This window comes from Devosia honganensis, from assembly GCF_042648785.1.
Lineage (GTDB): Bacteria > Pseudomonadota > Alphaproteobacteria > Rhizobiales > Devosiaceae > Devosia > Devosia honganensis.
Genome location: NZ_JBHRYD010000014.1, coordinates 1 through 54,667 on the forward strand (window position 1 = coordinate 1; position 54,667 = coordinate 54,667).

The 54,667-nt window shown below is 63.5% G+C and carries 57 protein-coding genes; 13 read left to right on the forward strand and 44 right to left on the reverse strand.

What is annotated here, in order from left to right; all coding sequences use genetic code 11:
- Positions 1–187: 187 nt before the first annotated feature.
- The 3 genes from glpX to ACFOOL_RS14750 form a co-directional block, all read right to left on the reverse strand.
- The gene (gene glpX, locus ACFOOL_RS14740) at positions 188–1,174 is read right to left on the reverse strand and encodes a class II fructose-bisphosphatase (RefSeq protein WP_380098030.1); all 987 of its coding nucleotides are present in this window, start codon (positions 1,172–1,174) and stop codon (positions 188–190) included.
- A gap of 26 nt (positions 1,175–1,200) precedes the next feature.
- Entirely contained in the window at positions 1,201–2,541 is a 1,341-nt protein-coding gene (locus ACFOOL_RS14745; protein WP_380098105.1) for a homoserine dehydrogenase, read from the reverse strand.
- Between the two features lie 283 nt (positions 2,542–2,824).
- Complete coding sequence (locus tag ACFOOL_RS14750; protein ID WP_380098031.1) at positions 2,825–4,036, reverse strand: LL-diaminopimelate aminotransferase; 1,212 nt, start codon at positions 4,034–4,036, stop codon at positions 2,825–2,827.
- Positions 4,037–4,460: 424 nt separating this feature from the next.
- Here ACFOOL_RS14750 and ACFOOL_RS14755 point away from each other — a divergent pair, with 424 nt between their 5' ends.
- Together ACFOOL_RS14755 and ACFOOL_RS14760 are read left to right on the forward strand one after the other, a co-directional pair.
- Entirely contained in the window at positions 4,461–5,750 is a 1,290-nt protein-coding gene (locus ACFOOL_RS14755; RefSeq protein WP_380098033.1) for a glycosyltransferase, read from the forward strand.
- Positions 5,751–5,814: 64 nt separating this feature from the next.
- Positions 5,815–7,848 carry an NAD-dependent epimerase/dehydratase family protein gene (locus ACFOOL_RS14760; RefSeq protein ID WP_380098034.1) on the forward strand — a complete coding sequence of 678 codons (2,034 nt, stop codon included), beginning with the start codon at positions 5,815–5,817 and terminating at the stop codon, positions 7,846–7,848.
- Positions 7,849–8,123: 275 nt separating this feature from the next.
- Here ACFOOL_RS14760 and lon read toward each other — a convergent pair whose 3' ends face one another.
- Complete coding sequence (gene lon, locus ACFOOL_RS14765; RefSeq protein WP_380098037.1) at positions 8,124–10,544, reverse strand: endopeptidase La; 2,421 nt, start codon at positions 10,542–10,544, stop codon at positions 8,124–8,126.
- Between the two features lie 234 nt (positions 10,545–10,778).
- Between lon and ACFOOL_RS14770 the strand changes: the two genes are divergently transcribed.
- A complete protein-coding gene (locus ACFOOL_RS14770; protein WP_380098039.1) occupies positions 10,779–11,210 on the forward strand; it encodes a nuclear transport factor 2 family protein in 432 nt (143 codons plus the stop codon).
- 71 nt (positions 11,211–11,281) lie between these two features.
- Here the strand turns inward: ACFOOL_RS14770 and clpX are convergent, their stop codons facing one another.
- The 9 genes from clpX to ACFOOL_RS14815 form a co-directional block, all read right to left on the reverse strand.
- Positions 11,282–12,559, reverse strand: coding sequence for an ATP-dependent Clp protease ATP-binding subunit ClpX (clpX, locus tag ACFOOL_RS14775; protein WP_380098041.1), 1,278 nt, complete (start codon positions 12,557–12,559; stop codon positions 11,282–11,284).
- A gap of 173 nt (positions 12,560–12,732) precedes the next feature.
- The gene (locus ACFOOL_RS14780; protein WP_380098043.1) at positions 12,733–13,362 is read right to left on the reverse strand and encodes an ATP-dependent Clp protease proteolytic subunit; all 630 of its coding nucleotides are present in this window, start codon (positions 13,360–13,362) and stop codon (positions 12,733–12,735) included.
- Positions 13,363–13,609: 247 nt separating this feature from the next.
- Positions 13,610–13,849 (reverse strand): hypothetical protein, encoded by a 240-nt coding sequence (locus ACFOOL_RS14785; RefSeq protein WP_380098044.1) that lies wholly within the window; start codon positions 13,847–13,849, stop codon positions 13,610–13,612.
- Positions 13,850–13,862: 13 nt separating this feature from the next.
- Positions 13,863–14,147, reverse strand: a complete 285-nt coding sequence (locus ACFOOL_RS14790; protein ID WP_380098045.1) for a BrnA antitoxin family protein — start codon at positions 14,145–14,147, stop codon at positions 13,863–13,865.
- Entirely contained in the window at positions 14,144–14,392 is a 249-nt protein-coding gene (locus tag ACFOOL_RS14795; protein WP_380098047.1) for a BrnT family toxin, read from the reverse strand. The genes ACFOOL_RS14790 and ACFOOL_RS14795 overlap by 4 nt, the downstream gene beginning before the upstream one ends.
- Positions 14,393–14,462: 70 nt before the next feature.
- A complete protein-coding gene (locus tag ACFOOL_RS14800) occupies positions 14,463–15,101 on the reverse strand; it encodes a hypothetical protein (protein ID WP_380098049.1) in 639 nt (212 codons plus the stop codon).
- Between the two features lie 101 nt (positions 15,102–15,202).
- Positions 15,203–15,685, reverse strand: a complete 483-nt coding sequence (gene rpsI / locus ACFOOL_RS14805) for a 30S ribosomal protein S9 (RefSeq protein ID WP_380098050.1) — start codon at positions 15,683–15,685, stop codon at positions 15,203–15,205.
- A gap of 1 nt (position 15,686) precedes the next feature.
- Complete coding sequence (gene rplM, locus ACFOOL_RS14810; protein WP_380098052.1) at positions 15,687–16,151, reverse strand: 50S ribosomal protein L13; 465 nt, start codon at positions 16,149–16,151, stop codon at positions 15,687–15,689.
- Between the two features lie 140 nt (positions 16,152–16,291).
- Positions 16,292–17,344, reverse strand: coding sequence for a COX15/CtaA family protein (locus tag ACFOOL_RS14815; protein WP_380098106.1), 1,053 nt, complete (start codon positions 17,342–17,344; stop codon positions 16,292–16,294).
- A gap of 87 nt (positions 17,345–17,431) precedes the next feature.
- On the opposite strand from ACFOOL_RS14815, the gene ACFOOL_RS14820 reads away from it, so the two are divergent.
- Entirely contained in the window at positions 17,432–17,641 is a 210-nt protein-coding gene (locus ACFOOL_RS14820) for a DUF2842 domain-containing protein (RefSeq protein WP_380098053.1), read from the forward strand.
- A gap of 7 nt (positions 17,642–17,648) precedes the next feature.
- Here ACFOOL_RS14820 and ACFOOL_RS14825 read toward each other — a convergent pair whose 3' ends face one another.
- Together ACFOOL_RS14825 and ACFOOL_RS14830 are read right to left on the reverse strand one after the other, a co-directional pair.
- Positions 17,649–18,692 carry a polysaccharide deacetylase family protein gene (locus ACFOOL_RS14825; RefSeq protein ID WP_380098055.1) on the reverse strand — a complete coding sequence of 348 codons (1,044 nt, stop codon included), beginning with the start codon at positions 18,690–18,692 and terminating at the stop codon, positions 17,649–17,651.
- A gap of 10 nt (positions 18,693–18,702) precedes the next feature.
- A complete protein-coding gene (locus ACFOOL_RS14830; RefSeq protein WP_380098056.1) occupies positions 18,703–20,916 on the reverse strand; it encodes a GumC family protein in 2,214 nt (737 codons plus the stop codon).
- A gap of 161 nt (positions 20,917–21,077) precedes the next feature.
- On the opposite strand from ACFOOL_RS14830, the gene ACFOOL_RS14835 reads away from it, so the two are divergent.
- The 5 genes from ACFOOL_RS14835 (at position 21,078) to ACFOOL_RS14855 (ending at position 27,118) form a co-directional block, all read left to right on the forward strand.
- Positions 21,078–21,629: a polysaccharide biosynthesis/export family protein gene (locus ACFOOL_RS14835; RefSeq protein ID WP_380098057.1), complete on the forward strand. Its 552-nt coding sequence runs from the start codon at positions 21,078–21,080 to the stop codon at positions 21,627–21,629.
- 3 nt (positions 21,630–21,632) lie between these two features.
- The gene (locus ACFOOL_RS14840; RefSeq protein ID WP_380098058.1) at positions 21,633–22,769 is read left to right on the forward strand and encodes a glycosyltransferase family 4 protein; all 1,137 of its coding nucleotides are present in this window, start codon (positions 21,633–21,635) and stop codon (positions 22,767–22,769) included.
- Between the two features lie 65 nt (positions 22,770–22,834).
- Complete coding sequence (locus ACFOOL_RS14845; protein ID WP_380098060.1) at positions 22,835–24,343, forward strand: undecaprenyl-phosphate glucose phosphotransferase; 1,509 nt, start codon at positions 22,835–22,837, stop codon at positions 24,341–24,343.
- Between the two features lie 19 nt (positions 24,344–24,362).
- Positions 24,363–25,802 carry a hypothetical protein gene (locus tag ACFOOL_RS14850; protein WP_380098061.1) on the forward strand — a complete coding sequence of 480 codons (1,440 nt, stop codon included), beginning with the start codon at positions 24,363–24,365 and terminating at the stop codon, positions 25,800–25,802.
- A complete protein-coding gene (locus ACFOOL_RS14855) occupies positions 25,799–27,118 on the forward strand; it encodes an O-antigen ligase family protein (protein WP_380098062.1) in 1,320 nt (439 codons plus the stop codon). The genes ACFOOL_RS14850 and ACFOOL_RS14855 overlap by 4 nt, the downstream gene beginning before the upstream one ends.
- Here the strand turns inward: ACFOOL_RS14855 and ACFOOL_RS14860 are convergent.
- The 8 genes from ACFOOL_RS14860 to ACFOOL_RS14895 all read right to left on the reverse strand — a co-directional run bounded on the left by ACFOOL_RS14860 (position 27,094) and on the right by ACFOOL_RS14895 (position 34,568).
- Complete coding sequence (locus tag ACFOOL_RS14860) at positions 27,094–28,065, reverse strand: phosphotransferase enzyme family protein (RefSeq protein WP_380098063.1); 972 nt, start codon at positions 28,063–28,065, stop codon at positions 27,094–27,096. The genes ACFOOL_RS14855 and ACFOOL_RS14860 overlap by 25 nt on opposite strands.
- Positions 28,066–28,297: 232 nt before the next feature.
- Positions 28,298–29,296 (reverse strand): glycine betaine/L-proline ABC transporter substrate-binding protein ProX, encoded by a 999-nt coding sequence (gene proX / locus ACFOOL_RS14865; RefSeq protein WP_380098107.1) that lies wholly within the window; start codon positions 29,294–29,296, stop codon positions 28,298–28,300.
- 745 nt (positions 29,297–30,041) lie between these two features.
- Positions 30,042–30,275 (reverse strand): hypothetical protein, encoded by a 234-nt coding sequence (locus tag ACFOOL_RS14870; RefSeq protein WP_380098064.1) that lies wholly within the window; start codon positions 30,273–30,275, stop codon positions 30,042–30,044.
- A gap of 50 nt (positions 30,276–30,325) precedes the next feature.
- Positions 30,326–30,682: a hypothetical protein gene (locus ACFOOL_RS14875; protein ID WP_380098066.1), complete on the reverse strand. Its 357-nt coding sequence runs from the start codon at positions 30,680–30,682 to the stop codon at positions 30,326–30,328.
- Position 30,683: 1 nt separating this feature from the next.
- Entirely contained in the window at positions 30,684–31,346 is a 663-nt protein-coding gene (locus ACFOOL_RS14880) for a glycoside hydrolase family 108 protein (protein WP_380098067.1), read from the reverse strand.
- A 34-nt stretch (positions 31,347–31,380) separates the two neighbouring features.
- A complete protein-coding gene (locus tag ACFOOL_RS14885) occupies positions 31,381–31,887 on the reverse strand; it encodes a DUF4376 domain-containing protein (protein WP_380098068.1) in 507 nt (168 codons plus the stop codon).
- Complete coding sequence (locus ACFOOL_RS14890) at positions 31,884–33,017, reverse strand: hypothetical protein (RefSeq protein ID WP_380098070.1); 1,134 nt, start codon at positions 33,015–33,017, stop codon at positions 31,884–31,886. Before ACFOOL_RS14890 ends, ACFOOL_RS14885 begins: the two co-directional genes overlap by 4 nt.
- Before the next feature lie 15 nt (positions 33,018–33,032).
- On the reverse strand, positions 33,033–34,568 hold the full coding sequence (locus tag ACFOOL_RS14895) for a cell wall hydrolase (RefSeq protein WP_380098071.1): 1,536 nt from the start codon (positions 34,566–34,568) through the stop codon (positions 33,033–33,035).
- A gap of 47 nt (positions 34,569–34,615) precedes the next feature.
- Here ACFOOL_RS14895 and ACFOOL_RS14900 point away from each other — a divergent pair, with 47 nt between their 5' ends.
- The 3 genes from ACFOOL_RS14900 to ACFOOL_RS14910 are packed head-to-tail and all read left to right on the forward strand — an operon-like array spanning position 34,616 to position 35,630.
- Positions 34,616–34,951, forward strand: coding sequence for a hypothetical protein (locus ACFOOL_RS14900; RefSeq protein ID WP_380098072.1), 336 nt, complete (start codon positions 34,616–34,618; stop codon positions 34,949–34,951).
- Positions 34,952–35,009: 58 nt separating this feature from the next.
- Positions 35,010–35,375: a hypothetical protein gene (locus tag ACFOOL_RS14905; RefSeq protein ID WP_380098073.1), complete on the forward strand. Its 366-nt coding sequence runs from the start codon at positions 35,010–35,012 to the stop codon at positions 35,373–35,375.
- 12 nt (positions 35,376–35,387) lie between these two features.
- Complete coding sequence (locus tag ACFOOL_RS14910; protein ID WP_380098074.1) at positions 35,388–35,630, forward strand: hypothetical protein; 243 nt, start codon at positions 35,388–35,390, stop codon at positions 35,628–35,630.
- On the opposite strand, the gene ACFOOL_RS14915 is transcribed toward ACFOOL_RS14910, so the two are convergent.
- The 13 genes from ACFOOL_RS14915 to ACFOOL_RS14975 are packed head-to-tail and all read right to left on the reverse strand — an operon-like array spanning position 35,613 to position 48,104.
- Complete coding sequence (locus ACFOOL_RS14915; RefSeq protein WP_380098075.1) at positions 35,613–37,253, reverse strand: hypothetical protein; 1,641 nt, start codon at positions 37,251–37,253, stop codon at positions 35,613–35,615. The genes ACFOOL_RS14910 and ACFOOL_RS14915 overlap by 18 nt on opposite strands.
- Positions 37,250–38,308, reverse strand: a complete 1,059-nt coding sequence (locus tag ACFOOL_RS14920) for a hypothetical protein (RefSeq protein ID WP_380098077.1) — start codon at positions 38,306–38,308, stop codon at positions 37,250–37,252. The genes ACFOOL_RS14915 and ACFOOL_RS14920 overlap by 4 nt, the downstream gene beginning before the upstream one ends.
- Before the next feature lie 7 nt (positions 38,309–38,315).
- Entirely contained in the window at positions 38,316–39,032 is a 717-nt protein-coding gene (locus ACFOOL_RS14925) for a hypothetical protein (RefSeq protein ID WP_380098078.1), read from the reverse strand.
- Entirely contained in the window at positions 39,032–39,451 is a 420-nt protein-coding gene (locus tag ACFOOL_RS14930; RefSeq protein WP_380098080.1) for a hypothetical protein, read from the reverse strand. Before ACFOOL_RS14930 ends, ACFOOL_RS14925 begins: the two co-directional genes overlap by 1 nt.
- A complete protein-coding gene (locus ACFOOL_RS14935; protein ID WP_380098081.1) occupies positions 39,451–39,804 on the reverse strand; it encodes a hypothetical protein in 354 nt (117 codons plus the stop codon). Before ACFOOL_RS14935 ends, ACFOOL_RS14930 begins: the two co-directional genes overlap by 1 nt.
- Positions 39,801–41,252 carry a hypothetical protein gene (locus ACFOOL_RS14940; RefSeq protein WP_380098082.1) on the reverse strand — a complete coding sequence of 484 codons (1,452 nt, stop codon included), beginning with the start codon at positions 41,250–41,252 and terminating at the stop codon, positions 39,801–39,803. Before ACFOOL_RS14940 ends, ACFOOL_RS14935 begins: the two co-directional genes overlap by 4 nt.
- Positions 41,252–41,890 (reverse strand): phage adaptor protein, encoded by a 639-nt coding sequence (locus tag ACFOOL_RS14945; protein WP_380098085.1) that lies wholly within the window; start codon positions 41,888–41,890, stop codon positions 41,252–41,254. The genes ACFOOL_RS14940 and ACFOOL_RS14945 overlap by 1 nt, the downstream gene beginning before the upstream one ends.
- 50 nt (positions 41,891–41,940) lie before the next feature.
- Entirely contained in the window at positions 41,941–42,183 is a 243-nt protein-coding gene (locus ACFOOL_RS14950) for a hypothetical protein (RefSeq protein ID WP_380098088.1), read from the reverse strand.
- 59 nt (positions 42,184–42,242) lie between these two features.
- Entirely contained in the window at positions 42,243–43,490 is a 1,248-nt protein-coding gene (locus tag ACFOOL_RS14955) for a P22 phage major capsid protein family protein (RefSeq protein WP_380098089.1), read from the reverse strand.
- A 39-nt stretch (positions 43,491–43,529) separates the two neighbouring features.
- The gene (locus tag ACFOOL_RS14960; protein WP_380098090.1) at positions 43,530–44,450 is read right to left on the reverse strand and encodes a hypothetical protein; all 921 of its coding nucleotides are present in this window, start codon (positions 44,448–44,450) and stop codon (positions 43,530–43,532) included.
- Between the two features lie 36 nt (positions 44,451–44,486).
- The gene (locus tag ACFOOL_RS14965; RefSeq protein WP_380098091.1) at positions 44,487–46,526 is read right to left on the reverse strand and encodes a portal protein; all 2,040 of its coding nucleotides are present in this window, start codon (positions 46,524–46,526) and stop codon (positions 44,487–44,489) included.
- A 2-nt stretch (positions 46,527–46,528) separates the two neighbouring features.
- On the reverse strand, positions 46,529–47,848 hold the full coding sequence (locus ACFOOL_RS14970) for a PBSX family phage terminase large subunit (RefSeq protein WP_380098108.1): 1,320 nt from the start codon (positions 47,846–47,848) through the stop codon (positions 46,529–46,531).
- Positions 47,820–48,104 carry a hypothetical protein gene (locus ACFOOL_RS14975; RefSeq protein WP_380098093.1) on the reverse strand — a complete coding sequence of 95 codons (285 nt, stop codon included), beginning with the start codon at positions 48,102–48,104 and terminating at the stop codon, positions 47,820–47,822. Before ACFOOL_RS14975 ends, ACFOOL_RS14970 begins: the two co-directional genes overlap by 29 nt.
- Before the next feature lie 449 nt (positions 48,105–48,553).
- Here ACFOOL_RS14975 and ACFOOL_RS14980 point away from each other — a divergent pair, with 449 nt between their 5' ends.
- Complete coding sequence (locus ACFOOL_RS14980; protein WP_286021628.1) at positions 48,554–48,736, forward strand: hypothetical protein; 183 nt, start codon at positions 48,554–48,556, stop codon at positions 48,734–48,736.
- 142 nt (positions 48,737–48,878) lie between these two features.
- Here the strand turns inward: ACFOOL_RS14980 and ACFOOL_RS14985 are convergent, their stop codons facing one another.
- From ACFOOL_RS14985 to ACFOOL_RS15020, 8 genes are all read right to left on the reverse strand, one after another.
- Positions 48,879–49,382 carry a hypothetical protein gene (locus ACFOOL_RS14985; protein ID WP_380098095.1) on the reverse strand — a complete coding sequence of 168 codons (504 nt, stop codon included), beginning with the start codon at positions 49,380–49,382 and terminating at the stop codon, positions 48,879–48,881.
- A 461-nt stretch (positions 49,383–49,843) separates the two neighbouring features.
- On the reverse strand, positions 49,844–50,671 hold the full coding sequence (locus ACFOOL_RS14990) for a hypothetical protein (RefSeq protein ID WP_380098096.1): 828 nt from the start codon (positions 50,669–50,671) through the stop codon (positions 49,844–49,846).
- Complete coding sequence (locus ACFOOL_RS14995) at positions 50,671–52,068, reverse strand: replicative DNA helicase (protein ID WP_380098097.1); 1,398 nt, start codon at positions 52,066–52,068, stop codon at positions 50,671–50,673. Before ACFOOL_RS14995 ends, ACFOOL_RS14990 begins: the two co-directional genes overlap by 1 nt.
- Positions 52,026–52,208, reverse strand: coding sequence for a hypothetical protein (locus tag ACFOOL_RS15000; RefSeq protein ID WP_380098098.1), 183 nt, complete (start codon positions 52,206–52,208; stop codon positions 52,026–52,028). The genes ACFOOL_RS14995 and ACFOOL_RS15000 overlap by 43 nt, the downstream gene beginning before the upstream one ends.
- Positions 52,201–52,734 carry a helix-turn-helix domain-containing protein gene (locus ACFOOL_RS15005; RefSeq protein WP_380098100.1) on the reverse strand — a complete coding sequence of 178 codons (534 nt, stop codon included), beginning with the start codon at positions 52,732–52,734 and terminating at the stop codon, positions 52,201–52,203. The genes ACFOOL_RS15000 and ACFOOL_RS15005 overlap by 8 nt, the downstream gene beginning before the upstream one ends.
- A 148-nt stretch (positions 52,735–52,882) precedes the next feature.
- Positions 52,883–54,049, reverse strand: coding sequence for a phosphoadenosine phosphosulfate reductase domain-containing protein (locus ACFOOL_RS15010; protein WP_380098102.1), 1,167 nt, complete (start codon positions 54,047–54,049; stop codon positions 52,883–52,885).
- Positions 54,049–54,261 carry a hypothetical protein gene (locus ACFOOL_RS15015; protein ID WP_380098103.1) on the reverse strand — a complete coding sequence of 71 codons (213 nt, stop codon included), beginning with the start codon at positions 54,259–54,261 and terminating at the stop codon, positions 54,049–54,051. The genes ACFOOL_RS15010 and ACFOOL_RS15015 overlap by 1 nt, the downstream gene beginning before the upstream one ends.
- 91 nt (positions 54,262–54,352) lie before the next feature.
- The gene (locus ACFOOL_RS15020; RefSeq protein ID WP_323015501.1) at positions 54,353–54,565 is read right to left on the reverse strand and encodes a hypothetical protein; all 213 of its coding nucleotides are present in this window, start codon (positions 54,563–54,565) and stop codon (positions 54,353–54,355) included.
- Positions 54,566–54,667: the final 102 nt, after the last annotated feature.

The following is a 54,667-nucleotide window of genomic DNA, read 5'->3' on the forward strand; positions in this document are numbered from 1 at the left end:
CACTGCATCAGCCGGGATGCGCATCCCGGCTGATGCAAGCAGTAAAGCAAAAATCGTCCACACAAGCCCGAGGGAAGCAAAGTGCTTGTGTGGGCAACAAAAATCAATCCAGGAAGGTCCAAAGTAAACACTCCCCCTTGAGGGGGAGGGGAGCAAAGGCACCGATTCCGCCTGACGATGAAAGGCTCTAGCGGGCATGGCGGGCGCGGATCCAGCGGGTGGTCTGGCTCCAGCTACGCATGACCACCGTGCTGGTCTCGATGCTGTCGCGCCGGAGCCGGACGCCATCCACGAGCGAGCCGTCGGTGATGCCGGTGGCGGAGAACAGCACGTCGCCGGCGGCCAGGTCGGCGACGTCGTAGACGCGATTGGGATCGGCGATGCCCATCTCGCGGGCGCGGGCGCGCTTGTCGGGTGTATCGAGGATGAGCTTGCCCTGCATATGCCCGCCAATGCAGCGCAGCGCGGCGGCGGCGAGCACGCCTTCGGGGGCGCCGCCCGAGCCCAGATAGATATCGACGCCGGTATCCTCGGTATTGACCGCATGGATGACCCCGGCGACGTCGCCATCGCTGAGCAGCTTGACCGAAACCCCGGCGGTGCGCAGTTCTTCGAGCAGTCCCGCATGGCGCGGCCGGTCGAGCACGATGGCGGTGATCTCGGACATCGGCACGCCCTTGGCCGCGGCCAGCGCCGTGACGTTCTCGGTCGCCGACCGCTCGATGTCGACGGTGCCGGGCGGATAGGCGGCGCCGATGGCGATCTTGTGCATATAATCGTTGCGGGCAACGTTGAGCAGGCCCCCGCGCTCGGCCATGGCCAGCACCACGATAGAGTCGGGCTGGTTCTTGGCGCACAGGGTCACCCCCTCGAGCGGATCGACGGCGATGTCGACCTCCGGCCCCGCCCCCGTGCCCACCTTCTGGCCAACATAGAGCTGGTCGCATTCATATTGCTCGCCCTCGCCGATGACGATTCGGCCGGAAATGGCCACGCGGTCGAACTCGGCCTTCATGGCGGCGACGGCGGCCTCGTCCGCCGCCTTTTCATCGCCCTTGCCGCGCCATTCGGCGGCGGCGATGGCGGCGCGCTCGGTGACGCGCACCATTTCCAGCGCCAGCGTGCGATGCAGATGGGCCGGATTCCTGGCGTCCTCGACCTTGCTGAGCTTCATGGGTCCCCCCGGCCCGATCCGGCGGATCAGAGCTTTTCGATGCGGATGAGCTGCGGCTCGCCGACAATGAAACCGTCCTCGGCGATCTGCGCAAGCGCCTCGCGCACCGAGGCTTCCAGCGTGCGCTGGGTGATCATCACCACGGTGCGGATGGGCGAGCCGTCCGCCGCCATGAGCTTGCCGCCCAGATCGGAGCGCTGGATGACGCTGTCGATGGAGATCGACTTGTCCCCCATGCGCCGGGCAATGGCGGCCAGCGCCCCCGGCACGTCCTTGGCGGCGAGGCGGATGTAGAAGCCTCCCTCATGCGGACGGCTGGGCGCCTCGGTGAAGGGCAGCAGTTCGGCACTGGGCACTCCCAGCGGCGGCACCTTGGTGCCCCGGGCGATGTCGAGAATGTCGGACAGCACCGAGGAGGCGGTGGGCGGACCGCCGGCGCCGGGACCGGCCATCAGCAATTCGTGCACATGGTCGGTTTCCAGCGCCACCGCGTTCATCACCCCGTCGACGCCGGCAATGGCGCTGCCCTTGGGCACGAAGGTGGGATGGACGCGCTGCTCGATGCCGTTTTCGGTGCGCTCGGCGATGCCCAGCAGCTTGATCTTGTAGCCCAGATCCGAGGCGACCCGGATATCGTGCTGGGAAATGCTAGAAATGCCCTCGACGCGGATCTTGTCGGGCGCGATCTCGTAGCCGAAGCAGAGCGTAGCCAGGATGGAGAGCTTGTGGGCGGTGTCATGGCCCTCGACGTCGAAGCTTGGATCGGCCTCGGCATAGCCCAGCGCCTGCGCGTCCTTGAGGCAGTCGGCAAAGGAGATGTCCTCGTAGCCCATGCGGGTGAGGATGTAGTTGCAGGTGCCGTTCATGATGCCGAACACCTTGGCGATGCTGGCCGAGCCCAGCCCCTCGCGCAGCGTCTTGATGACCGGAATGCCCCCGGCCACCGCCGCCTCGAAACCGAGCTGGGCCCCGGCCTCCTCGGCCATGCGCGCCAGCGCCACCCCGTGCTTGGCCAGCAGCGCCTTGTTGGCGGTGACCACGGGGCGCCCGATCTCGAGCGCCGCCTTCACCGCCGCCAGCGCCGGGCCGTCCTCGCCCCCGATCAGCTCGATGAACAGGTCGATGCCGTCCCATTTGGCCAGCGCCACCGGATCGTCGAACCATTCGAGCCCGGAAATGTCGATGCCGCGGTCGCGGGAACGCGAGCGCGCGGCAACGGCGACGACCTCGAGCTGCCGCCCCAGTTTTCGCGTCAGCTCCGCCCCGTCCTTCTGGAGGATGCGCACCAGCGTGGCCCCGACATTGCCCAGCCCGGCGACGCCGATGCGCAGCGGCGCCTGCCGGCCCGCATCGCCCAGCTCGGCCATGGCCTTGAGGATGCGCGCCCGCGTATCGGTGCGCGGCTCCCGGCCCTCGCGCAGGTCGAAGACGAACAGCGGATCGCCCGCGACGGTGCGCCCGAAGCGGGTGGGCGTCCACCCCCTCGCGGCAATGAAGGATTCGACGGCTTGGCGGAAAGACTGGATATCACTCATGGTGAGCGACATGTCATAGGAAATCGCCTAGCAGTCAATAGGAGTTCGGCGGCGCGCCGCCCGGCATCCACAAGGGCCGGACCCGGGTGGAGCGCAGGACGGCGGCGCGCTTTTCCTATGCCTTGAGCGGCACCACATTGCCCTGCCCGGCGCGCCCGCCCAGCAGCTTCTTGACGTTGCGGGCCGCCTGGCGGATGCGCTGCTCGTTCTCGACGAAGGCGAGGCGGATATACTGGTCGCCATATTCGCCAAAACCCACGCCCGGGGCGACGGCAACGCCGGTTTCCCGCACCAGCAGCTTGGCGAATTCGAGCGAGCCCAGATGGGCGAATTGCGGCGGGATCGGCGCCCAGGCGAACATGGTGGCCTTGGGCACGGGAATGTCCCAGCCGGCGCGGCTAAAGCTCTCCACCATGACGTCGCGGCGGCATTTGTAGATGCGGCGCACCTCGTCGACCACCTCGTCCGACCCGTTCAGCGCCGCGACCGCGGCCACCTGAATGGGAGTGAAGGCGCCGTAATCCAGATAGGACTTCACCCGCGCCAGCGCGGCGATCAGCCGCTCATTGCCCACCGCGAAGCCGACGCGCCAGCCGGGCATGGAATAGGTCTTGGACATGGAGGTGAATTCGACGGCGATGTCGATGGCGCCCGGTATCTGCAGGATCGAGGGGGGCGGCACCTCGTCGAAATAGATCTCGGAATAGGCCAGGTCCGACAGGATGAAGATGTCGTTGGCCTTACAATAGCGCACCACCTCGGCATAGAAATCGAGGTCGGCGGTATAGGCGGTGGGATTGGCCGGATAGTTCAGCACCAGCGCGATGGGCTTGGGAATGGAATGGCGCACGCCCCGGTCGAGCGAGCGCATGAAATCCTCGTTCGGCTCAGCCGGCATGGAGCGCACGACGCCGCCCGACATGATGAAGCCGAAGGAATGGATGGGATAGGTCGGATTGGGCACCAGCACCACGTCGCCCGGGGCGGTGATCGCCTGGGCCATGTTGGCAAAGCCTTCCTTGGAACCCAAAGTGGCCACGACCTGGGTATCGGGATTGAGCTTCACACCGAAGCGCCGCCCATAATAGCTGGCCTGGGCCTTGCGCAGGCCGGGAATGCCCTTGGAGGTGGAATAGCGGTGGGTGCGCGGATCGAGCACCGTTTCCTGGAGCTTGTTGACGATGTGCTCGGGGGTGGGAAGATCGGGATTGCCCATGCCCAGATCGATGATGTCCACGCCCTCGGCCCGCGCCCGGGCCTTGATCGGGTTGATGTGCTCGAACACATAGGGGGGCAGACGGCGGATGCGATGGAAGACTTCGCTCATTTGTTCCTCGATGGTCCCGCGGGACCGATGCTGGCCGCAACGCGCCGGTAAGCGCAGACCCACGATATGGAAGGGTCGATTATCGCGGAATTATGGTTCTGACCGGTTAAGAGCCCCGGCCGGGGCGGAGACGGGTCTATTCGGCTCTTCCCAGCCACGCCGTGGCCATCGGGAAGAGCTATCGGGCGCTTGCCGCGGCGGCCGCGCAGACGCACACCGGCGCGAAGGCGAGCGAGGCTCCAACCAATGCAGCGGTGAACGGAGACGCCATGTCTCTTGCCCTTCGGAAACGTCTTCTGATACCACGTCTGAGCGCGGCCGGTACCTTAATATGGTCTTCGCCAAACCTTGTAAATGCCGTCCGGCCTTTACATGTATCGGCTTAGCCGGCCGCCGGCCGGAGCGGTATCATTCGGGTAGGTGCATGAGAAAGCGCGTTGCGATTGCCACCATTGGCACTTCCGGAGACGTCCGGCCATATCTGGCACTGGCCATCGAGCTGAAAAAGCACGGACACGACGTGGTGCTCGGCACCAATGCGGATTTCGAGGGCCTCGTCACCTCCCACGGCGTCGAGTTCCACAATCTGGGCACCAAGATCCAGGACTGGCTGCAGGAATCGCGCTTCGACAACGCCATCAGCCAGATGAAGCTGCACCATTTCCCGCAATTGCTGCGCGAGGGCCAGGCGCTGGTGGAGCGGGCGGCGCGCAATTCCTGGACCATGGCGCAGGGCGCCGACGCCATCGTGGTCAACATCAATACCAGCTTCGGCATCGACATCGCCGAAGCGCTGGACATTCCGGTGATCATGACGGCGATGCAGCCGCTCAACCCGACGCGGGAATTCCCGGTCTGCGCCTATGAAGTGCCCGATCTGGGGCCGACCTTCAACAAGCTCAGCTATATCGCCATGAACCTCCAGCAGGGCTATTACGACCTGCCGCGCGACCGCGTGCGCAAGGAACTCATGGGGCTGGCGCCGCGCAAGCGCGGCGGGCTGTTCAAGGACAGCCTCGGCAACAACCTGCCCACGCTCTACAATTTCTCCTCCATCGTCTCGCCGCGCCCGCGCGACTGGCCGCAGACGGCGGTGGTGACCGGCTTCTGGTTCCTCGACGACACCAGCGACTGGAAACCCTCCCCCGAATTGCGGCGCTTCCTCGATGCCGGCCCGCCGCCGGTCTATATCGGCTTCGGCTCCATGCCGTTCGGGGCGGAACGCAATACGCAGATCCTGCGCTCGGCCCTCAGCCAGTGGGGCGGGCGCGCCATCGTGTCGCGCGGCTGGGGCGGCATCAATGCCGACGACCTGCCCGATACGGTGTTCGCCGTATCCGAGGCGCCGCACGACAAGCTGTTTCCACTCGTTTCGGCGGTGGTGCACCATGGCGGCGCCGGCACCACGGCGGCCGGGCTGCGGGCCGGCAAGCCCACCTTCACCGTGCCGCAGGCCTATGACCAGCGCTATTGGGGCCGCCGGGTGCGCGCCCTCGGCTGCGGCCCGGCGCCGGTGCGGCTGCGCACGCTGACCCCGGAGACATTGGCCGGGGCCCTGAACGAGCTGACCACCAACCAGGCCATGGCCGCCAATGCCCGCTCCATCGGCGAGGCGCTGTCGCAGGAAACGGGCCTCGAAACGGCGGTCAATTTCATCGAGGCGACCGTGGATGCGGCCAGGGCCGGTTCGCGCCGCTTTCCCGTCGCCACCTGAGCCGACGACAGCCAGGCGGGAGGCCCGGCGCCCCTCTCCCCAACGACCCGAAGGAAATAGAGCGGTGCATATCTGTCTGGTTGGCGCAGGGGGCGGCATCGGCCGGCAATTGCTGAAGACCTTCTCGGCCGGCCACCGCGTCAGCGCCGTCTATCGCACCATGCCCGCCCATCCGCCCCCGGACGTCGAGACCGTCCGCTTCGCCGACGAGGCCGAGCTGGCCCGGGCGGTGGGCGAGGCGGAGGTGGTGGTGCATGCCGCGCTCAATACGCGCGACCGGGGCAAGGCCTTTACCACCAGCAACCGGGCGGTGACCGAAAAGCTGCTGTCGCTGCTGCGGCCCGGCCGGTGCCGGCTCTTTGTCTATTTCAGCTCGCAGGTGGTCTATTCGGCGCTCGACGCGAAGCGGCACAAGGTGCAGGGCGAGGACGACGCGCTGGCCGAGCGGCCGGGCCTCGACGCCTATACCCGCCTCAAGCTGGTCGAGGAGGCCCGCGTCGTCGCGGCCTGCCGGGAAATGGGCATCGACTATCTCATCGTCCGCCCCACCGTGGTGATGGGCCCGCATATGCAATGGTCGAGCGGCATCGTCGCGGCGATGCGCATGGCCCCGTTCGGATTGCGCGGGCGGACCATCAACCTCATCCATGTCGAGGACCTAGCCAGCCAGCTCCTGGCGCTGATCGAGCGCGGCGTGACCAATGACGTGGTGAACCTCGCCGATCTCGACGTCAGCTCCGACGACTATTTCCGCCATGCCGCGTCCCTTGCGCACCGGCCGATGATCTTCGCGCCCGGCTGGCTGACGGGCGCGGCGGCGAAAGCCATTCCCTCCACATTGTGGTTCTTCGCCCACGACGTGCGCGTCGCCTCCGAAAAGGTGCGGCGGCTGAGCGGCGTGGAGACCCATCGCCGGCTGCCGGATTTTTTCGAGCCGCCGGCCCGCATCGTGCCCGCGCACACGCTGGAGGTCATCCGCGACACGGTGCGCAGCGGCAAGCCCTACCGCACCATCGGGCGCGGCTATTTCCTCTGGTTCAACGACCACCTGTCCATCGACCAACTGGTCATGGAGCATTATGCCGGCATTGTCGGGCTCGAGGGCGGCAAGCTGACGGTCAAGGCCGGCACCACGCTGCGCACCATACTGGACTATATCGCGCCGCGCGGCCTGACCCTCGCCACCCTGCCCGAATTCGTCGACATCTCCGCCGGCGCCTGCTTCTTCGCCGAAGTGCATGGCAGCAGCTCGGAATATATCTCGCTTTACGACCTCATCGCCTCCATCCGCTATGTCGACGAGAACGGGGACGAGAAATTCTCGATCCGCGACGAGGCGGAATGGGACCGGCTGCGCGCCGACGGGCGCATCGTGGTGACGGAGGTGACCTTCCGCTGCCACCCCAACCGCACGCTGGCCAATGTCATCGAATGGCAGCCGGACGGGCGGCTGGAGCACTATGTGGGCGGGGGCTATCGCGACAATTTCAGCACCACGGTGCACTGGTATCCGCGCAGCCATGAGCTGATGGTCTACAACGTCAATCCGGTCAACGGCAATGCGCCCGGCGACCGGGGGCCGTTCGCGCCCATGCGCGGCTCGCCCGCCGCCATGCAAAAATTGCTGCTGTCGATGAATTTGCGCGGCAAGCGGCGCATCGTGGGCCCATCCGAACGGGTCCTGGCGCCCTGGACCGGCGTGCCCGCCAAGCATCTGGTGGGAAAATTCTTCCGCGACGCGCGGCGGCGGGTGCGCAACATGGAAGTATGCGTGCCCGATGGCTTCGCGCCCGCCTTCATCGCCGGCCTGCGCGAGCGCCTGCCGGGAATGAGCCTGTCGGCGGGCCAGGGCATCGGCATCAGGTTCACCCGCCAGCCCGACACCGGGCGGGGCTTCGTCTGGATCGAGATGACCTCGCGCAACACCGCGCAGATGCACGCCATGGTCGAGCTGGCGCGGGCGGTCTGCGGGCCGTCCTTCTGGCTGCACCGGGGCAAATACGTGCCCGCCGGAATCGGTCCGGACCATTTATTCATCCCCCGCGCCGGGGAAATCGCCTTTCACTTGAGCGCCGAAACGGATCGCGGCCGGGCTTAAGGGCTTACTGCCTTATCTGGAATCGATGTTTTCTTCATCGTCACCACCCGGTTTATCCGAGTGGTCCATGCTTTTTTGCGCCAGGGATGGATTGCCCGGACAAGCCGGGCAATGACGACTGTGAGGAATCCGTCAAAAACTGAATGATCCAGGGGCAGTTCACGTTCCGTTTGAACGCCGCGTCCTCCCCATCGCCACCACAGCGCCCACTAGAGTTTGCGCTTGTTTCCTACCGCGAATGAAAAGGGCGGAACCCGGGGGCCCGCCCTTTTTCGTCAGTGGGTCACGCTGGCCGCGGCGTCCGGTTCCACCGGGGTGGCGACGGCGGGCTGCTCATCGAAATTCCATTCGATGGGCTCGGGCTTGCGCACCAGGGCGCGCTCGATCACCTGGTCCATGCGGCTGACCGGCACGATCTCCATGCCTTCCTTGACGATGTCCGGAATCTCCTGGAGATCGCGGACGTTCTCCTCGGGGATCAGCACCGTCTTGATGCCGCCGCGCAGGGCCGCCAGCAGCTTCTCCTTGAGGCCGCCAATGGGCAGCACCCTGCCCCGCAGCGTGATCTCGCCGGTCATGGCGACATCGTTGCGCACCGGAATGCCGGTCATCACCGACACGATGGCGGTGGCGAGGCCGATACCGGCCGAAGGCCCGTCCTTGGGAGTGGCGCCTTCGGGCAGGTGGACGTGAATGTCCCGCGTGTCGAACATGGGCGGCTTGATGCCGTAGTCGATGCAGCGCGACTTCACATAGGCCGAAGCGGCCGTCAGCGACTCCTTCATCACTTCCTTGATGTTGCCGGTGACCGACATGCGGCCCTTGCCCGGCGTCATCACGCCCTCGATGGTGAGCAGCTCGCCGCCCACCGACGTCCAGGCGAGCCCGGTGACGAGCCCGATCTGCGCCTCGGCCTCGATCTCGCCATGCTTGAAGATGGCGGGGCCGAGATAGGCGGCCAGGCGCTCGTCGTCGATCTCGATCGACTTGACCTTGGTGCGCACGATGTCGGTCACCGCCTTGCGCATCAGCTTGGAGATCTCGCGCTTGAGATTGCGCACGCCGGCCTCGCGGGTATAGCCGCGGATGACCTTCATCAGCATCTCGTCCGAGAGCACGAACTCGCCATGGGCAAGGCCGTTCTCGCGGGCCGCCTCGGGCATGAGGTGCTGCGTGGCGATGGCGTGCTTCTCCTCTTCGGTGTAACCCGAAAGGCGGATGATCTCCATCCGGTCCATCAGCGGTCCGGGGATGTTGAGCGTGTTCGAAGTGGTGACGAACATCACGTCTGAGAGGTCGAAATCGACCTCCAGATAGTGGTCGTTGAACGTGTTGTTCTGCTCCGGATCGAGCACTTCCAGCAGCGCCGAGGACGGATCGCCGCGGAAATCCTGACCCATCTTGTCGATCTCGTCGAGCAGGAAGAGCGGGTTGTTCTTGCCCACTTTCCGCAGCGACTGGATGATCTTGCCGGGCATGGAGCCGATATAGGTGCGGCGGTGGCCGCGGATCTCGGCTTCGTCCCGAACGCCGCCCAGCGCCATGCGCACGAATTCGCGGCCCGTCGCCTTGGCGATGGACTTGCCCAGCGAGGTCTTGCCGACGCCCGGAGGCCCCACGAGGCACAGGATCGGCCCCTTGAGCGAGCCGGTCCGCGCCTGCACCGCCAGATATTCCAGGATCCGCTCCTTGACCTTCTCGAGGCCGTAGTGATCGGCGTCCAGAACCTTCTCGGCCAGCGCCAGGTCGCGCTTGACCTTGCTCTTCCGGCCCCAGGGCAGGCCCAGCAGCGTGTCCAGATAGTTGCGCACCACCGTGGCCTCGGCCGACATCGGGCTCATCGACTTGAGCTTCTTGATCTCGCCTTCGGCCTTGGCGCGCGCTTCCTTGGAGAGCTTGGTCTTGGCGACGCGCTCCTCGAGCTCGGCGATCTCGTTGGCGCCGTCCTCGCCGTCGCCCAGCTCGCGCTGGATCGCCTTCATCTGCTCGTTGAGGTAATATTCGCGCTGGGTCTTTTCCATCTGCCGCTTGACGCGGGAGCGGATGCGCTTTTCCACCTGCAACACGCCGATCTCGCCTTCCATGAGGCCGATGACCTTTTGCAGCCGCTCGATGACCGACACGGTCACCAGCAGGTCTTCCTTCTCGGGAATGCGCACGACCAGATGGCTGGCGATGGTGTCGGCCAGCTTGCTCGGCTCCTCGATCTGCCCGACGGCCGCGACGACCTCGGCGGAGATCTTCTTGTTGAGCTTGACGTAGTTCTCGAACTCGGACTGGGCCGAACGGGCCAGCGCCTCGATCTCGGTCGCGTCTTCCTCAGGCTCGGACAGGATCGAGGCCTCGGCCTCGAAATAGTCCTCGGTCTGCAGGTAGCGGTCGATGGTGGCGCGATGAAGCCCTTCCACCAGCACCTTGACCGTGCCGTCGGGGAGCTTGAGGAGCTGCAGCACGGTGGCGATGGTGCCGGCCGGGTAGATCTGGTCCGGGGCGGGATCGTCGTCCTGCGCGTTCTTCTGCGTCACGACGAGAATGTGCTTGTCGTCGCGCATGACTTCTTCGAGCGCCTTGACCGACTTCTCGCGGCCGACGAAGAGCGGCACGATCATGCCGGGGAAGACGACGATGTCGCGCAGGGGGAGGACCGGGTACACCCGGTCCCGGCTCGTTTCGCCGGTGGGATTGACGTCCGACATCACTTTTCCTTTCCGGGGCGCGCCGGGTAGGAGGAGGGTGCGCGCCCGATTGCGACTGCCCAGGCGAAAAAGGCTGGGCGATTCAGGTTAATAAATAGGGTGGACTGCCCCTGCCGCAAGTCAACCTTAGCGGTTTTGTGACCGTTACCCTTACTACGCACAGGAGATATGCGCATAAGCCGGAAACACGGGTGTAACCTGGCCGCAGGGCGGATGTGGAACGCAGGAGGAAACATGGACGAGGCAGTACGGAAACTCTTCGAGCGCTATGAGAGCGGCTTCAACCGCGCGCTGGCCGGCACCATCGACATGGACGAGATCGCCTCGCTCTATGCCGCCGAATTCATCGCCTCCGCGCCCATGGGCGTCAGGGCCGGCCGGAACGACGCCGAATTCCGCCAGGTCATGGAACAGGGCTATGCCCATTACCGCACGATCGGGACGCGGCGCATGTCGATCCGCGAACTCCGCCTGTCCCCCATCGACGCGCTGCATTGCATCGCGCATGTGGGCTGGACGGCGGTTTACGCCCGCCAGGACGAGGCGGACATAAGCATCGACTTCGAGGTGCACTATCTGGTGCGGATGCAGGACGCGGAACCGAAGGTCTTCGGCTGGGTCAGCGGCGACGAGCAGCAATTGCTCAAGCAATACGGCATCGTCTGACCCGCCCTGCCCCGGCGGCGAAACGCCGGGCGCGACGGCCCGGCGTTTGAATGCCCTGCGAGGGAGCCGGCTCAGGCGGTGGCCGGAGCCTCTTCCTTCTGGCGCTCGGAATAGATGTAGAGCGGGCGCACATCCTTGCCGCGCACCACGTCTTCCGAAATCACCACTTCCTCGACCCCCTCGAGCGAGGGCAGGTCGTACATGGTATCGAGCAGGATCGCCTCCATGATCGAGCGCAGGCCGCGGGCGCCGGTCTTGCGCTCGATGGCCTTCTCGGCGATGGCCTTGAGAGCGTCCTCGTGGAAGGTCAGCTCCACCTCCTCCATCTGGAACAGGCGCTGGTACTGGCGCACCAGGGCGTTCTTGGGGGCGGTGAGGATCTCGATCAGCGCCGGGACGTCGAGGTCTTCCAGCGTCGCCAGCACCGGCAGGCGGCCGATGAATTCGGGGATGAGCCCGAACCGCACCAGATCCTCGGGCTCCACATCGGCCAGAACCTGGCCAACGCGGCGGTCGTTCGGGTCCTTGACCGTGGCCGAAAAGCCGATGCCCGAACCCTCGCCGCGCGCCGAGATGATCTTTTCCAGACCGGCAAAGGCGCCGCCGCAGATGAACAGGATATTGGTGGTGTCGACCTGCAGGAATTCCTGCTGCGGATGCTTGCGCCCGCCCTGCGGCGGCACCGAAGCGACGGTGCCCTCCATGATCTTGAGCAGGGCCTGCTGCACGCCCTCGCCCGATACATCGCGGGTTATGGACGGATTGTCCGACTTGCGGGAAATCTTGTCCACTTCGTCGATATAGACGATGCCGCGCTGGGCCTTCTCGACATTGTAATCGGCGGCCTGGAGCAGCTTGAGGATGATGTTCTCCACATCCTCGCCGACATAGCCGGCCTCGGTCAGCGTGGTGGCGTCGGCCATGGTGAAGGGCACGTCGAGGATGCGGGCCATGGTCTGGGCCAGCAGCGTCTTGCCCGAACCGGTGGGGCCGATCAGCAGGATATTGGACTTGGACAGCTCAACGTCCTGATTCTTGGCGGCGTGGTGCAGGCGCTTATAATGATTGTGCACGGCCACGGAGAGCACGCGCTTGGCGCGATCCTGGCCGATGACGTAGTCGTCCAGCACCTTGCAGATTTCTGCCGGGGTGGGCACGCCCTCGGAGGACTTGACCATGGAGGTCTTGCTCTCTTCGCGGATGATGTCCATGCACAATTCCACGCATTCATCGCAGATGAATACGGTCGGTCCGGCGATCAGCTTGCGCACTTCGTGCTGAGACTTGCCGCAGAACGAGCAATAGAGCGTGTTCTTGGAGGCTTCGCCGTTCGTCGTCTCTTTGGACATCCAGTCACTCCCGGGGGCCGTGGCCCCCATTTCCAAGCGTTAACGATTACCGTAACGCCCAAGGCATAAAGAAAGTCTAAGCCGAAACGACCTTAAAGGCCGTTCCGGCTGGGTGCAATCGCACCGGGATCACAGTCCACGGCGCAGCTTCGATGTGCTTAACGCGTCCCAAGTCAGCCGGTCGTCTCGGGCACGATGCGCTTTTCGAAGATGGTGTCGATGAGGCCGAACGCCTTGGCCTCGTCGGGCGACAGGAAGCGGTCGCGCTCGAGAGCGTTCTCGATCTCCTCGTAGCTGCGGCCGGTATGCTTCTCGTAGATCTGGTTGAGGCGGCGCTTCAGGCCCTCGACCTCCTTGGCATGGATCAGGATATCGGTGACCTGACCCTGGAAGCCGCCGGAGGGCTGGTGGACCATGATGCGCGAATTGGGCAGCGAGGTGCGCATACCCTTCTCGCCCGCCGCCAGGAGCAGCGAGCCCATGGACGCGGCCTGGCCCATCACCATGGTGGCCACCGACGGGCGGATGAACTGCATGGTGTCGTAGATGGAAAGGCCAGCCGTCACCACGCCGCCGGGCGAGTTGATGTACATGGCGATTTCCTTCTTCGGGTTCTCCGATTCGAGAAACAGCAGCTGCGCCACGATGAGCGAGGCCATATTGTCCTCGACCACGCCGGTCACGAAGATGATGCGCTCGCGCAACAGGCGCGAATAGATGTCGAAGGCGCGTTCGCCCCTGTTCGACTGCTCGACCACCATGGGAACGAGCGTATTCATGTAAAGATCGTGCGGATCCCGCATATTTTGCCCCTTGACCCTGCCCCCGCGTCGCGGCTCGGGCACAGAGCTTGGTTGGTTGGACCGCGCCCCCGCCAGCAAAGATCGCATTCGCAAGGACAGTCAGGCGGGCCGGAAGATCGAATCGGCGCGACTCGCCGATTGCAGACGACACCGCCTTAACGGGCGGTAAAGGCACAGATAGGCGGCAATGAGGCAGGCTTCAATAGGCCTCGTGACCGCCCGGGGCGGCAAGACGCCGCTGCCCGATTCAGGCGGCCCCGCCGCTGAAGCTGATCGCCACGCCTTTCTTCTTGAAATAGGCCTGCATCAGCTTGCGGCCCTGGCGATTGGGCTGGGCCAGCCGGGCGGTCTCGAACACCGCCTCCCTGGCGCCCTCGCGCGCCATGGCCGCCTTGAGGGCGGCAATATGGGTGTCCAGATCCTCATTGTCGTTGCGGATCGAGGCATAGATGGCGTCGATGGCCTGGGAAAGGGTGATGTCGCTCACGGTCGAGAATCCCTCAATCGAGTTTGGCTGCCTTCAAGACATCATTGATGCGCGCTTGCCAACCCTTTCCCGTCGCCTTGAACTTTTCGATGACCTCCGGATCGAGCCGCAAGGAAATCTGCTGCTTGGGCGCCGCGACCTTCGGCAGACCACGGGAGCGGCGAATGCTCTCGGCCAGATCAGGGAAGACTTCGGCAAAGGGGCGCATTTCGGCGATCTGCTCGTCCGTCAGTTCCGGCGAGTCGACCGCATCCCAGTCCTCCTTGCTATAGCCCTGTCCTTCCTCAAATTTTTTCACCACAGCACTGCCCTTTCGCGGCTATTGGCCGGCCGCATGGAAATGATCGATATGGCCTCTCGTCCGTAGCGGGCATGGATCACCACGGTGCCGATGCCCACATGCCAGCCGATGGCAATTGATCGTCCAAGCCGGGTGGGGCCGGTGACGGCGCTTTCGAAGAACTCCGGCGTCAGATCCGCAAAGTCCATGCCGTGCTTGGCGATATTGGCGATCCGCTTTCGCTCGTCCCATACGATCCGCATTTATGTATCACGTTAAATAGGGCGATCCAATGACATTGCCAGAGCGGGAGGGCAGCGTCGACCGCGCCGTTCAGAGCCAGCGGGTGGCAAGCGTCGCCACACCCGCCAGCAGCGGCAGGCCGGCCAGCACTCCGGCCATGGCCAATACCAGTACGCCCGGCCCCGGATCGGTCCAGGCGAGCCAGCCCAGCCCGACCGATGCCGCCACCGCCGCGCTTCCCGAAATACGGTGCACCCACAGCCAGGCACGGTCGGAAGGGATCGGCCAGGGCATGCGCAAACCGCCATAGCTGTGCCGCTCCGCCTCGAAAACCACGACGCCGACCACCAGCAGCACCAGCGCCAGCCCGGCGCCGGCGATGCGGAACATGTCGAAATCCGAGCCGATGCCGATGAGCAGCAGGCCGAGCTGGCATGCCGCCCCGACCGAGAGCAGCAGGGTCAGCGCCGGCTCGAGGATATGACGGGTCCGGGCGAGATGGCCGGACGTCAGGGCCAGCCCAAGGAAAAAGAAAACCGCCATGAGGGTGAGTTGCAGGAGCGGCGGCACGGCGAGCGCCGTGTCGCGCGGCCACAGCCAGTCGGGCGCGGACCCCTGCCAATGGGCCGGAAAGACAAAACCGGGCGGGATATGGATGAGGGCCACGCCGGCAATGGCCAGGGTGACGCCGAACAGCAACAGATGGAAGCGGGTGACGAGGCTGGGCATGGCTGGCCTTCAATGAGCGCCGTCCATATGGGGACACTTCACCGGCAAACGCAAAAGGGGCCGGTTTCCCGGCCCCTTCGCAAAATTGCGTCCGATACGGATCAGCGCTTGGAGAACTGGAAGGAGCGGCGAGCCTTGGCCCGGCCGTACTTCTTGCGCTCGACGACGCGGCTGTCGCGGGTGAGGAAACCGCCCTTCTTGAGGATGGGGCGCAGCTCCGGCTCGAAATAGTTCAGGGCCTTGGAAAGGCCGTGACGGACGGCACCGGCCTGGCCGGAAAGACCGCCGCCGGCAACGGTGATGTTGACGTCGTACTGATCGAGGCGGTCGGTGGCGACGATCGGCTGCTTGACGATGAGCTGGAGCACCGGACGGGCGAAATAGGTTTCGAATTCGCGGCCGTTGACGGTGACCTTGCCCTTGCCCGGCTTGATCCAGACGCGGGCCACGGCGTTCTTGCGCTTGCCGGTGGCATAGGCGCGGCCGAGGCTGTCCAGCTTCTGGACATGGACCGGAGCGGTGTTGGCGGCCGGAACGGCGGCCGACGTGCCCAGGTCTTCGAGAGAGTTGATGGTTTCGGCCATGTTACTTCACCCGGAAGTTCTTGGTGTTCATCGCAGCGACATCGAGCTTGACGGGGCTCTGCGCTTCGTGGGGATGCTCGGCACCGGCATAGACGCGCAGGTTGCGGAGCTGGGCGCGGGTCAGCGGGCCGCCCGGCATCATGCGGCGCACGGCGTTTTCGAGAACGCGGGTCGGAAAGCGGCCTTCCAGCAGCTCGCGCGCGGTGCGGTCCTTGATGCCGCCGGCATAGCCGGTGTGCCAGTAGAAGCGGTGCTGGTCGAGCTTGCGGCCGGTCAGCCTCACCTTGTCGGCATTGATGACGATGATGTTGTCACCCATGTCCATATGCGGGGTGAAGGTCGGCTTGTGCTTGCCGCGCAGGCGCGAGGCGATAATCGAGGCCAAGCGACCCACCACCAGCCCTTCGGCGTCGATGATCACCCACTGCTTTTCGATCTCGCTCGGTTTTGCCGAGTACGTGCTCATAATCGAATTCCCTAAGATTCAGGCGGCAGGCCCTTGCACAGGCCGGCCAGTTCGGGCGGGTCTCTATGGAAGATTCATCGTATCGTCAAGAGGGTATAAAATACCGTTGAAATACAATGGGTTAGAAATACGGTATCATATTACCGCACCCGCCGCATATCGGCCATATAAGCCGCGACCAGTCCCGCCAGCATGACCGCCAGCGCCTGATGGCCCACGGCCAGCCCCATGGGAACGCCGGCCAGGAGCGTGGCGATGCCCAACCCCACCTGCAGCAGCACGATGAAGCCGATGCGCGGCAGCCAGCCATGCACCCCGGCAAAGCCGCCATCCCGGCCGCGGGCCCAGATCAGCCAGGCGGCATAGGCGACGATGACATAGGCGATGGCGCGATGGATGAACTGCACCGTCAGCGCGTTTTCGAACAGATTGCGCCAGGCCGGCTCCATGACCAGCATGCCCTTGGGAATGATGGCCCCGTCCATGAGCGGCCAGGTATTGTAGCCCATACCGGCATCGAGCCCGGCGACGAACCCGCCCGCCGCGATCTGCAGGGCCACCAGCGCCAGCAGCAGCCAGCCGGACCCCAGATGGAAGGCGCCGACCCGCCCCAGGGCACGACCAGGGGAAAGCGAGCGCGCGACATAGACCAGCGCCACGAACAGCAGCGAGGCCGCCGTCAGATGCGCCGCGAGCCGGTATTGCGACACCGAGGTCAGCTCGGACAGGCCGGAGGTCACCATCCACCAGCCCAGCGCCCCCTGGAATCCCCCCAGCAGGAACAGCCCGAACAGCGGCCAGGCCAGATCGCGCGACAGGCGCTTTTGGAACAGGAACACCGCGAAGGGCACCAGGAACACCAGCCCCAGGGCCCGCGCCAGCAGGCGGTGGAACCACTCCCAGAAGAAGATGTACTTGAAATCGTCCAGATCCATCCAGGAATGCACATAGGTGTATTGGGGGATCTGCTTGTAGGCTTCGAACTCGGCCAGCCATTCGGCCTCGCTGAGCGGCGGTATGGTGCCGGAAATCGGCTTCCAACTAGTGATCGACAGGCCGGACTCGGTGAGCCGCGTCATGCCCCCCACCACCACGATAAGCAGGACGAAGGCAGCGAGCGCATAGAGCCAGACGCGAACGGGACGCAGCGGGTCGCTGGCGAAGCTCACCCGGCCCGGTGCGGCATCTTGCATGGAGGTCACGGCAATATTCCGGTATCGATAATCCTGCCGGAGTGGTAATCGCCCCTCGTCCCTATCGCAACCGTCCTGATGCCGCACATGAACCAGCGCAGCCGCAAATTGCTCGGAGCCTTCCTGCTGGTGGGCTCGATCGGTCTCTGGTCGGCATTGGCCACCTGGGTCTATCTCGCCCTGCCCGAGGGGCTGCCGGGACTGGTGCTGATCGGCTTTTTCATCGTCGCCGGCATGGGCTGGCTGCTGCCCGCCATGGCGATCATCGCCTGGATGGCGCGCCCGGACCGGGGGTAGCGGAGCCTCACGAGCCCATCACCCTTCCGATCTGGGTGAACAGGCCGCCGCTGGCGAAGACGTCGACATAGCGGCGGCGCTGGAAATTTCCGTTGAGGGAGACGCGGGGCAGCGCGGTGGGGATCCGGAGGTGGTGCGGATAGAGGCCGCCGGGCCGGGTGGTGACGGCGGTGTCGAAACCCAGTTCCGCCGCCAGGGCGAATTCGCGCGGGCCGCAGGAGAGCGGGCCGCCCAGCGGATAGGAAAAATGCCGGGGGCGCATGCCCAGTTGCACCTCGATGATCTCGGCGGACCGGAGCATCTCCTCGCGGGCCGCGTCGGCGGCAAGCTTGGCCAGTTCGTAGTGGTGTACCGTATGGGCGCCGATGGTGCAGAGCGGCTCGTCGGCGAAAAGCCGCAATTCGCGCCAGTCCATGATCAGCTCGCGGCATTGCCGTTCGAGATCGTAGCCATGGGCTGCGGCGAAATCGGCCAAGAGCGCTAGCCGCTCGGGCTCGGGCTGCTTGCGCATGCGCCAATAGAGGCGTTCGAAGGCTTCCCGCTTCCGGGCAGTGGTGGAGGTGTCCATATGCTCGGCTCCGCCGTCACCGGCGAAGGCGATGGCCTCCTGCCCGGCGATGACGTCCTCGATGGCCTGCCACCAGAGCTGCCCGGTCCCATCGACGAAAGCGGTGGGCACGTAGAGGGTGAACGGCGCCTCGTGCCGGCGCAGGATGGGCAGGGCGTGGTGCAGATTGTCGCGATAGGCGTCGTCGAAGGTGAGGACGACGAAAGGCCGGCCTTTCTCCGGGGCGGCAAGCCGCGCCATCGCCTCGTCGAGGCTGACGATATCGATTCCCAGATCGCGGATGCGCCCCAGGCAGTAATCGAGGAAATCGGGCTGCACCTGCAGGATGGCATTGGGCGAGAAATCCGCCGGCGGCTCGGGAAGCACGCGATGCAGGGTGAAGATCACCCCGCGCGAGCGCGACAGCATGCGGAAAAGACGCGGCATGCCGGTGAGCCACAAGGCCTCGAAACCGGCGCGGATCGCGGCATATTTGAGGGACATGGCCCGCGCCTCAGGCTGCGACCGGCTCGGCCAGGGCGGCGATCTCGACGCGGGACAGGCCGGACCCTTCGAGCTGCCGGCGGATGTCCTCGAGCGCTTCGGCGTCCTCGTCCTCGCCGGCGATCAGCACGACCCGCCCGCCCAGCTCCGAAAAGGGGGCGAGCATGGAGCCGCGGCCGAGCCGGCCGGTCATGACGACGACGACTTCGTAAATGTCGCCCAGCGCCTCCACCAGCGTCAGCGGACGGCTGGAGGCGCCATCGATGGCCGCGCCCTGCCCCCAGCTCACCTCGGCAAAGCTGTGATCGGCCGATTTCTGCACCACGTCGCCGAAGCCCGCCGTGCCGGCGCTGAGATCGGTGAGGCCCGGGCTGCCGCCGCGAATGCCGCTGCCGGCGTCGATCAGCGCGACGCTGAGCCCCTTGGACAAGGCATCGCCCACCAGGCTTTCCGCCATGGCGATGGCCGGCCCGTCGGGACCGTGATCGGCGAGCAGCAGCAGGTGGGTGCGCCCCAGGACCAGATCGGCCACCAGATCGGAATAGCGCAGGAAGCCGGTGCGGCGGACGGGCTCCGCCACCTCTCCGGACTGCTCCGCCACCGCTTCAGGCTCCGCCGGCTCCTCCGGCTCGCCGGCCACCGGCACGAAATCCTCGGCCGGCTCGGGGAAAAATGCATCGGGTTCATCCGCCGGCAGGTCCGGCAGCGGTTCGGATTCGGTGACCGGCTCGGCCGGCGCCTCCTCCTCCCAGCGCTGCTCCGGCTCCAGCTCCGCCTCGTCGAAGGGTGCCGCGTCGAGCTCGTCCTGGGGCCGGGGCGAACGGGTGCGCACGAGCACCCGGCCCGACATGAGCTCGCCGAAGGCCACGCCGCCCAGTTGCACGGCCAGCGACATCATGGCCACGGCCACCATGACCAGCGCCGTCTTGGGCGAGGCCGGCGTCACCGAGGGCGCCGCGATGGAGACCACCCGCACATCGGGCAGCGCCGAAGAGCTGTCGACCCGGGAGGAGGCTTCGTTATAGCGCAGCAGATAGGCCTCCAGCAGATCGCGTTGCGCCTTGGCCTCGCGCTCCAGCCCGTCGAGAGTCACGGTGTCGCGGGTCGCGGTGGAGGCGCTGGTCTTGGCGCGCGCCAGCTCGGCCTGCAAGGAGGCTTCGAGATCGGCCTCGATCTGCGCTTCCGCCTCCAGCGCCGCGGCGACGCGATTGCCCTCGACGCCGATCTGGCTGTCGAGCTCGGCGATCTGCGCATTGAGCGCGCGAATGCTGGGATGGTTGGCCAGGAGCGTGGCCGAGCGCTGCGCCCGCTCGCCCTGGAGGCGCGCCTTTTCTTCGCTCAACCGCTGGATGACCACGGATTCGCGCACATCCGCCACCCCTTCGATGGGCTGGTTGCGCTCGATGAGGCCACGGATCAGCGAGGCGCGGGACAGGGCCGCGCTCCGGCGCTCCTGCGCGGCGGTGATCTGGGCGGCGACGGTGGACAATTGCTGGTCGAGCAGACCGGTATTGCCCTGCCCGATGAAGAGGTCGTTGGCGACCTTGAAATCGGCGACGGCGGATTCGGCCTGCTGCACCGAAACCCGGAGGCGGTCGATCTCCTCGCGCAGCCAGCCCGAGGCATCGGCGGTGTCGGACAGCGAGAGCTGCGCCCGGCGCGCGACATGAGCGTTGGCGATGGCGTTGGCGATATCGGCGGCCAGTTGCGGATCGGTGGACAGCATCTGCACCGAGATGATGCGCGAGTCGCGCTCCTGCACCACCGAGAGCTGATCGTTGAGGGTGCGCAGCACCGTCTCGTCTATGCTGTTGGGCGTCGTGGCGCGGCGGCCGATGAACTGCGTCACCATTCCCAATGGCGAGGCGCCGCCGGCGCTGCCGTTGAACTCCGACACCGAGCGCAGGTCGAGCCGGTCGATGACCTCGAGCAGGGTGTCGCGCGACTTGAGCAGCTCGATCTGGCTGGAGACAACGCCGACCTCACCGCCCGAAATCGTCGGCGCCTGCTCGTTGGAAGCGCGCACATAGGGACTGGAGCGCGGCTCGACCAGCAGGGAGGCATAGGATTCGTAAAGGCGCGGCTGGAACATCAGCACCACGAAGGTGGCGACGAGCAGGCCCAGCGTCACCAGCAGGATGCGCGGCAGGCGGCGGACCACCGCCGACAGCAAGGCCGCGACATCGATCCGTTCATCTTCCGTTACCGGCAGGTCGTAGGCCATCGACGTTCCCTCATGAGTGGAAACGACCTAGCCCGATACGTGGTCAATATTCGGTTAACTCGGCGAATCCGCTTTGCAATTTGCCTCTATGATCATGCGTCATAAGGAAAACTTAACCATGAGGGGCGAGCATGCGGCCAGTTTGAACGCACGGGATTCTCATGCGCTGGCTGTCCGTTTTCGTTATCGCCCTGTCGCTGAGCCTGGCCGGCTGCGCCACCACGCGCCCGAGCGTCTATCTGGTCGAGACCAACGGCCCCTATCAGCTCGACACCGGCGACGTGGTGCGCGTCACCGTCTATGGCGACGCCGAGTTGAGCAGGAGCTACAAGATCGACGACAACGGCGCCATCGCCTTCCCGCTGGTCGGGTCCGTCAAGGTGCGCGGCGGCACCACCGAACAGGCGGCCGGCCGCCTCGCCACCGCCCTCGCCAACGGCTATATGCGCAATCCCGACGTGGCGGTGGAAATCGACCAGTACCGCCCCTTCTTCATCCAGGGCGAGGTTCGCACCGCCGGGCAGTTCCCTTATGCCTACGGCATGAGCGTGCGCGCCGCGATCAGCACGGCTGGCGGCTTCACCGATACGGCCGACCGCGGCCGGGCCATCGTCTATCGCCGGCAGGGCAACGAGATGGTCAAGGGCACGGTCGATCTCGATTTCCTCATCCATCCGGGCGATACCGTCGTCATCCAGGAACGGTGGTTCTAAGCCATGACTGGGCGGAAGCTGCGCATCCTCCAGGTGCTGCGGGCGCCGGTGGGCGGGCTGTTCCGCCACGTCGCCGACCTGACCCGCGCGCTGGAGCGGCGCGGCCACGAACTGGGTATCGTGGTCGATACGCTGGCCAACGATGCGCAGACCGAAACGCTGCTGGCCGCGCTGGAGCCGCATGCAGCCCTGGGCATCCACCGCCGCCCCATGCCACGCCTGTTCGGCCCCGGCGACCTGGTGACGCCCTTTTCGGTGGGAAGGCTGGCACGGCGCCTCGATATCGACATCCTGCACGGCCACGGCGCCAAGGGCGGCTTTTACGCCCGCCTCGCCCCCTTCATCCCCCGCCGGACCCGCATTTTCTATACGCCCCATGGCGGCGTGCTGCATTATCCGGCCGCCTCCGCCTCGGGACGGGTGTTTCATCGCATCGAAAAGGCGCTGATGCGCCGGACCGCGGCGATCATCTTCGAAAGCGCCTATGCACGGCAAACCTATGAAGCGCTGATCGGCGCCCCCGCCTGCCCCACCAGCATCGTGCATAACGGCCTCAATGATGAGGAATTCGAGCCGGTGCCGCCGCAGGAGGAGGCCGCCGACTTCGTTTTCGTGGGCGAATTGCGCGACCTCAAGGGCATCTTTCCGCTGGTCGAGGCGCTGGCGCTGACGACCGGGCCCGGCGGCAGGCCGGCAAGCCTGGTCATGGCCGGCGAAGGGCCGGAGCGGGCGCGGCTCGAAAGCCGGATCGTCGAGCTGGGCCTTGACGGACGGGTGCGGCTCGTCGGCTCGCAGCCGGCGCGCACGGTCTTTCCCATGGGCCGCTGCGCCGTGGTGCCGTCGCTGGCCGAATCCCTGCCCTATGTGGTGCTGGAGGCCGCCGCCGCGCGATTGCCGCTCATCGCCACGAAAGTGGGCGGCATTCCCGAAATCTTCGGGCCGACCGCCGCCGAACTGGTGCCCGCCGGCGATGCCGCCGCCCTTGCGGGGGCCATGCGGGGATTCCTCGCCGATCCGCAGGCCGCCGATGCGGCCATGCGGCAGCGCCTCGCCCATGTCAGGACCGGATTTTCCGTCGCGGCGATGACCGACGCCATCGAGGCGCTCTATCAGGCCGATGCCGCCAATCCTTCGGCCTGACTTCACCTAACTTAAACGCCTCTGGCGCTATACCGGCGCAAATAACGAGTTCCGGTGGCGCCATCATGTTTCGTGTCGATCCCCAAAAAGCCATCGAGGGACACGCCGCGCGGGCCAGCATGCCCGGCGAACTGTCCCCCCAGGCCGAGGAAATCATTCGCCGTCCGGTGGACCGCACGCTGTCGGGACCGGTCATCAGCGGCGTCGCGCAGATCGTGGAGGCGCTGCTGCTGGCGGCGCTGGGCTACGGCATCCATGCGGCCTATGTCGGCCCGGGACAGGAGACGTTCTACGTCCCCGTCATCGCCGCCGCGACGCTGCTGGCCAATATCCTGTTCAACGCCGCCCGCACGCACCGCATTTCGTCCTACCGAACGCTGGGCGCCCAGATCGGCCGGGTCGCCGGCGCCTGGGCGCTGGTGGTGGTGACGCTCACCGCCGGCCTCTTCTTTTTCAAGGCCGGCGACATGGTCTCGCGCGTCTGGCTGCTGGGCTGGTTCGTCTCGGGCGGGGCGGCGCTGGTGCTCTACCGCCTGGCGCTGCGCGCCCTGGTGCTGCGCTGGACCGAACAGGGCCGGCTGAAGCGCCGCGCCGTCATCGTCGGCGGGGGCAGCGACGCCGCCCTGCTCATCGATCAGATCAAGGCCGGCGCCGACAAGGACATCAACCTGCTGGGCCTGTTCGACGACCGGGTGGACGAGCGCTCCCCCGAGCTGGTGAGCGGCTATCGCAAGCTGGGCAAGGTCGCCGACCTCATCGAGTTCGCCCGGCGCACCCCGGTCGACCTGGTCATCGTCTCGATGCCCCTCTCGGCCGAAAAGCGCGTGCTCGACATGCTGACCCAGCTCTGGGTGCTGCCGGTCGACATTCGCCTCTCGGCACATATGAGCAAGCTCAAATTCACCGACAAGGCCTATTCCTATGTCGGCGCCCTGCCCGTGCTCGACATGGCGGACCGGCCCATCTCGGACTGGAACCTCGTGTTCAAATGGGTGTTCGACAAGATCGTGGCACTGATCGCCATCGTGCTGCTCTCGCCGGTCATGCTGGCGACGGCCATCGCCATCAAGCTCGAAAGCCGGGGGCCGGTGCTGTTCGTGCAGAACCGGCACGGCTTCAACAACGAGCTGATCCGCATCTATAAGTTCCGCTCCATGCGCACCGACATGGCGGACGCGACGGCCAGCCGGCTGGTGACCAAGGACGACCCGCGCGTCACCCGCGTCGGCAAGTTCATCCGCCGCACCTCGATCGACGAATTGCCGCAATTGTTCAACGTGCTCAAGGGCGAGCTGTCCATCGTGGGGCCGCGCCCGCATGCCCTGCAGGCCAAGGCCGACAATTTGCTCTATTACGAGGCCGTGGAGGGCTATTTCGCCCGCCACCGCGTCAAGCCCGGCATCACCGGCTGGGCGCAGATCAACGGCTGGCGCGGCGAGACCGACACCATCGACAAGATCATGCAAAGGGTCGACCACGACCTCTATTATATCGAGAACTGGTCGATACTGCTCGACCTCTACATCCTGGTCATGACGCCCATCCGGCTGTTCAACACGGAAAATGCGTATTGATCGCGCGATGAAAAGTTTCTTGCCAATGTTTGCCGGCCTCGCCGCCCTCGCCCTCGCCGTTCCGGGCGGAGCGGCGGAGCCGGGCGGCAGCGGGGCGATCTGCGTGGACTGCATCGCGGTCCGGGTGGGGCCGCCAGCCGTGGTCCGCGGACCGTTTCCGGACGAGCTGGACGCGCCCTTCACCGCCCTGCGGCTCGCCGATGGCACGTTTCGCGGTTTCAGCGCCAACGGCGCCACCTATGCCATCGAGGGGCGCACTTTGTGGGACATGGCCGGCCCGCGCCGGCAGGTGCTCGATGCCGGGCCGCCCGGCAGTGCCGCCGATTGCGGGCGCTGGCTGACCTCGGCGGCGCGGCAGGACGGCCGGGTCGTCGGCATGGTGCATCAGGAGGCCAATTGCGACTATGCCGGGGGACGGACCGACAAATCCATGGCCGTCGCCGTCTCCTCCGATGACGGGCTCGGCTGGACCGATCTGGGGACGGTGATCACCGGGACCGAGGCGCCGCAGGCGGGCCGGATCAATGGCGAGGGCGACTGCACCATGGTCGATGGCCATGACGGCTATTTCTACGCCTATTGCCTGAGGAACACCGACTGGCAGACCATCGTGGTGCGGGCCCCGGCGGACGATCCGGCCCACTGGCACAAATATCACGAGGGAAACTGGAACGAGCCCGGGCTCGGCGGCGCGGCGACGGCCATCGGCTTCATCGGCCCCGGCGCCTTCTATTTCGAGCCGGAGGGCTGGGTCGCCGCCGTCACCGTCGATCCGTGGTTCGGCGGCGTGCGGCTGTCGCTCTCGGCGGACAAGGTATCGTTCGTCGATCTCGGGGAGCCGCTGCTGCCCATCGACGGGGCCGAATGGGACCGCCCCGCCGATACCGACCTCGTCGCCTATGGGACCATTCTCGACCCCGAGAGCGGCGGCAACACCGTCGGCTCGCGCTTCGTGCTGGGCTATATCCACGTCCCGGCCGGCAAGGGCTTCGAAAGCCGCTACCTGGTCCTGCGCGAAGTGTCGCTGACCCTCGCCGACGAGCCGCCGGCGGCCCAGGCGGGGCTGGCGCTGACCCGCTGGTCGGACCCTTCGCGCAACGCCTATGTCACCGCGACGGGCCCCCTTACCGGCGACCGGACCGCCTATCGCCGCGACGCGGTGGTGGCCTATGTGCTGACACGCCCGCCCAAGGGCGTGGCCGCGATCGGCTTTGCCGAATGTTCCGGCGGCCGCCCCGACAATCCCGATCATCTGCTGGCCGAAGACGGGGAATGCGCGGCCCTGGGCTATGCAAGGGAGCGCATCGCCGGCTGGCTCTATGCGGCCGAACAGCCGGGCACGGTGCCGGTCTATCGCTGCCGGGCCGAGGAGACGCAAACCCATTTTGCCTCCAGCGCCCCGGACTGCGAAGGGCTGGGAACCATGCTCTTCACCCTCGGCCACGGGCTGGCGCCATGAGCATCGAAACGGGAATCCACGGCGACCGGCCCCCCATGGGGGTGAGCCTTGCGGGGCTGAGATTTGCCGTCTTCTCGACGCGCAACATGGTGTTCCTGCTGGCCGTGCTGGCCATGAACTACACGCTCATGCGGCCCTCGCCCGTCGATTTCCTCTACATCCTGTCGATGCTGCTGACCTTCTTCTACATGACGCTGCTGCCCCGGCAGGAGATCACGCGGCGGGCGCTCGCCCTGATCCTGCTCCTGGGGTCGTGGGCGGTCGCCTTCTTCCTTGCCTCCCTGCCCCACCTGGCCGAGCCGTTCGTCACCTTCGAGCTGCTGGCGAAATCCTTCGCCATCTCGATCGGCATGATCGGCGCCTTCGTGTCGATGAGCTGGAACCGGCGGCAGTTCGAGACCTTCATGAAGGTCTATATCCTGTCCTGCGTGATCGCCTCGATACTGGGCTGCATCGGCTTCCTGCTGCAATCGGAGCTGCTGACCTGGGACGGGCGTGCCAAGGGCTTCATCGACGATCCCAACATGTACGGCTCGTTCCTGATCCCGGCCGTGGTGTTCTGCGCCTATTTCCTCTCCCGCTCGCAGGGCAGCCGGGTGCTGCTGCTCGGCGCCATGGCGATCCTGCTGCTGGGCATCCTGTTTTCCTTCTCGCGCATCGCCGTCGTCGCCGCGATATTCGCCCTTTTCGCCTATATCTTCTTCCACAATCGCCGCCACCCACGCCGGCTGGTGCTGATCGTGGGCGGTATCGTCATGATCGGCGCCGTGCTGTTCGCCGTTGCCAGCCTCGTTTCGAGCGAGTTCACCGAAAAGCTGCTGGATCGGCTGACCTTCGCCAAATCATACGATCTGGGCGAGGAAGGCCGCTATGGGCGCTATCTGCTGGTCCTGCCGATGATCATGCAGGACCCCATCGGCGTCGGCGTGCTCCAGCTCGAAAAGGTCTTCCCCGAGCCGATCCACAACATCTGGCTCAGCTCCTTCGTCAATTACGGCTGGATCGGGGGAACCGCCTGGATCGCGCTGGCGGTGGGGAGCCTCGTGGTGTCGCTGCGGAACTACCGGCGGACACGGAGCGAGATCAGCATCGCCCTGCTCATCTCGCTCATCGCCATCGTCATGTGCGCCACCCTGCACGAGGGGGAGCACTGGCGCCATATGTGGCTGGCCTTCGGCCTGGTATGGGGGCTGAACGTCTCGCGGTTCGGTCCCGGCGCCAAGCCGGCCACGGCTACCGCCCGGCACCGGTCCTCATCGCGCCCGCCGGCGTCCCGCCGCGGCGCCCTCGCCTACCAGAACGAGCCGCCCAGATAACGCTCGGCCAGTCGCGCCGTGCCTTCGGCAAAGCCCGCGGCATGGCTTTGCGCCAGCGCCGTTTCGCCATGCGAGCCGATCCAGGCGAGCAGCGCCATGCGGCGCAGCATGACCATGGAATCAAGGGCGGCGGCGTCCTCCTCCGCCAGCGGCCGCTCCGCCCAATAGGCGTCGAGCCAGGCGGCCCGGAGCGCCGGCAGGTCCGCGCGCGTCTCGTAAAAGGAAATGGCGGCGGCAAAATCGTAGCCGAACCAGCACAGGCCGCAATCGTCGAAATCGATGAGGCTCACCCTGCCCTTGTCGACCAGCAGGTTTCCCAGCCGCATATCGGCATGAATGAGCCCATAGCGCTCCCTGCCCATGCCGTAAGCGGAAAGACGCCGGCGCAGCTCGCCGTCGAGCCGGTCGAGCACCGGCCTTACGCCGCCATCCACGCCCGGCGCCAGGCGCCAATCGCCCCAAAGGCCGTTTTCATCGAGAATGGACTGTGCCGTCCAGGCCTGGCGCACGAAGCCTGCCGGCCGCCGCCAGGACATGGCATGCCGGTGCAGGCGCGCGGCATATCCCCCCAAAGTTCCGAACAGCGGCACCAGATCGTCGTCGGGCACCGGCTCGGCGCCCGCGATGAACCGGAAAAGCACCGCATGGCGGGTCTCGCCGCGCGGCGTTGAGAAAAATTGCAGCAGCCGGCCATCTTCCCCCGGGACCGGATCGGGAATGGGCAGGTCGGTATCCCGTTGCAGGGCCGCCAGCCAGGCCAGCTCGCTCTCGATATTGGCAAGGCTCTGATAGTCCGGGCGGTGCACGCGCAGCATGAAGCTGTCGCCGCCGGGCGCATCGATGCGGAACGTATGGTTTTCGGAATGATTGACCAGAAGGGGGCATCCCCCCCGCAAGCCGGGCCAGAGCGGGATTGCGGGCTCCAGATCGCGCGCCTGCAACGGCATGGTCGGCTCCCGCTTTTCGTTGCCGGGGGCGGGTCGTGGATGAATGGCCGCAGCGGCCGGATCGAACCGCGACCCTTTGCCCCCCGTTCCAGGATCGCCCGAATTCTGCTGCTGCGGCAATCGCATACCGGGGGTGATTTTACAAGGGGCGGCCGCCCCGCCAATGCGTTGAAAAAAAACCGGCGGACATGACGCCCGCCGGATCACGGCATGGCCCTGGCGGGCTACCGCGCTACTGTGCCGAAGCGATGGCCTGTTCGATCCAGCCGTCCACCGTTTCCCGGTTCGCCTCGATATATTCGGCAGCCTGGCGGCGGAGGTCTTCCTCGGTGTTTTCACCGGCCCGCATGGCCGCATTCTGGGCATAGATGAAATTGATGTCGACCGAGGCCAACTCGAGCAGCGTGCGCACGGCAGGGTTCTCTTCGAGGAATGCGCTGCTGGCGACGGCGCTGATATCGTTGACCGGCCAGCCGAGCTGGCAGGGATCGGACACGCAGCCGTCAACGCCTTCGACGATGGCGGCATCCGCCAGCTCCCGCTGTTCCTCGGGCAACTCGATGGACGGAGTTTCGATCCAGACCACATCCTTGCCGGGCACCAGTTCGTTGACGGTCCAGTTCGGCGTCCAGGTGTAGAAGAAGATCGGCTCGCCACTCTGATAGGCGGCGATGGCATCGGCCATCGAGGCGGAATAGCCGGCGCGAATCTCATTGACATGATCACGCAGCTCGAACGCATCCATCTGATAGGTGATGGTCAGCTCGCATCCCCACCCTGCCGGGCAGGCGACCAGATCGGCGCGGCCGTCTCCATCACGATCGAACGCCTGCTTCACCTCATCGCGCTTGAAGTCCTCGAGCGAGGTGATGTTCAACTTCTCGGCCGAAGCGCGATCGACCAGATAGCCCTGCAATGCGCCCTGCTCGACGACGTGCCCGACGACTTCGACATTGCCCCGGGCGGCATCGAGATAAGTGTTGTGCAGCGGGAACCAGCCATAGGGATAGATGCTGACATCGTCCTGCGCCATGGACGCGAAAGCCACCGGCAGGTCGATCGTGAGCGTATCGAGCGTTTGGTAACCAAGCTCCTCGAGGAGCTGGCCATAGATATCGGTCAAGATCCAGCCCGTGTCATCGCCGGTTGGCTGGGCCAACTGCACGGTCTTTCCCTCGCCCGGAAGCGAAGTCTGAGCATAGGACGCCGAAGCCGTAGCGGTGATGGCCACGGACGCAAGGACGGCAATCGAAAGCTTCCTATTAAAATTCAAGGATCTGTTCTCCGTATTGATGGTAGACGCGGGAACCGTACGAAAACAAAAATCGAGAACCACCCTTGACAGCGAACTTTTCTAAATTCCGCCTACAAGCCCCTGATCTATAAGAATTCTTTTTTAACTCGAAAGCAGGCTTCCATTTGATGCCGGGGGAATCGGCTGGACTATGCACAGGGGGAAACACAAGGGGAATCTACTGCCGGGCCCCGGCGACACCCGGGATAGCCGAGATGACCGAACACCCCCGACAAGGACGCCGACACCCATCATCCGCAGCACTATCGGTGCCTTTGTTCCCCCTTGAGGGGAGGGCGCTGGTTACCGCCTCCGTCAAACCATGAAAGCCTCCCTGGCTGGCAGGAGGCTCAGGCGGTCGCGATGCTGGAAAAACGGAACGAAAAAACCGGAAAGCGGCCAAGGACTAGCCTGGCGCAAAAAACCTTTGCGGAGGCCGCGAAGGCTCAAAAGCCCAAAAGTCTTGAGATTGAATGGTCGGAGCGGCCGGATTTGAACCGACGACCCTTTGTCCCCCAGTTCTAGGACCGCGCCGGCTTCTGGCGCAGCTCCAACCACATACCGAGGCGCGTTTTACAAGAAGCAGTCATGGCAGCCCATGGAATACAATGAGAATTCAGCCCTCCTGTAAAATGAAAGATGCCGCCCGAACAGCCCGCCACGTGGGCCAAATTAGGGGCCATCACCTTCGCCCGCGCAGCTCATCCACAGCGCCTTTGAGATAGTCCATATCGGCCTGGAGCCGAATCAGCGCTCGGCTATCTGCGGATGACTGCACCTGCCCGGCCTTGAGGGCGGCAATGTCGGTCTGCGCATTACCAATGGCGATGCCGAACCCGAGGATTGTCATGATCAGCCCGAGCAGAGAAGCCAGCGAGCCGATGGTGATTTCGTTTTTTATGCGCGGGGCATTCATGGGCATTGCCTTGGCGTGAGAGAAGGTCGAGCGGCTGGAGCCGCCCGGTGTTATTTGCCGGTCATCCGCTCCCACAATGTGCGGGGCTGCTGCGCGGCGGTACGAGCGCTTTCCTCCACCAGCGTGCGCGTGGCGTCAGGGATGCGCGGCATGGCCACCTGTTTGCCGTCGATCACCACCTGAGGCTTGCGGGTGCTGAGGAAGCTCCAGACGTAGCCCCAAATCGACAGGGCAATGGGCGCCAGAGCCCCGAGGGTGATCGTCTCCCAATTCCGCCCCAGGACCGACAGAATGGCCTCCTGTGTGGCCGGGGGCAGATTGTTCCACGCGGTAAGAAGTGCGCCGACGGCGCCGCCGATTTCCAGAGCCCGGCGAGCCAGCCAGCCGATGATGACATTTTGGAACATTTCAGAACCTCACTTGGGTGATGAAAAAAGCCGCTACGAGAGCGGCCAGGACGATTGCAGCGATGATAATGGTGGGTGCCCTGCCCCGTTCGGGCGGCGCTGAACCCGGTTGAGCGCCGGGCACCTGCGGCGCGACCTCGCGCGGAGGGGATTGGGCCATCGATAGAGCCTCTGCCCGCACCGACGCGACCCGATGAGACCAGCCCTTACCGAAGGTTGGCCAGGTGGAGAGACGTTCGAGAAACGCCAGCCGATGCGAGCAAAGCTCATTGATGAGCAGAGAGGCGGAGTGCTTTGCGATGGCCGCCAGCGTGATCGGGCCTATCTTTCCGTCCGCAGCCACGCCGAGGATGGTCTGGAGCGTCATGGCCGCCCTGCCCGGCCCGCTGTTCACGGCGAAATCGAACAGCGCCAGGTCGAGGCCGGCAGGCAGATCATCGCCGCGTACCACGTCCCAGTAGTTCTTGCGGTAGATCGGGGTCACGCCGGCCACGGTCAGCGCCTTGACTTCCGCCTTGGTGGCCTTGCGCCCGAGCCAGCCGGACAGCGTGCCGATGGTGATGCCGAGATTGGTGGCACCGCCCGGATCGGATGGGTGGTCGACATAACCACCCTCGTGCTTAAGCACCTCGCCCAGCGCGTGGGTGAAGTTGTTCTTGGCCATGACAGCCTCCTGTGATGTGGGGGTGTTTAAGCGGCTACCACTCAGCCGCTATATCGAACACCTCTACGGCCTCGACGCTTTCCAGCGCGGTAATGGCCGCGTGAAGCACAGCCTTGCGGTTGAACGTGTCCTGCACGTGGTCCCGTACCGCCTCGCCCATGGCGATAAGCTGCGCATTGGACAGGGGGGCGAACAGGCCGGGCAGTGCCTCCCATGTCGGCACTTCATAGGCCGGGTCCAGCCTTGCCATGGTATAGGCCGCTGCAACCTTCGCCTGACTGTTTGGATCGGTGCGGATCGTGATGCCTGCCATTTCGGTGCCGCCAATTTCAACCTGCCAGCGGATTTCATCTAGCTCAGCCAGTTTGGCGGCTTTGGCTTCTTCCAGAGATGGATGCGGCCACCCCCATGCCTCGCCTCCCCAGACCTGCCGTGCGTCTTCCGGAGGTGCTGGAACCTCGATGGCACCGGCAGGTGGATTGGCGTCCCAGCCACCGAGATAGGCCCCAGCGGCGTCGACGTAGTATTTCATCTGGCTCATGCCCATGCCCTCACGATCAGTCGCCAATTCCCCGTATCTATGTTCCCCATAGTGTTTGACGACTTTTGCCTTATAGAAAAGACGGTGCCGCCCGCCCCCTTATACAATACATTTATTGTAGTTGCGTCAGCCGCGATATCAACTCCGCGAGTGTACTCAAATTGAGTTCCCACACATTGCACCTCATCTCCGACTGAGTAACCAAGCTCTGGAACAACACACTTGAGGCTATATTGGGTTATTTTAGGGGTTCCCCCGAGGCCGTGGCTAATAGATAGGGACCCGCCCAATGTGATTGCCTGCTCGGCACTAATATATTCCTTGGTGAACGGCATGGTCGCCAAAGCCGTGGCCGGAGCCGCACCCGTCTGAACAACGGTCGGCGCTGTTGCCCAAGTTCCCGCAGTCGCTTCCGTAATGGTGAGATAGCCGAGAACCGAATAGGCTTTGCTCGTAACCGCCGTGCCGGTGTAGAATACGTTGGCGGCGTCTGCTGCACCTGCGCCACCTTCTGCTGTGGACGATGCGATGCCATCCGCAATGATCTGGCCGTTGCCATTGATGATGCCGAGCCGGAACGTGCCGCCATCATTGAACCCGATGACCGTCAGGGTGGCCGCAACGGCGCTTGTCGTCCCGAGCGTTGACCCTGACGAGACAACAAATGAGGTTGCCGCCGTAAGCGTCAGAACCTCAACATCGCCGCTATTAGCCGTCACACTGCGGAATGGGATATAGACCGGGTTCGCGGCGCTCGGGTCGTTACCGTCGAAGCCTTTAATAGCGATGGTCAGGGCGTTGGAATTGACGGTTGCGGTGATAGACAGATTGACTGGAGAATTGTTGGCACCCAACTGACTCGTCAGCGCGATCGTTCCATCTTCATCAGGAACCGTCAGCGTTCTTGTGGTCGATGCTGAAATATTGGAAAGATCAAATGCGACCTGTTTCGAGTTATCGCCATCGTCCCGCAATCGGAAGATGCTCGCGTTTCTCCAGCGAGACAGCATGCCGAGGACGGCATGAAACACGTCATCCGTCCGAGTCATGTTGGTGTTACCGGAAATCGTCTCCCCCGAGACTTCGGTGTTGAGGGCGTCGGTATCGGAAAGATCCGAAATCTCAGTCATGGATCGCCTCGATGGTTAGCGGCCAAAAATCGTACCGGTGGGTTGCAGGGCGCCGTCGATAGAGCCGCCGTGGCCGAAGGCGGTGGGGCCTCGTGATTGCGCGAGAATGGCGGCAACCTGCTGCTCTCTGGTGAGCGGCGCGGGGCTGCTCGATCGCTGCACCGAAATCCGGAGCGGCGCCTGGGATGCTGGGCGTTGCGCGACCGGCGTCGGAAACCCAACAATCGGCCGGCTACGGATCGGAGCGGCGGGACGCATGGAAATGGGCGACGGGAACCCGCTGACGGGTCGCAAGGCGGCCGGTGTGGGGAACCTAGCGACAGGGCGAGAGATAGGCAAGGTCGGCAGGCTCGGCAGAACGTCTAGCTGGGACGCGACGCCGACGCCAATGGGTGGTACGGCAGGAAGCACCGCGGTCGGCGCGGCAGGGTAGATGCCCGCCGCAAGCCTGTCTTCCGGCTTGGGCGCTGCATTCGGACCGGGAATTTCGGTCTGTGGCAAAGGCGTTGAAGCGCGAGGGCGAAACTGGCCGTTATCCGCCCGCTGTTCTTCCCGGGTCATTGGGGCGACCGGCGCAACGGTAGGCACAGTTGCGATGGTGACACCCTGCCCCGCCGCCACCTGGCGAGGCGTGGCCCGCAATTGACCATTGTCGGCGCGTTGCTGCTCTCGCGTCATGGAGGGCACGGGGGCCAGCGCGGCTGCGAGAGAGGGCCGTTGCGCCTCTGCCGCGCGTTGCATCGAGGTCTCGAGCATGCGCGGCGCGGGCAGCGTCGATGAAGGCAGTGGCGGGAGAGATTGTGCCGGGGCGGTTCTGGTCGGGGCACTCCCTACGGTCACGCCTGGCGCGCGGGCAATATCCGATGCCGTAACCGGGCGGGGGCGAGGCAGCGGGACGGGATCACGCTGGCCGATCGAAGGGGTAAGCGACCCCCTGCCCCCGGCCATGCTGGCAAGCGTCACATCGGGGATATGGTAGGAGTAGATGTCCTCATTCCCCGGAGCCAGGCGGGGCGTGAACCAGTTGGTCGGGACCTGAGACGTGGCGCGGTTACTCGGCGCCGATCCGGATGCGCCTGTAATGCGGGTGGGGCGCGTGTCGAGCTGTGTAGCGACAACATTGGGGATTTCCGCCGGAGGAACAGGGTGGTTCGGGTAGAAGACATGACCGTTTCTCTGCACCGTCCCATGGCGATTGACGGACGAAGCCCAGCCAGGGTTCACTGCAGGCGTGTGGTAGAAAAGAGCGCCGCCGGTATAGTCTGGCCGGTCCCCGCTCAAGACGGCATCCAACGCCTGCTCGGCCCTCTTATATTCTTGACTGTCCTTTTTGAACTGCTGGGGGTTGTTGCCACCCTCTCCTTTGTTCCAGGTTGAAAACTGGTAGGGCTGCAATGCTACCCGCGCCGGGTCGCTAGGATACTGCCCTGACCCCGCTCGATTCATGATGACCTGGATGACATCAGCCATCCCGTCAACGCCTTCCCCTCGAGCCTCGCCAAGGGCTGTGCGGATGAGGATGTCACGCTGATAAGCAGAGAGTTGGGCCATTGCTTCCCCTCAAGGCAGGGCGCATATTCTCAACTATGGAGAACCGCATGAGACTGGTGGTTATGGCCGGATTGGTGCTTCTTGCGTCCCCGGCTCTTGGGCAGGGGCGCTTTGAAGCAGACAACCCGTGGTTTCAGGATTTTGAGGCTACCTGCCGGCAGGGCGATGAGCAGCCGCCCATTGCGGAAGAATGTCGGATAGGCGTCCTGATGGGCTGGGGCGCCTATACCGGATACACGAATGGTGAGTGCGACTGGTACATGTTCTGGGAGGCAGCCGACGCTCTAAGCTCACCGACCTTCGATGTATTGCCCTGGCAAACTGCGGTGGAGGCGATCTTCCAGAATGGCGTTTGCTTCGGCTACACCATCTATGACGACTGACTCGACAGCCCCTCACTCTCCCGGTAACGATTTGTTAGGGAGAAAAAAGGGGGAACTCATGAAATACCTAATGTCTGCTGCCTCCGTGGCGGCCATGCTTGCGGGCTGCGCAACGCCGCCGAAGGACATTGCTCCGGCATATGTCTCCACGTCGCTCTATGAAAATCTGAGTTGCAAACAACTCCGCTCCGAAGCCGAGGGCGTCTCGGCAAGAGCCGCCGCAGCATTCGGCAAGCAGTCTTCCAACCGGGGCCGCGATGCCGCTGTCACAACGGTTGGCGTGGTACTGTTCTGGCCCGCCCTGTTCTTCATGAAGGGCGATGGTGCCGATGCTGCCGAGGTCGCTCGGCTTAAGGGCGAGATGCAGGCCATTGAGCAGGTCAACCGCATAAAGAACTGCGGCATCGTATTCGCTGCCAGCTAGCATTCTCCGAGCATGGCGCTTATTATGGGCGCCATGCCAGAGATCGACCTTGAAGCGCGCCGCCACTCCCACCTGTATGAACTGAAGCCTATGAGTAGGTGGTGGCTCGCCCCGGTTCTCGGATATATCGGTATCTGCCTGTCGGTGATGGGCTGGGCGAATTGGCAGGCATGGGCCTGTCTGCTTGCGGGCGCCATGCTGATGCTGGCCCTGCTGCTCGTGTTCCCACAGTATTGGCTATCGAGGCGAGACTAGACCGCCAACGTTCGGCAGTGCCGCCTTGCGCAAAAGCACTTCAATCGGCGTGGCCTGGTTAGGATTAACGCGAGGCAGCACCTTCAGGCCTTCCGTTGCAGCAGCACCCATCGCCCGCTGAGCAAGCCCTTCTGTCATGCGCTCCGACGCATTCCGACCGATGGAGCCCAACACCGGCCCCGCCACCATGCCAACCGGCCCGGCGGCCATTTGGCCAAGGGCCATTCCAGCAGCGCCACCGATGCCATTCGTTGCGGTGTTGCCGCCGAAGCCAAAGGTGCCGATGAGCTTCATCAGGTTGGAGCCGGGGGTGCCGTCGATCACCTCCCTGATTGCCTGCTGCTCAGCGGCATTAAACCGGCGCCAAATATCGGGCTTATTGAAAATCATGCGGCGCAGCGTGTTGCGGATGCCCTTTTCTGGCCCCGCCGCTTGAGACTGCCCGATGCGGATGGCTTCTTCGATCAACCCGACCTTGTTGGCGCGGGACCATGTTGAAATGCCGCTGTACAGCGCCTTTGCAGCTTGCGAGGGATCGGCACCACCCAGAATGTCGGCAGGCTTCAAAGTCTGCACGAAATCATCCAGCTTGTTGATGACCGTGTTTGCAAACGCTGCATCACGGCCTTCCGATGACATGGCCACGCGCTGCGCTGCCTGCCTCAAAAGGTGCATGTCCTTCATGTCGATCACGACGCCGCCCTGAGCGACATCATCAGCAATCGAGCGCATCATTTCCCACAGGCCGATGGATTTTTGATCAAGGTTGGGGTTGATGCGGAGCTTCTGGCCGAATTGCTGCACATCACCCAAGAGCCGCATATAAGCATTGTCATTGATTGCAAGCGGAGTGCCGCCGGTGGCCTGCTCAAACAAATTCGACGCCGCAGAGCGCAGGTCATCAGCGGTCGGCGCAACCTTCGCCGCCGCGTCGAGAATGCGCCCCTGCTGGCTTTTCTGGATCATGTTGGAAATCGCATTACCCGCTAACGGAACGGCGGCTCCGACAGCGCCACCTGTAAGCCCGCCGACCAACGCGCCCTGCCCGCGCTGATCGTCTCCACTGGCGCCCGCGCCATAAGCAGCGCCCTGCCCGAGGCCTACCGCCCCTGTTGACAGCGCCCTCGCGCCAAGGCTAGCGCCCCTCCCCGCCAATTGCCCGCCCGCCGCAATGCCAGTTGGGATCGCCCCCGCAATCTCAGCAGCTACGGACCCCACCGGATTAACCCGGCGCTCCCGATCCAGCGCGTTTCGGCTTTCATCCACCACCTGGTCATAGACCGACCCGAAATCACCACCCTGTGCCGCTGCAATGCCACCCTGCACCGCGCCGCGCAGCTCGTCGCCCCAGCCAAAAGTTGCGCCCTGAACAAACGGGTCGAGAATGCTGCTTTCCGTGGTCTGGTGCCGCCCGACCTCTGGCAAGGTTGCGCCAGCCCGAGCCTGCTGCGCAGCCCAATCTGCATATTCGCGGGTGCCGGGCTGCAGGCCATCGGGCGGGGCCGCCTGTCCAGAAGCATCGACGCTGCCGAACTGGCGTTGCAGCACGGCCTCGATTTCCTCGGTGGGCATGCCATCTGGGAACTGCGCCAGATCGCCGTTGGGGAGTTGGACCGTGATCATTCAAGCCGCCCCGTTTCGGGGTTGAACACAAGGACATTGCCGCTGGCGGAAGGGGCGCCGGGCTGGATAGCTGCATTCCCCGGCAATTGAATGTTGCTGGCCCCAGAAATAGCGCGTTGCTTTGCCGCCTCGATGACAGATTTCAGCTCATTGAGCGCCGCGCGATAATCCGCCGGGTTCTGCGCCGTGCTGAGCCGGCCAATCGCCTGCTCGGCCTTCTGCCCCTCGATTTCAGTAATCTGACCGCCGCCCTTGAGGCTTTCAAACGCCTGCAGGAACGCTTGCCCCTGGAGCTGCAATGCGCGCTGACCGAACCGGTACTGCTCGGTTCCCGGCACCCCCTGCATCCAAGAAAGCCACCCGGTGGAAACGTCCAGCGCCGGGTCATTCAGGATGCCGTCAATGCTGGCGATCATATTATTGGACGTGGCAAGAGTCTGCGGCAGTTCAAGGATTTTTCCTGCCGCCGCCTCTCCGATCACCTTACCAAGTGCCGTATCCTGCGCTGCGCCAAAGTTATCGATTGGAGTAATGCCGCCAGTCTGGTTGCCAAAGCGATCAACCCCGACAAAGCCTGTGCCGGCATTCAACTGTTGCACTGGCGTGAGGAATTGCGCGCCTGCCGGCAGTTCAGGCACGTTGAATGATCCCTGATTACCGAACTGGCCATAGCTGATCGTGCCATCTGCGTTCTGGATCGGAATGCCAGTCCCAAAGAACGATTCCTGCCCCGCTCCACTCGCTGCCCGCGACATGTCCGCCATGGCGGCCTGGTAACCCTGCGCGGGCGGCAGAGCGGAATACTGCGGGTAATGAGCTTTGAGCCATTCGGCGGTTGCGTTCTGCTGGTCCTGCTCATTCTGGTGATCGAACTGCATCTGCGCGTATCGCTGATCCAGACCGGATCCTTGCATCGCCCCTGTCATAGCGGCGCCCGGGTTTCCCGCCAGCATTCCGGCGCTGAACCCCATAAGCGCGTTGCGGCGCGGATCTGCCCACTGGGACACAGGATTGTCGAATGGCAAAAGGCCGCGACTGGGGAAGGGAGTTGCCATCATGACCTCACAAGAAGCTTGCTATGCCCGCGCCGATGCCGAGGCCGGTCTGCCACCATGGCACCTGCTGCGTCTGCGTCGTGGTTCCAGTGGTCCCGCTGATCGGAGCCGTCCCAGAGAAGATCGAGCCACCCCGCTGCAGGGTGTTCCACCCAGCATTGTTCGTGACGTCAAAGATGCGTTCAGCATCCTGCGCCCTGGCGGTGTTGTAGGTATCCATGAGCTGGCCGGCCTGCAGATTGGCTGAGGCCGGAAGCATCGATGCCTGATAAAGCCCAGGCAGATTTTGAATAGCCTGCTGCTGGCGCCCGTAATCAAGCGAGGCAAGCGCATTGGTCGCGCCTTCCGCCAGGTTGGTTGCGTGGGAGCCGGAGCCGAAGCGCCCCGAGGACGTGAAGACAGAATTGCTAGCTTTCAGCGCGTCATCGAGCGCCCGCTGCCGCAGCGCATCGTTCTGCACATTGCCCGCCGCTATATCGGCCTGGCCCTGCAGAGTGTCGGAAATGCCCTGCGAGAATACCGAGCTGTTAGGGTTGCTCGTCAAGCCCGCAATCCCCGCCTGTGTCTGGCTGGAAAGCTCCGGGACCAGGCTGTCGGTATAGGGTTTGACCCCACCCTTCAACTGATCGTTGAGCATCGTCCCGATGGTCGATGCGGCCTTGTTCATCTGCGGGTTGGAAAGCCCGCTTGTGCTGGTCGTGGTGTTTGTCGTATTGCCGCCCATTAGAGCCTCTTTTCCAAGCCATTCCGGGCGCCTTCGAAACGCCGGTAATCGGGGAAAAACCGTGAATAATCCCGCCCGCAAATGCGGTGCGCCTTGCACCCCGCTATTCGCGCCACATCTTCAATCGCCCTGATGCCTTGGCGCATCAGGCTTAACCGCTGCTTTGGCCCGCCGGTGAAGCGGCCAGCAATCGCAATGGTGGATGCGATCAGGTCGCCGCCCTCATCATCGACTGAAACAACCAGAAGCCCCTCGGCACCCTCGCTGCCATGGAACAGAAGGGTGGAGCGGTCCATCAGCCGCCCATAAAGCCCGTCCGTGTCGAATTCGGGATCGTGCTTTAGCGCCGGCGCCAGCATCTCGACTATCGCGTCCCAATTGCGATCAATCTGCGCCGTGGTCAGCAGGTCCACCTGCATCAAAACCGCGCCTGCCCCAGCGCCGTAGCATCGGGCTCGGCATAGGTTATCAGAACATCAATCTGATCAGCGACCGAAGCCGTGGCCCGCAATGTCCAGTTGTTTCCCAGAACAAAGGGCTCGTTGAAAATCAGCGGCTCGTGCGCGACAAGAGGCTTTTCCTTGAAGATAAAAAAGCTCGTCATGCCATCGAACAATTCCAGCGTGTAGTTCGGGGTCGCTCCGGATATTTCACAGGCCACCACGCTCAGAATGGTTGTGCGCTTCTTGGCGTTGTAAAGGTCGATCGCGCTGGTGCTGTCGAGCTTGAAAGCGCGGGTGGAAAGGGTGGCGCCGGCAATGGTGAAACTCATCTGGGCCCACCCTGCGCTGACTGGATGAAGTCTACGCCTTTCGAATAAGACCACTCGGCACCCTGCGTGGTGGTGTAGACAAAATCGATCACCTTGCCCCTGCCCCGCAGAGGCGTTCTGCCCGAGGCGACCTTGGCCCCCCCAGGCTTTCGCGAGGTCGCTGCCGAAAGGGAGTCGGACACACCCAGGCTCAATTTGCTGCCGGGGCAGTCATCGATCAGCGTGGCCCAGCCGATCAGGGATGAGACCGGGCTGTTTTGCGCGGCAGTCTGGATCGTTGCGGCGGCATTCGGGCCGGAGAAGGTGGCAAGGCGGTAATTCGCGTCCAGAGCTGCAAGGAATTGTTCGCCGCCCTGCCAAAAACGGTCATTGAACGGAATGGGCGGCACTTCCTCCCATGTCGTCCAGATCGCCCCTGCACTATCCCAGGTGTAGCCAGATGTGGCGAGCCGGCTGAGATAAGTGGCGGTGCTGGACCAGGTGAACCAGCGATTGGTGACGCTTGGCGCCCAGCTATAGCCAAGGATCAAGCCGCCCTCTGGAAAGAGCCACAGGACGACTTTTCGGAAGGGGTCGATTGCCGCCTGAATATCTTTCAGTGCGGCCGTGGGCACCTGGTTCAGAAACCATCGGTCCACGAACCCGTCACCAATCGGGATCAGCCCGCCCGACGAAAATTGCCAAAAACCATTCGTGGAAAGGAAATACACCACTCCGTCAAAGGCGATGACGGATTTCGCCCCCACAGCGCCGCGCCCATCCGCGATTTCCTGCAAAGAATAGAGCGCGCCACCCCCCGCATTGCCGAACTGGATCAGCCGCATGGATTCGCGCTGGAAAGTGACGGCCGCTCCGCCCTTGAGCGACACGCCCGAGATCAACTCGGCACCGCGCTCCAAGGGCTGATAGTCTGCAGCGCCGCCCTCCCAATCGGTATGGTCGTTGAAATCTGAATTGCGGATCAGGCGGTTATCGCGAACCCCGGCACCATCTTTGCAGTCGAGCGCAAATACCATGTTGGCGGTGACGAAAATATGCCTCGGATCACCCGCTTCGGGGATATAAGACGGGGCGGTATTCGTCTCGATATCGTACGCCCACAGACCGTCATTGATGTTGGTGAATAGCAGCATGTTGCCGAACTGCTCGGCTGACCAATCGTCGCTCGGGGGGCAGTCGTAACCATCCTTCACCAGCACAAATGCATAGGCGGCATCCAGCGCATAGAGCGCCTCGGCCGTAAAAACGAACACCTGCGTGGTGCCGTCGCGCTTTATGCACGTGAATGCGCCTTTGGGCGCGCCGGGCAGGACATTGCCGGCGCCGGGCAGGACCATTGTCGGCGCCGGGCCGTACCAATCCGCGACCGGCAGGACATTGTTCGCCACCACGCAGGTGCCAGGAGTTGCGGGGCGATCAGGAGCGAATGGGCCGAAAGGAAACTGCATCAGCCAATACTCTGCACAGCGTAGCGCGATCCACGCGAGACCATGGACAGCGCTGGGTCAACCGTCGCCGTCCCGCGCTTCGATTGTGCGATCTGGCTCTTGACCTGCGGGATGGCTTCTTCGAGGACCTGCTTCCAGACAGATCCGTTCGGCCAATCCTGATTGTAACCAGCACCCCAAACCAGCGTCCCGGCGAGGTAAAGATCAGGGTGGTTCTCGAGCAGCCAGTTGGTCGCGACAGTATCGGACAGGGCAAAACGCTGGCGAAATCGGAAGCGGAACTGGTAGGGCTTAGCGAGAGGGCAATCGAAAGCGATCGCCTCCCCGTCGATGGCCCAGAACTTCGGCCTGCCGGTGCTGCTGCGATATTCGAATGTGCCCTCGGCTTTCGGCGTCAGGGTGTCCTCGTTGCTGCCCGGGTCGGACAGGAATAGGGCAATAGGCCTCTCCATGGAGATGGCGGAAATATCGATGGTGCGGATGCCCAGTGCGCCCATCAGGATGGCGCTAGTCTCGACCACTCCAAGCTCACGATTGAACCGCGCCTCGGCAAGCCGGATCCACAGCGGCGCCTTGGCGACTTGTCCCGCGCGCTCCATCCACTCGATGACTTCGGCCTGTAGCTGAGCGTAGTCCATGCCGCATGCCTCCCGAAAGGGCGACGGGGACCGAAGCCCCCGCCATCAGATCACGAACCGATCAGGCCCTTGGCCTTGAGCTCCGCGTCAGCCGCGCGAATCCACGCCACGATTGCGTTGGCCTGAGTCTCGGAGAAGCCGAAAGGCGTCGTGCTCGTCGCGGCGGTGGCTGCTGGTGCGGTGAACCCGGTTGCCTTGGCCGAAGGCGTTGCGCCAAGGAAGCCGATCTTGTCATCTTCCTGCCCGAGCGCGACCCCATCCGGACCGCCATCGGAAAGCTGCTTGATAGCCATCTGACTATCCTTTCATGAGAATGTGAGGGGAACGGCGGGGCGCGAACCCCGCCGCCAGATCAGGAGCCAGTGCCGCTCAGGCGGGTGGCAAGGCGCGGGTCGATCGCCTTGGTGCCGTAGAGGATATCCAGGCGCCACGCGCTTTCGTCGTTCACCCCGTCATAGACCGGGATCACGCGGACGTTCAGGCCCTTGTAGGACTTGCGCGCCACATCGACGGCGCCCGGAGGCGACACCAGCGGGACCGTGACCAGCGCGAAGGCGTTCCGGTGGAACACGAGGTTCTGGCGGTAGTTCTTCGACGCATCGCCAAGAAAGTTGACCGGCTGGTTGTTCAGGTCGGTGACACCCTGCACGTCCACGTTCTTGAACGCGCCGGTCCAGATCATGGCCGGGGAGATGACCAGATCGGTTTCGGAGCCCACCGCCGTTGCGCCTTCAACCACCGTGAATTCCTTGAGGAACGGGAGGGGAGCCTTGGTTACCGGGTTGACCGCATAGACGCCATCGATGGTGAACACGTCGCCGGCGGCGATGGTCTGGGTTGCGCCGCCCAGCGTGTCGATGTGAATCGTCTGCTGGTTGGTGTCCTTCACCTGGTCATAGGTGATGGTGCTGGCCGTGATCGAAATGTCGATCAGCGGGGAGCCGGAGCGGCTGCCGGTGGTGTGCGTCGGCACGTTCTGGGACATATACGTGTCCACACCGCCGATTTCGCCCAGCGAGCCCTTGCGATAGGCGCCCTTGGCCGCATCCTGGATGTAGAGGCTGGTCTGGGAGCCGAGCAGGCCCCAGTGATCCTGCGGCGACAGGACGGCAGACCGCTCGGATGGCACGGCATATTCGTCCAGCCGTTCAGGTGCCTTGGCGAAGTCCGCATAGGAGTTGACCACCTGGCCCGGAGTGCCGACCCAGTTGGGCACATCGGCATAGAGCGCCATCACATCGGTATCGACCTGGTTGGCGAGCTGCACCATGGCGGGCTTGATGACCCGCTCGGAAAGCTCGGCAATATTCAGGGTCAGGTCTTGCGAGGTGAACTTGAAGTCGATGCCCTTGCGCTTGTCCACGGTGATCGTGGTCTTGCCTTCGGTCACATCCTGCACGTTCATGACCGCGCCGTCGCGGACGGTGAAGTCGGTCGGCTTGCGGATCGAGATGGTTTCACCCACCTTGTAGCCGTTCACCTTCTTTGAGAAATCGTCCTCGTATCCACGAAAGACGCGCTTGGCCATCACCAGCTCATTATCGAGAATGGTAATGGCCTCGGCGGCGATGATATCCGCCGTCAGAGTACGGTTGGCCATTTTACTGCCTTTGAATTTCGCCCTAGGGCGTGTTGGGGATTACCGCCTCCGCCCTGCTGCCCGCGCAGCGGCGTAGGCCTCCATGTCGTCGGACTTGGCAATGTCTCCCAGCGAGCGGGTCGCCTGGGGACTTGTTGCGGTGCGGACGGTGGTAAGAGGCGCCACCGGTGCTGTCGGGGCCGGTTTGGGTGCGGACTGCTTTGCGATGGCAAGCGAACCGATATGGGCCTTGTGCAGCAAGCCAAGGAGCGTCGGGCTCCAATTGTCTTTCAGCACTTGCTCGGGAATACCCTCCGAGTTTGCGAAAGCAACCAGCTTGTCGATGGCAGGGCCACGGGTTTCGGCCGTAATGCCGGGAATGATGGTCATTGCAGCGTCGAGGGTTTCCTGAACGCGCTTGGCAAGGTCTTGCTGCGCTTTCTCAGTCCGCTCAGTCTGCGCCTGGCTGATTTTACCTTCCAGTTCAGCCTTCTGGGCCTTCAGGTCTTCATACTGCATCCGATGCTGCTGGGTGCCCAGCGGATCGGCCTGCATGTGAGCCTGCCAGTCCTGAGGCGACAGCTTGGCGTATTCGGCCAGTGTCGTCTCGATGGTGCGCAGGGTTGCCCGCGCGTCCAGCTCCGCCTCGGTGGCCTCCGATTGCTTGCCGATTGCGGCTTCCCGCGCGTCAAGTTCTTTGGCCCGCTCTGCAACGGTCTGGGTCTTCTTGGTGTAATCCGACTGCATGAGGAATTCGCCCTCAAGCTCTTTCGGCACCTGATACTGTTTGCCGTTCCGCTCGACCTGGACATATTCGAGCAGCGGCGGTTCACCCTCATCACCTTCGCCCTGCCGCTCCTGTTCGGTCTGGTCGCCCGGATCGAGGATGGTTTCGGGGGCTTCGGCTTCTTCTGCTTCCGGGGCGATTGCTGCCGGTTCAGGCAGTTCGCTGGGCACAGAAAGTTCTTGTTCGTCGGCCATGAGACGATGCACTCCTGTCGGTTGGTGCTGGTGAAGTCAGACCGCTGTTTGCGGCGTGTTTCGCATGGTCGCCTCACGCAAGACGCGCTGGCGGGCGATGCTTTCCTGAGAGGCGATTTTGGCCGCCTCGATGCGTTCGTTGCTGGCGATTTTTTCCAGTTCGATTTGTTCATCGCTCTGGATTTTGGCCATATCGGCAGACTTATCGGCCTTGAGCTTTTCGTTCTCCTGCTCAAGCTGCTGGATGCGTTCCATGCCCTGCTGGATGGCCTGCTGGACTTCCGGCGGGACGGACTGCTCTCCTGACACTTGCGGCGGGAGCATTTTCTTGATCCGCTCTGCGATTTCATCAGAGCCCTGCCAGTCGAGCGACTTGACCAGAATGTCACCAATCAGCGGGGCGGCATCGGGATAGGACTGGATAAGCTGCATCATCTGATCGGCCTGTTCCGCCCGCATGGTCGAATAGCTCGGGCCGGTCGTGACAACCAAATCATATTTGCCTGCGGTCAGATCGTGCAGGGCCATGACCACCTGACCCATTTCATCGCGCTCCGGCTCGCCTGTAGCCGGGTCTATGCGCTCTGCCTGTTGGTTGATGGCCTGCGGCGTTTGCGATCCATCCTCACCAATCACGCGAACGACGCGCGGCCCGGTGTAAACGTGCGGGATCAGATCGATGATGACCCTGCCAGTATGCCGAATGGCACGGGCCAAATTGTCGATGAAATGGAAGGTGGAGATATCGCCCTCGCGCTGGCGGGCAATGATAGCCCTACCGCTGGTCTCGTTGGACCGCGCTCCAAGCGAAGCATCATAGATCCCGGTGATGGCCTTGATATCGTCTGAGGCGTTCAGGGCCTCCTGCATCGAGCCGGCTGCAATACCGCTATCGAGCGGCTGGCGTTGCGGCGGCAGGTCGCCCTCATATTCCAGGTAGGCATGGCTTTGGGTGTTGGCGGTTTCCCACCGCTCCTGGTCGTGATCAAACGCACCCTTCCTCCCGATGAATGGCACGCGAGGGGCAAGGGCGACGAGCTCGGTGCCCGAAGTGCGCCAGAAGTTGAGCATCATCTGCGCGTCTTTGGCGCCGTTGATCAGAGACCGGAGATAGCGCTTACCCTCAATCCAGAATTCATCTCCATAAACCGGGATGATCGGGATGTATTTGCCGGGCCAGATGCGCTCAGAGAGGATTTCTGCACCGGTCATTATCCGCTGGATAACCCGATGCGCCTTCGTCACGCGTCGGAGGGGCTGCCCCAGGGCATCCGTGGCGATCTGGATCAGCCCGGCCTCCAGGGCCAGCGCTAAATCCTCATCCTCGCTCAGCTTGGCCTCGTCAAAGGTGCGCCCGTCCGTGGTCTTTACGATGGTCTTTTCGACCTCCTCACGAACCCACCATTCGGCAACCAGCACACCGTCACTGTTCAGCCATTCGCCAGCGTCCTGCCAGGCATCGCTGTCCCAGTCGGTAATGCTTGCCTTGGGGTATCGCGCCTTGAACTGGTCCTTCGGCACCCGATCCACAACAAACGCCACGTTCCAATCGGAGCTGTCGGCGGCGGTGGAATTCGGATCGCCGTAGATGCTCAGAGGGTTGGCAACGCGATCGATCTTGATGTCGAGATCGAAGCTGTCATCGTAGGCGTAATCGAGCCCGACCCGGATATAACCGATATTGCCAGAGGCCGCGCACTCGACAGCCGTGTCGTAGGCGGTGTCGGCATTCGACGTGTACTCGATGTTGCGGATCAGGCCGTTGATGACCTGGGCGGTTTCCTTATCCCCAAAATCATCAACGGGATGCACCTTGATCGCCGGCTTGTTCTGCCGGGCGTCATTGACAACCTGCCGAACAACCGGGCCAAGGCGGTCGATGGTCAGGCAGGGTCGGTCTTCCGATTCCCGCTGCTTACGGATCGCCTCAGGCCATTGCTCCCGAGCGCGGACGAACAGCATGTCATCCTTGAACGCCTGCCGGTTGTCGCTCTCGTATTCCTCGCAGCGCCCAAACATTTCGCGGGCCTCCGCAAGAAGGGCATCCTGGTCGCGAGGCTTTTCGTCTTCTGCCATTATCACCCCATCCAGCCGCCAGCACTGCGGCGCTTGCTCTCTGATGGCCGCCTGGAGCGCGGTTCTTCATAGGTGATGCACATCAGGCCGAAAGCATCAGCACCATGGCTTGACCAGTCGTGTTCAGGGCCGAGGCCGATATTCCGGTCATCCTGAGATCGCTTTTCATGATACCAGCCCAGCGCCTCGCGCCCCGCCTCTGTGCTTTCCTCATCGAACCAGATCGACGGAAACAGGCGCCGGGCTGCCTCAATTCTCATGCGGGCCGCGCCCTTGCCCTGGTTCGGAATAACCGTCACCGAATAGCCGGCTGCGCGGAATGCGCTCTCGAAAGACACATCGACAACGCGGTCATTCGTTTCCCCATCATGCGGGAGCACGATATCGGCCTTGTCCGGCGTGTAGCCTTTCGAGTGCAGCCAGTTGATGTGCGCCGCGAGCGCTTGCCCCTGAGCCTCGTAATAGTCGCGGGTTCGGATTTCCCGCCCGATGAACTGTGCCGGCCACATGGCGAAAGCGTCAGCCTTGGCGCCAGTCCCGCCGAGGTCGCAGAACACGCGAACGCGCATCAGCGGGTCGAATGCAACGCGGCTGATCCTGCCTTCGGCCTTTGCAGCCGCGAGAGGCTTGGCGAAGTAGGCGCCGTCGATCACCGTCACGTAGCCACCTTCCCAGACGTGATCGTAATCGTCCGGCGTGATGCGCAAGCAGTCCTGCCGCTCCTGCTCAAGCTCGGGCGTGAACCACGGATTGTCGCGCCAGTTGGCCTCGACCACGATTGCGCCGGTCGGCCTCTCGGGCCCGCGCAACATCACGTCCACCGGATCGATCTTGCGACGAGCGTTCCAGCTCCACCACATTTGCGAACCAGGCGCGCGCATCGTCGGGCGGAGAAGCTTGATCGAATTGCTGGTCGCGCTCTGGGCTTCCTCCCACCAGGCCCTCTTGAAACCTTCGAGCGACTTGATGCTCTCGGCTGTGTAATCCTGCATGCCCTTGAAGATCAGCAGTCCATCGCCCGGCGTTCGGATCACGTCGCGAAAGACCTTGAACCCGTCCGCTTCGCCAAGGTTGAACTCTGCCAGCTTGCTCTCGATCAGCAGCTTGGACGATTGCGCCAAGTCCTTCTGGACTTCACGAATGCAAACACCGCGCAGCCCCTCGCCACCATTCTCGCCCGGCTCGGCTAGGCTATCCTCGATCATGAGCCCGGCGAAGAAATGAGATTTTCCTGAACCGCGGCCGCCCCAAGCGCCCTTATCACGGGCAGGCAAAAGAAGCGGCTCGAATACCTCAGCCGTCGGGATTCGAAGGGCGGACAATGACACGCTCGACCTTCTGGATTTTCACAGGGCCGCCACCCTCACCCGTAATCTGCATCGGCAGAACCTTGCCAAGCAGCGTCATGAAGGCGACCGGGTTTTCCTTGGCCTGCTTGGTCAGGTAGCCGACACGACCATCTGGATGCGCGGCGGAGGCGGCGGCAAGGATATCCTCCTTCAAGAGCGCATTGACCTTGTTCGGGGTGCCTTTCTTGCGACCACCGGTCTTTGCTCTACCTGGCTCTAGTTTAGACATGTCGACCCTTTTTCCGACTGCACGAGGCTTGGTCGGTTGCGAGCGTGAATTTGCGATTTTTCGGCTTGGAGAATGGGCAATCGGCTGGGAAAGGCATGAGGGCGACCTCACGCGACGCGTTCGCTTGCCACGCAAAGACGGCACGACATCCGCCACAAGCAGGAGTCAAAAAGGCCCGCCGAAGCGAGCCCTTGTCCGCAGCAGTTCCAACCTACTGCTTTCATCCCGTTTTTCGCCTGATTTGCGCCACTCACGCAACTCGGAGATTACAAGCGATTGCGCTTCGGGAGCCTCACGAGCCAGCAGGGGCTTTCGCAACCTGCGCGCATGGGCCCGCCCGCCTCAAATTGAATGGGTGCAGCGCCAAACCAGATTTATTTCGAACGGTCCCAAGGTTTTGTCACATTCAGCCGTCTAACCTTTGCATGCCAACCAAAGGAGAAACGAGCATGAAGAAGATACTCACCGCCGTCGCGCTGGCCAGTGCCCTTTCGCTGAGTGCCTCAGCACCTGCCATGGCAAAAATCAAGGATCACCCTAAGATTCAGGACGGCTCCGCTGGCTACCACCTGGGCTGCGCCATTGGATGGATGCTCGGAATCCAGATGTGTGGCGAACTTTTGATGGAGTAGCCTGGAAACTCGGTGCCGGCCCTGCTTGGGCTGGCATCCTGCGCAGCTTGAAATCAAAAAGGCCCGGTTGCCCGGACCTTGTTCGTTCAGACGATAGTCTGAAAATGGAATAATGCCTTTATGCCGCTGTTCGCTGATTTGGTCAAGCGGCGAGGGGTTCCTTCTTAGTTTTCCCCAATAGCCCGAAGTGGTGGGCCAGCGCGTTCAGCGCCAGGCGCACATCACCAACCATGTGCCAATGCTGCTCATCCCGGCAAACGATATAGTCGAGGGCAGCATAGAGGTTGGCGCCCCGGTTTCTATGCAGCCCTTGCTCAGCCGCTATAGCACCCATGACGCCGCCCTGCCCGTCACGGTTCGGCCCCATGTACGCCTCGATCGCCCTTTTGCACCAACGGGCATAATCCTCGGTTTCCACGCCGCCGCCAGCGCCGCCCGATTGTTTGGTGCCGTCCGGTGCGCTGATCGCCCGCTTGTATTTGTCATAGACGGCCAGAAACTCGACGGCAGCGTCATACTGCGCATTGCTGATTAGCGCCTTCTTGTCGGTAAGGTTGAGCCTGCCAATGAAAGTCGCTGCCTTCTGGTCGCGGGCATCCTTTTCCGACAGCCCGAACATCTTCATGCGCAGCAAAATGGCGTCCATATTGGCCGGCGCGGCTCCTGCTCTCGAAACTCGACCCGATGGAGTGCGCTTCACCCCGATTTTCCGTTTCCGGCCTGCTCTTGCCATGTGTCTCTGTCTCTCTGGTGGTTAGGAGGGGTTATTCAGGACGCTTCCGGCAGCGAGTGCAGCACCAATCGCCCCGGTACTGTTCTCGCCACCGGTGGAGGCCGATCAGGCAAATGGCCCGCCCACAAAGCCACGCCACGCCGACGCAAATGGCCTCCGGCCAATTCATAGGCCTACCGCTCATCACCCTCTCCTTTCGCTTTCCTGGGGCAGATGCTCTGAGCAGAACCAAGTGCCCGCGTGTTTGACGTTGCCAGTTGCCAGGGCCCGGCGGATATCTACCCCGAAGCCATCGGCCGCCGGCTTCCCGCATACGCTGCAATCGTGGATCAGGACGCGGTGGCCGGGGCTGCTTTCAACGGTACGGACGGGGTTCATGCGGCTGCCCCCGTGATCTCGTCAGGGACGAGACATCCCGGATCGCCTGGGCGAGGCCCCCACGACATCGCCCACGTTCCGTCTTCCTCGAAGGCCCGAACGCGCGCTGACCAGTCGGCTGGCTTGGGCGCCGGCTTGCTTGGGATGGCCTGCCTTTCGGCGTGGCGCTGGACGATGATGGTCACAAAATACGACCAGCTGCGAATGGTCGGGCTGGCTCTCTCGCGAACGATCGGCAGGATATCGGAGTCGACATCGAACCCCTTGGCCACAAGGTCGGTGATGGGGCCGATCCCCATTGCGAGGTTTTGGTGGCATTGCCCTCGGGACGAAGCCGCTTCGATCAATCGATCATACAAGAACGTGCCCGCGCCTAGCTGCGAAGCAGTCTGGAATATGGCTTCTGGCTTCTGGGGCTTAACCCCCTCGGTTGAGTTTTGGTTATCCGACGCGGAAATCTCCTTTTGTTTTCTGAGGGTTGGGTTGCCCCCATTCTTCCCATTTTTCCGCGCAATCGCGGACTTCTTCGCAACGCGCGTCATGCGCCGGGAGTAGATCACGCCCTCTTTCGTGCGGGAGAAAACGCCAGCCGATTCCAGTTCGCCGCAAAGTGCGGGGATCTGATCGGGTGATGTTCCTACCAACACGGCGAGCTGCGCGTCTGTCGGGGCGAGACCGGAGACGAGAAGGTGACCGTATGGCGTTGCCTCGTGCATGAGGGCCAGCATCTCGATCCATAGGCCGCGCGCGGCCAGGCCGCACATGCGGAGCTTCGGATCGGATCGCCAATCGGTCGGGAAGAATTTGAACCAGGGGTCAGCCATTACACGTTGTCCCTGATGCTTGAGTGGGCAATTGAACACCACAGGCGCACATCGTCGGTGGCGCCGTTTCGGTTCTTGCGAATGAGGAAATCCATCTTCCAGCGGGCATCGCGGAGCATGATTTCGTCCACGTCTTCCTGCTGGTTGAGGTAGTATTCCTCGCGGAAAAGGAACCCGATCACATGGGCGTCCTGCTCGATCTCGCCGGACCAGCGTAGGTCCGACATGACCGGGCGCTTGTCATCGCGCTTTTCAACCTCTCGGGAGAGCTGGCACAACAGGATGACGCAGCAATCCAGCTCCTTGGCCAGCGCCCTGGCCCTGCCGGATACCTCCCCCGCCTCTGCCACCTTATTGCCGGCATAGCGGTCGGAAGGCGTCACGAGGCCCATATGGTCAATCCAGATGGTGCCCAGGCGGACGCCATGCATCTCCATTTCAGCTTTGAGCCGGCGCGCCTTGGCGGCGATCTCTGCAAATGTCAGGCGCGCGCTGTCATCGATATGCATCGGCGCCTTGCGCAGCGCCTCGTAGGCATTGCCAACATGGTCATCCATGCCTTTCAGATCGCCACGAAGGAGATCTCCGAAACCAGGGGCCTTGGTCCAGTCGATCTGATCCGCAGCCATGCGGGCGAAAATCTCCTGCCGGGTCATTTCCAGCGAGAAGATAAGCACCCCTACCCCGCTCAGCGCCGTACGCCGTGCGGTCGAGCACATGAACGCCGACTTGCCCATGCCCGGGCGGCCGGCCACGACATAGAGCTGGCCCCGGCGAAAACCGTTCAGCTTGCTGTCGAGGATGCGCACGCCGGTGGTGTCGCCCTTGAGGTTGTCGGGGTTGGCAATGTCCTCGAAGAATTGCTTTCCTGCTTCCGAAAGGCTTGATCCGCTCTTTTCGGCCTGCACTTCCATCACCGTGTCGATCATCGACATGGATCGGCTGGCAACCTCGTATGGATCAGCGCCGTGCATCTGCGATTGCTCGATGGCGGATTGGCCCATTTCGGCCAGGACACGCCTTGCCCAGCGGTCCTTGACCGTCTGCAACATGCCCCCGATCATCGAGACGGGCAGGCTTTCCCGGGTGAGGTGTGCATAAAACTGGCTGCGCGGGACGCCGGCTATATCCTCCGGCATGGCGGCAATGACGGTTGGCGGCGAAAGCCTATGACCCGCTTCGGCCAGTTTCGTGCATTGCTCATAAATATAGCGAAGGATAGGCTCGGAGAACCACTCCGGCTTGATGAGGCCAGCCGAATACTCAAGCGCCCCCTCGGTCGCAATCAGCGAGCCAAGAAGCGACATTTCGGTATCGACTTCATTCATGGCGATTTTGGTGGCGGGGATCGCGCTCACGGGCCAATCTCCTTGAAGCTTTCGAGCCATGCGGCCCATGCTTTTCCGGCGGCAATCGCGTCTTGAATGTCAGCGGTAGCGTGAGCTTTCGCGTTCGCTTTCTTCCAGCGCTCGAATAGCTCTTCCATTGGAACACTGCTTCGGGGCCTGCCAGGCTGGAATTTCACCACGTTACCCATGCGGCGCCTCCGACCATCCTTTCCCATTGCAGAAGCTGCCGGTCGGAGTGAGATCAGGAGCCGATACAACCTTCTGGGGTCTCCGCGCCGCCCTTGCTCTCGGGGTCATTTCCACCAATTTGCGCTCGGCGCCCATTTTCCGGAGTGCGGAAAGGATTGTGGTGTGGTCTCTGCCGAAGAAACGGCCTACGGCCGGCATGGACGCCTGTGTGTGCTGGTAAACAGCCGCAATCGCCTCGTGCCGGGCGGCGACGACCTTGCGCTGCCTGGATAGCCCCAGAATGTATCTGACCGGGATATTGTGCTTGAGGCCTACCAACCTGATCAGGAAGCGCGCTGAGCAGGGCCTGAGCATGTTCAACGGTACGGGCGGATAATAAACCTTCGGCTCGGGGCTGGGCTCGGGCTCCGAGAGGGTGATTTCTGGAAGCGCAGGGAGCGACCGGCCGCTCATTAGGCGCAGGCGAGCGTTGGCGTACCTCGCCTTGAGGGCGGATTCGAACGAGATGGGAGCAAGAGCGTTCATTCCGCCGTCCCCGCAATCTTTCGGGGTCGGCGGAAATATTCAGGGACATGCTTCCCGGACGCCGAAAGCTCGGAAACAAGCTGAGCCGTCTTGTCCTGATCGGAAGACATGAGCTTTCGTGCAGCGGCTTTGGAGCGGGACGGGATTGTCATTCGCATGCACCCCACTGGCTGCACACCGTGCTCGCATCTCGCGCCAGCAGTGAATATTGCCGGCCTCCGCGATCGGTTTTGGCCCACTCAACCATGCGGCGAATTCCGTGCTCCTCGGGAGAAACCACAAGCCGGCGCCCAAGGTTTTCCGAGGCAGTCCACTCGGCCTGCATCACGGGATCATTGATGATATTGAAGAAGGTGGAGACGCCGCGCTTGGAGCACTTCGATACGCCGATCTCCCAATCTTCCAGCCGGTCGATTTGCTCTGGAAAGAACTCATCGACCAGGGCCAGTTCATCTTTGGCGCAGTTGATGCATGGGAAGCAGCCGACGCGCTTCAACCCCCAGCCATAGAGTGGGTTCGCGGGCACACCGTGCCGCGCCGAAATTGCGAAAACCTCGTCAACACTTTCGATCCGTAGAAGCGGACGATAGACGATCAGGCGCCCCGGCAAGTCAGGGTGTGAGTTTAACCGCTGGAATGGCTTTAGGTAGCGCCGCGCTTCACTCTCCGATGCGCGGACGCCTTGCCAGGAAATGACGTTGCCCTTGGCAAGCAGCGGTCGCGTGACGTGCTCGTCAATCGGCCCCACCTTCAATTCGTGGGTACAGAACTGCGCTTTCCGAGCCGGAAAGCGACCCTTCCAGATGCACATGTCAAAGAACGGTACGCCGGTAGGACGAAGCCAAGTAAGAGCGGTTTCTACAACCTCGTCTGCTTCCGCCTCGGTCAGCGGTCGGTAGCCTTGTTGCCAAACCCAGCGGCCATGTTCGTGGGGAACGGCCGGTGCACGGCCTTCATACTGATCCAGGGGAACTAGCGGCGCGTCTGGATACGCCATGCCGGCAGCGACCCAAGAGGACAGCGGACGCCACACCCATTTGCCCGGCGTCCCGGCCAACAGGCCGGCCCTCCAGTGCTTTTCGACATAGGCCCGCTTCGCATAGATGCGATCTGCAAAATCCGCCTTAACCCATTCGACCTTTGGTCCGCCGGTGCGCTCATGTAGCCGGTTCACCGCTTCATAAGTCGCAGGGTGCTCATTGCCGGTATCGGCGGCAACGGCACGAAACGGCATGCCGCGCTCGACCGCCATGCAATAGGTGGCAGTGCTATCCTTGCCACCCGAGACCGAGACTACATGGGTTGTGACAGTCATCACGGCCCCTTTCCCGCACGAGCAGTGAAATGAGCCGGCACATACAAACCAGCGGCAGACATATCGGCCACCAGCTTTTCGGTGATGTCGGGCTTGTGTTCCTTGGCGCAATAGCGGCCGCAGGAGCAGCGGGGTTGAGGCGCTACGGTGGGCTTGCTGGCGATCAGCCGGCGAAGCCAGGCCGGGAGCGGCGGGGCGAAGTGAGCGTTCATCACATGTCGTTCCCGAAATAGATGCAGGCGGCGGTGTAAAGGCCGGCAAGCGCCAGAAAACCAAGGGTGAAGTGAATGGTGAGGGTCATGGCTATTCCGCCGCCATGGCTACGATTTCAGCCTCAACCGGCGGCGACATGAGACGAAGCGCTTCATTGATGTCGTCGCGTTCTGCTTGGGCGGCTGCAATTTCGGACGCCAGCACTTCATCACGCGCCAGCAATTCGGTTCGGCGGGCGTCGTGCAGCGCACGAACGGCGCCGGTATGTGCGCCGGGAGAATAGGTTTCAGCCTTGGTGGCCATGGCGATCCTCCTTTAATTCAATCTGTCGAGCGTCGTCCGCGAGGGCCGGATCGACGGTCTAGGTTTTTGGGTTGATGGGGTGCCGCTCCGGCTCGTTCGGCA

Coding starts and splice junctions, on each gene's coding strand:
- glpX (WP_380098030.1), bottom strand. CDS start 1,174: ATGAAGCTCAGCAAGGTCGAGGACGCCAGGAATCCGGCCCATCTGCAT.
- ACFOOL_RS14745 (WP_380098105.1), bottom strand. CDS start 2,541: ATGGCCGAGCTGGGCGATGCGGGCCGGCAGGCGCCGCTGCGCATCGGC.
- ACFOOL_RS14750 (WP_380098031.1), bottom strand. CDS start 4,036: ATGAGCGAAGTCTTCCATCGCATCCGCCGTCTGCCCCCCTATGTGTTC.
- ACFOOL_RS14755 (WP_380098033.1), top strand. CDS start 4,461: ATGAGAAAGCGCGTTGCGATTGCCACCATTGGCACTTCCGGAGACGTC.
- lon (WP_380098037.1), bottom strand. CDS start 10,544: ATGTCGGACGTCAATCCCACCGGCGAAACGAGCCGGGACCGGGTGTAC.
- ACFOOL_RS14770 (WP_380098039.1), top strand. CDS start 10,779: ATGGACGAGGCAGTACGGAAACTCTTCGAGCGCTATGAGAGCGGCTTC.
- clpX (WP_380098041.1), bottom strand. CDS start 12,559: ATGTCCAAAGAGACGACGAACGGCGAAGCCTCCAAGAACACGCTCTAT.
- ACFOOL_RS14780 (WP_380098043.1), bottom strand. CDS start 13,362: ATGCGGGATCCGCACGATCTTTACATGAATACGCTCGTTCCCATGGTG.
- ACFOOL_RS14795 (WP_380098047.1), bottom strand. CDS start 14,392: ATGCGGATCGTATGGGACGAGCGAAAGCGGATCGCCAATATCGCCAAG.
- ACFOOL_RS14800 (WP_380098049.1), bottom strand. CDS start 15,101: ATGCCCAGCCTCGTCACCCGCTTCCATCTGTTGCTGTTCGGCGTCACC.
- rpsI (WP_380098050.1), bottom strand. CDS start 15,685: ATGGCCGAAACCATCAACTCTCTCGAAGACCTGGGCACGTCGGCCGCC.
- rplM (WP_380098052.1), bottom strand. CDS start 16,151: ATGAGCACGTACTCGGCAAAACCGAGCGAGATCGAAAAGCAGTGGGTG.
- ACFOOL_RS14815 (WP_380098106.1), bottom strand. CDS start 17,344: ATGCAAGATGCCGCACCGGGCCGGGTGAGCTTCGCCAGCGACCCGCTG.
- ACFOOL_RS14820 (WP_380098053.1), top strand. CDS start 17,432: ATGAACCAGCGCAGCCGCAAATTGCTCGGAGCCTTCCTGCTGGTGGGC.
- ACFOOL_RS14825 (WP_380098055.1), bottom strand. CDS start 18,692: ATGTCCCTCAAATATGCCGCGATCCGCGCCGGTTTCGAGGCCTTGTGG.
- ACFOOL_RS14830 (WP_380098056.1), bottom strand. CDS start 20,916: ATGGCCTACGACCTGCCGGTAACGGAAGATGAACGGATCGATGTCGCG.
- ACFOOL_RS14835 (WP_380098057.1), top strand. CDS start 21,078: ATGCGCTGGCTGTCCGTTTTCGTTATCGCCCTGTCGCTGAGCCTGGCC.
- ACFOOL_RS14840 (WP_380098058.1), top strand. CDS start 21,633: ATGACTGGGCGGAAGCTGCGCATCCTCCAGGTGCTGCGGGCGCCGGTG.
- ACFOOL_RS14845 (WP_380098060.1), top strand. CDS start 22,835: ATGTTTCGTGTCGATCCCCAAAAAGCCATCGAGGGACACGCCGCGCGG.
- ACFOOL_RS14855 (WP_380098062.1), top strand. CDS start 25,799: ATGAGCATCGAAACGGGAATCCACGGCGACCGGCCCCCCATGGGGGTG.
- ACFOOL_RS14860 (WP_380098063.1), bottom strand. CDS start 28,065: ATGCCGTTGCAGGCGCGCGATCTGGAGCCCGCAATCCCGCTCTGGCCC.
- ACFOOL_RS14870 (WP_380098064.1), bottom strand. CDS start 30,275: ATGAATGCCCCGCGCATAAAAAACGAAATCACCATCGGCTCGCTGGCT.
- ACFOOL_RS14875 (WP_380098066.1), bottom strand. CDS start 30,682: ATGTTCCAAAATGTCATCATCGGCTGGCTGGCTCGCCGGGCTCTGGAA.
- ACFOOL_RS14880 (WP_380098067.1), bottom strand. CDS start 31,346: ATGGCCAAGAACAACTTCACCCACGCGCTGGGCGAGGTGCTTAAGCAC.
- ACFOOL_RS14885 (WP_380098068.1), bottom strand. CDS start 31,887: ATGAGCCAGATGAAATACTACGTCGACGCCGCTGGGGCCTATCTCGGT.
- ACFOOL_RS14890 (WP_380098070.1), bottom strand. CDS start 33,017: ATGACTGAGATTTCGGATCTTTCCGATACCGACGCCCTCAACACCGAA.
- ACFOOL_RS14895 (WP_380098071.1), bottom strand. CDS start 34,568: ATGGCCCAACTCTCTGCTTATCAGCGTGACATCCTCATCCGCACAGCC.
- ACFOOL_RS14900 (WP_380098072.1), top strand. CDS start 34,616: ATGAGACTGGTGGTTATGGCCGGATTGGTGCTTCTTGCGTCCCCGGCT.
- ACFOOL_RS14905 (WP_380098073.1), top strand. CDS start 35,010: ATGAAATACCTAATGTCTGCTGCCTCCGTGGCGGCCATGCTTGCGGGC.
- ACFOOL_RS14910 (WP_380098074.1), top strand. CDS start 35,388: ATGGCGCTTATTATGGGCGCCATGCCAGAGATCGACCTTGAAGCGCGC.
- ACFOOL_RS14915 (WP_380098075.1), bottom strand. CDS start 37,253: ATGATCACGGTCCAACTCCCCAACGGCGATCTGGCGCAGTTCCCAGAT.
- ACFOOL_RS14920 (WP_380098077.1), bottom strand. CDS start 38,308: ATGGCAACTCCCTTCCCCAGTCGCGGCCTTTTGCCATTCGACAATCCT.
- ACFOOL_RS14925 (WP_380098078.1), bottom strand. CDS start 39,032: ATGGGCGGCAATACGACAAACACCACGACCAGCACAAGCGGGCTTTCC.
- ACFOOL_RS14930 (WP_380098080.1), bottom strand. CDS start 39,451: ATGCAGGTGGACCTGCTGACCACGGCGCAGATTGATCGCAATTGGGAC.
- ACFOOL_RS14935 (WP_380098081.1), bottom strand. CDS start 39,804: ATGAGTTTCACCATTGCCGGCGCCACCCTTTCCACCCGCGCTTTCAAG.
- ACFOOL_RS14940 (WP_380098082.1), bottom strand. CDS start 41,252: ATGCAGTTTCCTTTCGGCCCATTCGCTCCTGATCGCCCCGCAACTCCT.
- ACFOOL_RS14945 (WP_380098085.1), bottom strand. CDS start 41,890: ATGGACTACGCTCAGCTACAGGCCGAAGTCATCGAGTGGATGGAGCGC.
- ACFOOL_RS14950 (WP_380098088.1), bottom strand. CDS start 42,183: ATGGCTATCAAGCAGCTTTCCGATGGCGGTCCGGATGGGGTCGCGCTC.
- ACFOOL_RS14955 (WP_380098089.1), bottom strand. CDS start 43,490: ATGGCCAACCGTACTCTGACGGCGGATATCATCGCCGCCGAGGCCATT.
- ACFOOL_RS14960 (WP_380098090.1), bottom strand. CDS start 44,450: ATGGCCGACGAACAAGAACTTTCTGTGCCCAGCGAACTGCCTGAACCG.
- ACFOOL_RS14965 (WP_380098091.1), bottom strand. CDS start 46,526: ATGGCAGAAGACGAAAAGCCTCGCGACCAGGATGCCCTTCTTGCGGAG.
- ACFOOL_RS14975 (WP_380098093.1), bottom strand. CDS start 48,104: ATGTCTAAACTAGAGCCAGGTAGAGCAAAGACCGGTGGTCGCAAGAAA.
- ACFOOL_RS14980 (WP_286021628.1), top strand. CDS start 48,554: ATGAAGAAGATACTCACCGCCGTCGCGCTGGCCAGTGCCCTTTCGCTG.
- ACFOOL_RS14985 (WP_380098095.1), bottom strand. CDS start 49,382: ATGGACGCCATTTTGCTGCGCATGAAGATGTTCGGGCTGTCGGAAAAG.
- ACFOOL_RS14990 (WP_380098096.1), bottom strand. CDS start 50,671: ATGGCTGACCCCTGGTTCAAATTCTTCCCGACCGATTGGCGATCCGAT.
- ACFOOL_RS14995 (WP_380098097.1), bottom strand. CDS start 52,068: ATGGGCCGCATGGCTCGAAAGCTTCAAGGAGATTGGCCCGTGAGCGCG.
- ACFOOL_RS15000 (WP_380098098.1), bottom strand. CDS start 52,208: ATGGGTAACGTGGTGAAATTCCAGCCTGGCAGGCCCCGAAGCAGTGTT.
- ACFOOL_RS15005 (WP_380098100.1), bottom strand. CDS start 52,734: ATGAACGCTCTTGCTCCCATCTCGTTCGAATCCGCCCTCAAGGCGAGG.
- ACFOOL_RS15010 (WP_380098102.1), bottom strand. CDS start 54,049: ATGACTGTCACAACCCATGTAGTCTCGGTCTCGGGTGGCAAGGATAGC.
- ACFOOL_RS15015 (WP_380098103.1), bottom strand. CDS start 54,261: ATGAACGCTCACTTCGCCCCGCCGCTCCCGGCCTGGCTTCGCCGGCTG.
- ACFOOL_RS15020 (WP_323015501.1), bottom strand. CDS start 54,565: ATGGCCACCAAGGCTGAAACCTATTCTCCCGGCGCACATACCGGCGCC.